Source organism: Brucella pecoris (assembly GCF_006376675.1).
Lineage (GTDB): Bacteria > Pseudomonadota > Alphaproteobacteria > Rhizobiales > Rhizobiaceae > Brucella > Brucella pecoris.
In genome coordinates this window covers 114,823-172,493 of record NZ_VEWK01000009.1, presented here as the reverse complement: position 1 = coordinate 172,493, position 57,671 = coordinate 114,823, and the positions used below count along the sequence as shown (strand labels likewise).

Genomic DNA, 57,671 nt, shown 5'->3' with positions numbered 1-57,671 from the left:
AGCGCTGTCGATTTCCGACCGCATCGTGGTCATGCATGAAGGCCGTGCCGACCAGATCGGCTCGCCCTTCGACATCTATAACCGCCCTGCCTCGCGCTTCGTGGCATCCTTCGTCGGCACGCTCAACATGCTGGAAGCCTCGGTCAGCGAGCCGGGCAAGAACAGCATCGATCTCGACGGCCGCACCATCACCGTGCAGGAAAAGCTCGACCATCATCCGAAGGGCAAGGCGCTGACACTGGCCTTGCGCCCTGAAGCGGTGAGCCTCGAAGCTCGCAAAAGCCACGATACCTCACTGGATGCGACCATCGATGATGTACATTTTCTCGGCTCCGTCATTCGCACACGCGTGACACTCGGCAAGAACCGGCTATCGTTCGATACATTCAACGACCCGACCCAGCCTCCGCCGCAACGCGGCGACAAGGTGACGGTGCATTTCGCCTCGCATGATCTGCTCGTACTGGCGGATTAAAATAAAAAAGCCGCCCAGTGGGCGGCTTTTTCAATTACAGCGAATTTTATTCGCCCCAGGGACCGTGGAAATCCCCATCCTTATCTATGCGCTTGAAGCCGTGCGAACCGAAGAAATCGCGCTGGCCCTGAATGAGATTGGCCGTGCCGAGCGGCTGCGTGAAGCTGTCGAAATAGCTGAGCGCTGAGCCGAGTGCAGGCAGAGGCAGACCAGCGAGCGCCGCCTTGGCGACGATCTGGCGAAGGCCCTTGGAAGCCTTGCTCATGCGCTCCACGAAAGCAGGTGCGAGCAGCAGGTTGCGGCTTTCACTGTCTTCGAAGGCATGGGCGATATCGTCCAGAAGCTGCGAACGAATGATGCAGCCTGCACGCCAGATACGGGCGGTTTCGGCAAGCGGAATGTTCCAACCATGCTCCTGCGAGGCGGCTTCCATCACCGCGAAGCCTTGGGCATAGGCGGCGATCTTGCCCGCCAGCAGGCCATGCTCCAGATCGGAGAGGAATTTTGCCTGATCGGAAATGTCGAGGCTGCGCGAACCTGGCTTATAGGCTTTCGCGGCAAGTTCACGCGTGGCCTTCATCGAGGACAGCGACCGGGCAGCAACTGCGGCTTCGATGGCCGTTGCCGGAACGCCCAGCATCTGCGCCTCGATGGCCGCCCAGCGGCCCGTGCCCTTCTGACCGGCTTCGTCGAGGATCATGTCGACCATCGCCTTGCCTGTCTCCGGGTCTGTCGCCTTCAGCACCTTGGCGGTGATTTCGATCAGATAGGAATTGAGCGGGCCTTCGTTCCACTTCTCGAACACATCGCCGATGGCCGGGGCTGAAAGTCCTAGCCCATCGCGCAGAATGCCGTAGATTTCGGCGATCATCTGCATGTCGGCATATTCGATGCCATTGTGGATCGTCTTGACGAAATGACCGGCGCCATCCGGACCGACCAGTGCACAGCAAGGCTCGTCCTTGTACTTGGCGGCAGCGGCAAGCAGGATCGGCGCGATGCGCTCATAGGCTTCCTCGGTACCGCCAACCATCATCGACGGACCATGGCGTGCGCCTTCCGCACCACCGGAAACACCCATGCCGACAAAGGTCGGATCGTTGGGGCCAAGCGCTTTCAGACGGCGCACCGTATCGCGGTAATCGGAATTACCGGCATCGATCATGATATCGCCCTTCTCAAGATAAGCCTTAAGGCGGGTGGTCTCAGTATCGACGGGGCTGCCTGCCTTGATGAGAAAGATAATGGGACGCGGCTTGCGGATATTGGCAGCCAGATCCTCGAAAGTGGGGCAAGGGATGATCTTGTCGCGCAGCGGGCCAGCCTTTTCAACGAAGGCTTTCAGCACAGGCTCATCACGGTCATAGACGGCTACCGTATAGCCTTTCTCGGCTATGTTCAGCGCCAGGTTGGAGCCCATGACGCCAAGGCCGACCATTCCGATATCTGCTTTTTCCATTTTGTGCCCTTCGCAAATGCAACCGACCGGCCGTCGTCTAGACACATGCAGAACATCGAACGCCGACAAGCCGAACCGATAAGAATAGGCTGCAGCCGGATTTCGGCAACAGCGCATGTCAATCTGTATCCTATTGTGGGATGATCTAGGGCATATGACGCAAAGTTGATAGGCCTGCCATGACGAAAATCACTGGTTTTGCCTGCACTAGCGGCTTGTTAAATCGGTTAGCTCACCCAAAAAACCCGTATTTCGTGATCCTCAGACGCGCTCCAGCTTGCGATGCGGAAGCGGCGGCAATTCGACCACTATCGCGTCATTCGCCTTCACCGTGCCACCTGCAAGAACGATGGTCATGATACCGGACTTGCGGACAAGATCGCCATCGGGCGTGCGATCCAGCACGGCATCGAGAAGCCCGGTTTGGAAATTCTCTATCTGGACGCAGGGGTTGCGCAGGCCAGTTGCCTCCAGAACGACCTCGTCGCCGATCCGGATCAAAGCGCCCTGCGGCAACCCCAGAAGATCGACGCCGCGCGTGGTAACGTTCTCGCCGAGATCGGCAGGCGCCACGTCAAAACCCTTTTCCGCAAGCTCGTCGAAAAGCTCGGCATGAATGAGATGCACTTGTCGCAGATTGGGTTGCGTCGGATCGGCCCGCACACGTGAACGGTGCTTCACCGTCACGCCCTGATGCGCATCGCCTTCGACGCCAAGCCCCGTGACGATGCGGATTTCGGGCACGACCTGTTTTGAAAAACGGTGCTCGCCATCTTGCGCCACAGCCACGACAAATCCGCGCATCACATCCACCTCCCTGACAGGATAAACAAACTTCGTTAGCCGCATTACATGGGTTATATAGCACCTGTATGAAGCTGTGGGGCAAGCACGTGAATCGCGACAAGCAGACAAAGACAGATTTTCGCTGGGGCATTTGGGGCACAGGCACGATAGCCGCCGCCTTTGCTGCCGATATTCAGGCAACCACCGGAATGCGCGTTTCGACAGTCTGCTCGCGGGCGTCAGAGACCGCCGAAACATTTCGCCGACGTATCGGCGCCGACAAGGCGTTCGGCGATTCAGGTGAATTTCTTTCCGACGCGAATATCGATGCCGTCTATATCGCGACCCCGAGCGCCATGCATGTGCTGCAGGCCATGCAGGCAATCGCGGCGGGCAAGCCCTGCCTGATCGAAAAGCCGCTCGCGCTGGATGCCGCTGGCGCACGGCAGATCGAGGCTGCGGCACAAGCAAAGAATGTCTTCGCCATGGAGGCGATGTGGAGCCGTTTTCTGCCAGCGATCCAGGCGGCCAAACAGCATATCGATAGTGGTCGCATCGGCACCGTGACGCGCATCGAAGCCGATCTTTCCTATATCCGCGCCTACGACCCGCAAAGCCGCTTCTTCAGTCCAGAGCTCGGTGGCGGCGCGGCATTCGATCTCGGCGTCTATCCGGTATCGCTAGCACTGTATTTTTTAGGTCTGCCGGATCACGTCGATGGTCGCTGGCAGCGCGCCAGAAGCGGTGTCGACATGCGCACCGAGTTCCAGCTTGGCTGGCCGGGTGTGACGGCGAACCTCTCCTGCGGCTTCGACCGCGACGGCGAAAATCGCATGCTGATCGAGGGAACCAGGGGCACGATCCTGATCCACGCACCATTTCTGAAGGCCCAGAGGCTCACCCTGTTTTCTGCCCTTGCCGCGCGGTCGTCGCTCGGGCCGAACGGCGGAAAAGGCTTTTTCGGCAAGGTGATGAATCGCCTGCCCCTGCCGGGCCGCACAATCGAAACTTATGCCTTTTCCGGCAACGGACTGCAGTTTCAGGCCGAAGCGGTCCGCGATGCGGTGCGCAGCGGCCAAATCTCCAATGCGATCATGCCGCTCGACCATAGTGCCGCCGTTGCGGATATCGTCCGCAAGGTGCTGTCGAAAGGTTAGAAGCTGCTTCTCATCTTGTACGGCTGCGCGTTCTCGCCAGCATTGTTCAAGGCAAGCGCGATTTCAGTGATATGTAGCGCCACCTCGCCGGAGAAGAATGCCTTGTCGCCAGTCTGGATAGCACGCGCCTGATCGGCAATGCCGCGCACGAAATCGATCTGCGAGGGATACATCGGCAGCGACCGCTTGTCGGCATTCGGATAGGATAACTTCATGCCGACGGTCGGTTTCCAGGACATAAACTTGCCAATGCGCATTTCCAGAATGCCGAACAGGCGCGCCAGAAAACGGCGTTTTTCTTCCGTGCGTTCAAGACGGACAGCCGAGCGATTATCCCAGAGATCGTCCACCACAATCGAGCCCTTGTCGGCAACGATTGTCAGGCTGCGGTCCTTCGGCATCGCAAGCCCGGATGTGAGGCGCGCCACCAGCCCCGACTTGAAAACAAGACAGCCGACCGAAAAATCGGGCGCCATATGAAGATGTTCGGTTCCTGGCCCCTTGTTGGGAAAGGTTACGGCAGAAAATGCCGAGATGCTCTCGACCGGGCCGAACAGCGACACCAGCCATGACAGCGCATAGCCTGCATGTTCCAGCGTGCAGCCGATCTCGAACTCGTGCAGGCCCGGCCATGGCGCTCCCGACTGCGAACGCCAGGTCGACCACTTGTCACGAAACACCGGCCCGTCTTCCATTTCGGCATAAACCAGCCGCGGCATGCCGATGCCGTTGATCACGCTTGCTACCAGACGATAGGCTTCGCTGAGACCGTTTGCCGGAGCTGCCGCGAGCGTGAGGCCGGATTGCCGCGCAAAAGCGACCAGCGCTTCCGCATCGTCGTAATTCATGGCCAGCGGCTTTTCGGAATAGACATGCTTTCCGGCGGAAAGCGCCGCATGCGAGATTTCAAAATGGCTTTCGGGCGTGGTCAGATTGACGACGATCTGAACGTCTGGATCGGCCAGCACGGCCTCAAAACTCTCGTAAGCCCCTACGGAATAGTGCGCGCAGAACGCTTTCAGCCGTTCAGGTGACCGATCATAGACCCCGCGCAGCGTCAGCTCGGGATAATTGCGCAGCGTGGTCATGTAATAATCGGCAACGAACCCGGTCCCGACAATCGCGATATTCATGTAGTGGCTCCGGCTACCCTTTTGTGAATGATGATTTTCGCGGTCAGCCTGAGGCCAAAGATCGCAAAGACGAGCGTCAGCCAGACCGGGTCCATGCGACGAAAGAAAAAACTTTCCAGCATGGCATTCAACGTCCCGAAGAACACGATCATCAGGAAGAAATCGGCAAGCAGAAAATTTTCGCGAACAGGACGGCACCGCACATAATTGACCAGCGGCATGACGATAATCACGAAGATGGCACAGATCAGCGCCGGAATCCCCATCGATACCGCGATATCAAGATAACCATTATGTCCATGCACGATGCCACGCACATCCCAGTCCAGATAGTAGGGATTGGCCGCCTCTTTCACCATCGGGGTGCCCCAGAAGCTTTCATAGCCGAAACCGGTCCATGGACGATGGGAAAGCGCCTCGACGGCAAAGGCCCAGATGGAGGTGCGCCCGGTGAAGGTGGGGTCGACGTCCAGTTGCAGAACAAGCTGATGCATCGGCTCGAAAAGAACCGTACCGAAGGTAAACAGCGCAAGCAGAAACTGGATCGTGAAGATCGCCACCGGTGCAAGGAAACGGAGACCGAATATGCCGGGGACAATTACCAGCAGCATGGCGAGCGGCACCAGTGCCGCCGTGGTCTTCGATCCGGTCTGCGAAACGAAGATCAATGCAGAAACCGCGATCAGAAAGCCGCTCACGCGCCAGCCGCGTCTCCACAGATAGACACCGGCAAAGGCCAAAGCGGCCATGACCGGCCCGGCAATGTTCTTGTGCGTGAACACACCGCGCCAGAGATAGGCGTTCTGCGGTTCCAGCGCATCGGCGCCGTGTGTGCCGAGATTCGGCAGAAGAATAACGCCCGTATAGGAAATGACGATCACGATGGAAGCCACCGTGACCAGCATCGACGCATAGGCGTCGCCATCCTGCGGCAGGCTCAAAACAGCGATGACCGTCAGAATGCCGACCATCGTCAACAGCACACCGCGTATCGCAGTAGATGGATCGGGACTTGCGAAAACGGATGCGAACAGGAAGGCGAACATCAGAAGCCAGCCGGGGCTGACGATTTTGACCACCTTTTTCGGATCGGCGAACATCACAAGCGACAGAAGTGCCACGGCGCCGAGACAGCCGAAGCCAAGCTGATTGATGACGTCGCCACCCGACGCGTCGCCATCCGTCGCCGCACTCAGCGGATTGAACGGACGGAACGAAATCAGCAGGATGCAGAATGTTATCGTGGCAATAACAAGCGCAATCGTGCGGATTGTCGCCCGCATGTCGGTTTGCGCAGCAACGTCAGAACGGGTGTCAGTTCTTGTCCGGGTTGCGATACTGCTCATTCAGATATCCAAAATGGGCCATGACGCGGCCCAGCCCGATATGGATGAAATAGGTCCCGACCGGCACGAAACGCGCCGCGAAACCGCGCCGCACGGCCTTGATCGGAGAATATCCCAGAAGTGCGAGGCTTTTCAAAAACACGCGTACCTGGCCGAAAGGCTCGTCCTTGCGCTGGCGCTGTTCGATCAGCGTCGACAGAACGCCGTTGCGCAAGCCACGCGCCGTGATCCAGTCACTCTCCAGCCGCCGCGCCGGAATGGTCTCGCGGACAATGCCTTCATTGCACCAGGCGATATTGAAGCCCTTGGCCCGCGAACGATTGATGAAGTCTGAATCGCCGCCGCCGGTGAAATTGAACTTCAGGTCCATGAACGGATAGCCGATGGCTTCCAGAACCGGACGCGCAATCAAGAGATTGCCGGATGAATAGATGATCGGAACCGGGCCAGTCTTGTTGTAATGCGGCAGGAAGACGGGGTGTCTCGCCCATTTTTCCGCGCCCGGCTTTTCGAAGATCGGGTGTTGCGGACCACCCACCAGACTGGCGTTATAACGCTCGGCGGTGGCTACCATGTTTTCGATCCAGGCCGGATCGGCCAGCTCATCATCATCGATGACGATGACATATTTGAAGTTCGGGAAATAGGTCATCGCCGTCAGCCAGCCCGCATTATAGGCGTTGCAGTTGCCGCGATGGGATTCAACGATCAGCATGCCGGTATATTTCCCGGCCTCGAACTGTGGTGCCGCAACCTTGGCACCTTCCCTATCCTCTGCCTCGTTCTCGATCACCACAACCGCAAAGCGTCGGTTTGTGACCTGAGCGTTGAGCGTATCCAGCGTGCGGATGACATGTTCCGGGCGACGAAACGTCGGCAGCGTCACCACCACCTCGACTTCATCGAAACGAAGTCCAGGTGTTTTAGCAATTACTTCTATATGATTTGGTAAATCAGACATAAACGCTACCGGATATTTCGAACTTCTATATTTGCTATCCGCTACTATTGAAAAACGTTTAAAGAAAAGTTCACCGCAGGGCTATAAACACTGATCAAAACTATCAAAGAGCATACCGGCCTGAAATGTTAAGCGTTTTAAGATCGGCGCTCTAAAAGACTGTCCAGGAGTTGAATTGCCGTCCCCTCACCTCGTTTTCGTGACATCGATTGTTCCGCACGGAGTACCGACCACCGGCTATGAAGTGGCGAATGCCGCCGTGGTCGATGGCTTGCGTCGTTCGGGCGCAAAAGTGACCGTTCTTGGCTTCACATGGCCGGACGTGAAAGCCGATGCCGCAGATACTATCGTTCTGGGTGAAGTTGAAGTGCGGACCGAGGGCGCTGGTATCAAGCGCAAGATCGGTTGGGTGCTGAAATCTTTCCTGACCGGGCTGACGGTTTCCTCGGCGAAGCTGCGGGTGATACCGGCGCAAAAACTGCGCGAAGCAATCGCGCAGATCGGTCCGTTCGATGCCTATGTGCTGAACGGGGTGACTTTGCCCGGCGCGTTCGAAGACATCTTCAAGGGCAAGCCCTCGCTTTTCGTGGCGCATAATGTGGAATATCGCTCGGCAGAAGAAAATGCCGCCGACGCTGGTAGTTTCATCCAGAAGTTTCTGTTCGGTCGCGAAGCTCGCATTCTCAAAGGACTGGAAAGCCGTCTTATCGGGAACGCCCGTTTCGTCTTTACTTTTGCCGAAGATGACGGCCCGGCACTTGGACTTGGCCCTGATCGGTTTGCGACAATGCCGCTTGTTACGCCCGGCGGCGCGCAAGCCGCACAGCAGCGCCCTGTCAAATACGACCTTGCCCTGATCGGCACATGGACATGGCACCCGAACCGCATCGGGCTCGAATGGTTCCTGCGCGTGGTAAAGCCACATCTTCCCGACGATATTTCCATCGCGATTGCAGGCAACACGCCTGCGGACCTGATTGCAGCTTGGTCCGGCGTCAATTTCGTCGGCAAGGTGCCGGATGCGACCGAATTTGTGGAAAGCGGTGCGCTCGTACCGCTCATCAGTCGTGCAGGAACCGGCGTGCAGCTCAAAACCATCGAGACATTCGAACTGGGCATGCCAAGTGTCGCCACCACGCATTCCGTGCGCGGTATCAGCAATATTCCGGACAATTGCACCATTGCCGACGATCCTCAAGGCTTCGCAGCGGCAATTGTCGAGCGCATTGAAAAGATCAGATCTGGGGATCACCAGAGACTGGACGGCAAAGCCTTCACCCGGTCACAAATCGAAGGCATGGACCGCGCAGTTGCCAGAGGTCTGCAAGCACTGCATGGCAAAGAGAAAATGACGGACCAGGCATGATGTATACCGAAAATGTCACCTACCGGAATATCCTTGGCGTGAAGGTCGCCTGTTTCGATTGGGACAGCGCTTTCACCTTCTTCGAGAACCGCATCGATGACGGCCGGTTCATGAAACAGGGCTGGCTCAACGCCAACAATTCCAACATTGCAGAAACGGACCCCGCTTACCGTGCCGCATTGGAGGATTTCCTGATCCTGCCTGACGGTGTGGGCGTCGATATTGCAAGCAAGGTCGCCTATGGCAGCAGGTTCCCGGCCAATCTCAACGGAACGGACTTCATTCCTGGCTTACTGGAACACATGAAGCGTCCGCTGAAAGTCGCCCTTCTGGGTGGCGGTCCGGGCGTCGCTGCCGATGCGGCGCAACTCTTCATGCAGCAGATCCCGCACCATGACTATCGCGTCATTTCCGACGGTTTCTTCAAGCCCGCCGATCTCGATGGCATTCTTGCACAACTGAAGGATTTTCATCCCGACATATTGCTCGTCGCCATGGGCGTTCCACGGCAGGAGCTCTTTATCGACAAGCATATCACGGCGGAGCATTGCACGATCGCCAGTGCCGTCGGTGCGCTGTTCGATCTGCATACGGGTCGCGTGCAGCGCGCACCGCAATGGGTGCGCAAGGTCCAGATGGAATGGGTGCACCGGCTATTGCAGGAACCACGACGGCTCGCAAAACGCTACCTCATCGGTAATCCCGTATTTCTGTGGCGCGTCGCCAAAGGCTGGATGAAGGGAGCACCCCGGTGAAAACCGCTATCGTCACAGCCAGTTGGGATCAGGATTTCGAGCGCTGCAAGCTGCTTTGCGAGACCATGGACAAATATGTCAGCGGTTTCACGAAACACTACATCCTTGTCGACAGCAAGGATGTGGCCCTGTTTCGCAAGCTTGAAAGCGCGCATCGTGTCATCATCGATGAACGTGATCTGCTGCCCTCCTGGCTGCATGCCTTCTGGGACCCGACCTATCTATGGCGCAGGCGGGTCTGGCTCTCGCTCAGAACCAAGCCGCTGCGCGGCTGGCATGTGCAACAATTACGTCGCATCGCGCTTGCCGGTGCTGTGGAGGAAGACGGATTTCTCTATACGGATTCCGACACCGCCTTTCTGCGTCCCTTCGATTGCGGCACGCTTTGGCACGGCGAAAAACTGCGGCTTTTCGTGCGTCCCAATGCGCTTGCCAATCCGGAATGGCCGGAGCACCCGGTCTGGGCTGCCAATGCCGCCAAACTGCTTGGTATCGAGAACGGAAAAAGCGGGCTGAACGATTATATCGGCCAGCTCGTCTCGTGGCGGCGCGACAGCGTGATTTCCATGTGCGAAAGGATCGAAGCCCATACCGGACAGCACTGGGTGGCGGCCCTTGGCAATATACGCCGTTTTTCCGAATGCTTTATCTATGGTCGCTATGTTGATGACGTGCTGCATGGCTCCGGCCATTATAGCGACACCCATGATCTGTGCCGGATGCAGTGGTTCGCACCGCCGCCGAGCGAAGAGGAATTCCGCACTTTCATCGCCGAGATGGAGCCGTATCAGGTCGCTATCGGCATGCAGTCCTTCCTCGGCCTTTCGGTCGACGATATTCGCCGGATCATAACGGTCTAAACCCGCTTGGCCGGCAGACGGATGCTCGTATAGGTGAAGACCAGCGACAGCAGATAAAGTCCGGCGAATACGACGTTGAGCCCGAGAATCCAGTCGTGGTTATCGACATAATTCACGAGCAGGAGCCAGACGAAGAATGCTTTCGCGGCGGTCATCAGCACCATGCTTAGTGTTCTGAGACCAGACTGGCCGCGCGCATATAGAATTTCGGTCTGGTATTCGATGAGGTTGCGGAAACCCGGCACGAGCAGCACCAGCGGCAACAACCCGACAATCGGTGCAACGCTTGAACCAAGCGCGTTCGGGAATATCTGCAGGAACACGACCATCGCGCCAAGACCTGCCACCGACACGGCGAATACCGCAAGCTCCAGCCCGGCGCGGATGCGTAATGAAGACAGCATGTCAGGCGTGCGCATGAGCTTTTGTACCAGCATCATGTTGAAGGAGCGCACCGGCAGGGCCGTCAGATCGACAAGCCGCATGATGATCGCATAAAGACCTGCCGTCGCAGGCCCGCCGACAGTCAGCACAAGAAGCTTGTCGAGTTCAGCCTGAATATAGAACAGCAGTTCGGCCCCCATGACCGCTATCGCATCGGAAAGCCGCCGCATATAAAGCATCGGCTTGAAGCGGAGCCGGATAGACGGGTAGAATTTCAGCGCCACCAGCAGAGCAACGCCATTGGCTGCTGCATACCACCACGCCCAATGGGCAATGTCATGCGCGCTCGCCAGCCACATGAACAGGACCGCCGCCACGGCGCGCGTGGCCGTCCCGAAAATCACCAGTCCGGCTGATATGCCGAACCGCCGCATACCGTTGTTGACGATGATGACGATTTCCGTCGAGCGCCAAAGCAAGGCTTCGGCAAACACCACCACCGCAAAAGGCAGAAAGGAGATATCGCGGCTGAAGAAGATGAAATAAACCAACCAAGAGGCCAACGCGAACAGCGGCAAGGACACCAGAATGGCTACGAGAAAACCTGCCGTATAGATGCCGAGCAGGCGCGGCTTCACTGTCGATATGCGGTAAAGTGGCGAACTGAAGCCCAGCGAAACGATGCGCGACAGAACCACCCCCGTACCCGAGGCGGTGGCAAATATACCGAAATCACCGGTCGGCAGTGTGTTTGCAAGCGCGATGAAATAGACGAGCGAGACCACAAGCCTGCCCGCAGAACCGGAAAACAGGGACAGGTAATCACGCACCATTCCGGCATTGTTGCCTGACAGTTTCCGCAGCGCTTTCGCTATCAACAGGGAGCCTCATCTATCATGGTCTGGTGCACTTGCCGGTCTGTTGGAGCGGGCGCGCAATATAGGGGTTTAGCTAAAAAGACTTAAACTCTTCTTTGCAAGCTCAAAGATTAAACAAGCAAAAGCTAAAGTTGCAGTTTCAGGGAATTGGCACTTCGCCTCGACATTATTTTAACGTTTTGTTTTCTATAAAAAATTACATTCGGCCTTCAAGTGCGCGCTAACCGGATTCCGGTTTGGCATGCGAGAACCTTGGCTTATGGATTTCAAAGCAGCAGTGATACCGGAAACGGTTGAAACGGCTACAGATACGGACGATTTCGGCAATGAGCGATCACGAGGAGCGCAGAAAGGCGGGAGTTGAGAAACCTCTTCTCGCATTCTCCAACGCTCGTCCAATCGGTCGTCGGAACAACGAAGCCGTACCGCCCTGGACGCCGCCCGCGACACCGGATGAACGCGCTGCATTTTTCCACCAGCACGATCATGCCGCCCACGCCGCTGATGTCGCAAAAGAAATGCCTGCGCCGGCGGAACCGGCCCTTGAAGAAGAACTGGATGATACGGACGTCGCTGAGCTTCAAGAGCGCATCGCGCTGATCGAGGCAGAACTGGAACGCAAGGTTCAGGAGCGCGAGCGCCGCAAAGTCACAATCGAAACTTCTGCTCCGTCATCCGAACCGACCGACGAACCGGTTCAGCATGAGCAACCGCGTCCGGTCGTTGACAGACCGGCACCAGATGCCGAATGGAAGCCGTTGATCGATCCACGCATCGCTATCAACGTCGTGCGGGGATCGCGCAAGCTCCTGCTCGTCAGCACGATATTGGGCGGTGTAATCGCCGCGCTCTATGCATTGTCCCTGCCGCAGATGTATGTCGCTTCGACCGATATTCTGGTCGATCCACGCAATATCAAGACGGTGGGAGACGAACTGACGCCGGGTCAACTCCCGACCGATGCGTCGCTCGCAGTTGCGGAAAGTCAGGCACGGATCATCGATTCCAGCAGCGTGCTGCTGAAAGTGATCGACAAGACGGACCTGACAAAAGACCCCGAATTCAACGGCACTCTGGTCCCTACCGGCATTGCCGGGCTATTTGCACAGATCAGGGATATGCTGTCGCCCAAAAAGGCGAGCGACAGCCAGACACTGCAAACCCGCGTTCTGTATAATCTGCACAAGAGCATCGCCATCGGTCGCGACGCCAAGACATTCATCTATTCGATCTCGGTGAAAACGCGTGACCCGCAGAAATCGGCATCGCTTGCGAACACGATCAGCTCCGTTTTTCAGACCGAGCTTGCATCGGTGCAATCCGATGCCGCACGGCGCACCTCGGACGAATTGTCGAACCGTCTTGCCGATATGCGCGCCAATGTCGAACAAGCGGAGCGCGCAGCGGCCGATTTCCGCGCCTCGCACGATCTGGTCAATGTCGACGGCAAGCTGATCAGCGATAACGACCTGACACGACTCAACGACCAACTGACCAACCAGCGCGCCGAAACCATGCGGCTTCAGGCCCGCGTGCAGGTGCTAAGCAGTGCTACATCCAACAGCGTGGTGTCCGGGACTTTGCCGGAAGATATGCGCTCCAACACGTTGACAGCGCTGCGCGCGCAATATGCGCAGGCCCGCCAGACGGCAAGCGGCCTTTCCACCCAGCTCGGGCCACGTCATCCGGCGCTTATTCAAGCGCAGTCGCAGGCAGGCACAGTTCTGAACGACATCGATGCCGAATTGCGGCGAATCCGCTCCTCACTGCAAGTCGAGGTCGCCCGGTCCGTACAGCAGGAAAAAGACCTGACCGCCCGTCTGGCCCAGCTCAAATCGCAGCAGGCGAACAATAGCGGCGACCTGGTGAAATTGCGTGAACTTGAACGTGAAGCCACGGCGCGGCGTTCCGTCTACGAAGCCTTCCTCCTGCGCTCACGCGAGACGAACGAACAGGAAGGCCTGAATACGGCCAATGTCAGGGTTTTGTCGGAAGCCCGCCCGCCACTTGATCCGGCAGGCACATCACGCAAGCTGATCGTCATTGCCGGGCTGATTGCAGGCTTCCTCGCAGGCCTTGCGATCACAGCCGTCCGCAACTTCGGACGGCTGCTGCGCTTATCCTAAATCATGCGAACAGCCGCAAAGAGGTCTCAACACGCGGCACCTTGCGTCCGCTCGCCCGCAGGATGCCATGTGCCCCGTCAAGATGGCCGGGCTTCAGTTCGAGCGCCAGAAAGCGACGCTTCTCGTATGGACCGGGCATGGCAAGCTCGCCCGTTTTCCCGGCAGTAAAGCCGAAGCGCTCATAATATTCCGGATCGCCGACGAGCAGGATCGCACCATCGCCACGGCGTTTTGCTTCATCAATCGCATGACGCATCAAGGCCGAACCGATACCGCCACCGGCAGCGGATGGATCGACAGCCAGCGGGCCGAGCAGCAAGGCAGATACCGGAAAACCGAAAGCATCGAGACCGGCATGAACATCCCACAGCCTTACGGTGCCTGCGAGCAATCCGTCTTCGCCAAGTGCTGCAAAAGCCAGCCCTTCTGCGGGCAGACGACCGCGACGCAGCTTCTCCGATGATTTCCGGCGACGGCCTTCGCCCATGGCACGATCGAGCAGCGCTTCGCGCGCAAGCACGTGCTCCAGCGTTTCGCCCGCTATTGTGAAAGCCGGAGCGACGACGGTTGCTGTATTTTCCTGAATTTCCAGAGTCGCATTCATGACATCTATCCCCGCAAAGCGGCAGCAGCACACCCCGTCCAGTGCCTTGCGGCACCAGACGGATTGAGAGGATCATTCGGGATTTCTGAAGGTATGATCTAATCCGAATGATCAGATGACGTAGGATCGGAGCGGTTCGAAGCCGTTGAACGCCACTGCCGAATAGGTGGTGGTATATGCGCCCGTGCCTTCGATGAGGATTTCATCACCGATGGTCAGCGAGACCGGCAGCGGGTACGGCGTCTTTTCATAAAGCACGTCCGCACTGTCGCAGGTCGGGCCAGCCAGCACGCATGGTTCGGTTTCGCTGCCGTCATGCGGGGTCACGATCTGATAGCGGATCGCCTCGTCCATGGTTTCGGCGAGACCGCCGAACTTGCCAATGTCGAGATAGACCCAGCGCACATTGTCGTTGTCCGCCTTGCGCGAGACCAGAACCACTTCGGTCTTGATCACGCCTGCATTGCCGACCATGCCGCGGCCCGGTTCGATAATGGTTTCTGGGATACGGTTACCGAAATGCTTGGACAGCGCATCGAAGATCGCCATGCCGTAAGCTTGAGCAGTTGGCACGTCCTTGAGATAACGGGTCGGGAAACCGCCGCCCATATTGACCATACGCAGAACAATGCCTTCGTCAGCAAGGGTGCGGAACACAGAAGCCGCGTCGCTGAGCGCGCGATCCCATGCACTGAGGTCCGTCTGCTGCGAGCCGACGTGGAACGATACACCGTAGGAATCGAGACCGAGCGACTTTGCGTGGCGCAGAACGTCGATGGCCATCGCAGGCACGCAACCGAATTTGCGCGACAGCGGCCATTCGGCGCCTTCACCGTCCGTCAGCACACGGCAGAATACACGGCTGCCCGGAGCGACGCGGGCAACCTTCTCGACTTCTTCAACGCAGTCGACCGCATAAAGGCGAATGCCCAGCTCGAAAGCGCGCGCGATATCGCGCTCCTTCTTGATGGTGTTACCATAGGAGATGCGGTTTGGCGTTGCGCCGGCTTCCAGCGCCATTTCGATTTCAGCAACCGAAGCGGTGTCGAAGCACGAGCCAAGCGAAGCGAGCAGGCGCAGGATTTCCGGCGCAGGATTTGCCTTCACCGCATAGAAAATGCGCGAATAGGGCAAAGCCTTCTCGAAGCTTAGATAGTTGTCGCGCACGACGTCGGTGTCGACGACGAGGCAAGGACCGTCCGGACGGCGGGTGTTGAGGAAATCGATAATACGCTGCGTTGCCATGGTCGTTCTCCCGCACGGCTTATCTGTTGCCGCATCTAAGGGACAAAGTGTGCATGAACGCCTCCGCCGTGAAGTCAGCCTTTGGAGGTGCTGATGTCACGCGAAAACTCATGCGGCGATGGAACAACGCTAAACCCGCGTTACTCCGCTTTGTCTGCCTTGGATTGGAATTGGAGAACCGCATCCGCACTTCTGGCAATGAAGGTGTGCCTCTTCAGCAATTTCGGCTTTTGGACAGCCGAAAGACACTAGAAAGGCCCGCACCGTCGTTGCTTCAAGATGTCCTCGATCTGGCGGTTGGCCAACAGATCGACTGGAGCGGTTAGGTCCAGGTACCGTACCGAATTCCTCACCATTCGAGGATCGGCGGACACCCACAGGCACGTGCGACTTTGGGCAAGCGCGATATAAGCGCAAAGTCGTGACCATTCAATGACAAAAATTTCTCCGGACAAATTTATTTTTGGTGGAATCGCGTTGAACGGCATGCTTGCCATTGTTCAATATAAGTGAAACATTCCCAGCTTAGACCCGCCTCGAAAGAGCGTAAACAACCCGTTAATTGCTGCATGTTGTGAACAATGGCCAGTTTCGACCCCTTCAACGCCATCATTGCAAAACCCGAAAAGCCGCCTGTTCATACATCGAATGGGCCGCTTAAAGGTGAACGGCTGGCCGTAAAAGACATTTATGACGTCGCCGGAATGGTGACCGGATGCGGCAACCCGCAGATCGAGGCCGAATCACCTGCCGCCGAAAGATCGGCTCCCGTGGTGGCAAAGCTTCTCGACGCCGGTGCCGAATTTGTCGGCAAGGCCCAGACGGATGAACTGGCCTTCTCTCTGATGGGGCAGAATTCGCATTTCCCCTATCCGATCAATCCCGCAGCGCCGGATCGCGTTACCGGCGGCTCGTCGTCCGGTTCGGCAGCTGCAGTGGCTGGCAAGATCGCCGATATTGCGTTTGGCTCCGATACGGGCGGCTCCATCCGGGCGCCTGCGAGCTTCTGCGGTCTCGTTGGCTTGCGCACCACCCATGGTCGCATTCCACTCGAAGGCATCATGCCGCTTGCGCCCTCGCTCGATACGGTTGGATGGTTTGCGCGTGACATCCAACTCTACGACCGGGTTGGCACCATCCTGCTTGGCGACGATAAACAAGGGTTCAGCCTGACGCGACTTCTCTATATGCCGGTTCTGGAGCAGCTTCTGCTCGGCGAGGCCGAAACGGATGCCTATCGTGCCATGTTTGCCGAAGTGCGCTCGCATTTCTCAAGCATCAAGGCGGCCAGCCAGCCGACACTCTCGATAGACGAGCTTTATCTTGTCTTCCGCCATATACAGGGTGCGGAAGCCTGGGCGACACACGGCGGCTGGATTTCTTCGGGCGACCGCAAGCTCGGCCCCGGCGTCGCGGACCGTTTTGCTTTCGGCGCGGAAATTGCCGCCGATCTCGTTGCCAGCCAGCGTGTGCGGCGAGCACATTTCACCCAGGAACTCGAACAGATCATCGGTCAGAAATCCGTGCTGGTGCTGCCGACCGTGCCGGGCGCTGCACCACTTGCAAATGAACCTTTCGAAACCTTGCAGGCCTATCGCGAACAGGCTTTGCGCCTGCTCTGTCTTTCGGTGCTTTCCGGCCTGCCGCAAATCACATTACCCTTGGGACAGGTGCAGGGCGCACCTTTCGGCATTTCCTTCATCGGACCACGCGGCAGCGACCGGGCGCTGCTCACATTGGCCAAAAACATCATAGGGGAGCGGGGCTAGACCATGGACACCCTCACACGTATGCGCGCCTTCATCGACGTGGTCGAGGCTGAAGGCTTTTCCGCCGCCGCGCGAAAAATCGGGCGCTCCAAGGCGCTGTTGTCCAAATATGTACGCGAGCTGGAGGACGAACTTGGTGCGCGCCTTCTGAACCGCACCACGCGACAGTTCTCGCTGACCGAAGCCGGGCACACCTATTATCACCGCGCCCTGGAAATCATCCGTGAGATCGACGCGCTGCAGGATGCCGTCAGTGAAACCAGTTCGGATGCGCGCGGGCGCATCAAGCTGTCGGCCCCGCGCACGTTCGCCGATGCCGTCATCGGCCAATCACTGATCGATTTCTGCCTCGCGCATCCGGAGATCGTTCTCGACGTGCGGCTGGATGATCGCTTTGTCGATCTGGTGGAAGAAGGCTTCGATCTTGCGATCCGCATCACGCGATTGCAGGACTCCTCCCTCATTGCAAAGAGGCTGTCGCCGTTCCATTCCATCCTGTGCGGCGCACCGGAACTGATCGCCCGCGTCGGCAAGCCCGAACGTCCCGAAGATCTGGCCGACCGGCCTTGCATCATCGACACCAATGCACGTTCGCGCAACAACTGGCATTTCCGCAATACCGATGGCTCGATGATGACTGTGGCGGTCAATGGCCCGATCGAAATCAACAGCCCCGTTGCCACAAAGAATGCGGCACTGGCTGGCCTCGGCTTCTGTATGCTTCCAGCCTTCATCGCCGAAGAGGAAATCGAACGCGGCAGACTGATCGCCTGCCTGAATGAATTCATCGTGAAGGACGGCGGTATCTATGCTGTCTATCCGCATCGGCGTTATCTGCCGGCAAAAATCCGGGCATTAGTCGATTTTCTGACCCAATGGTTCAAGGAGCGGGAATAGAGCGCATTCCGAAAAGTGTGAAACGGTTTTCGGGACTAAGATGCGCGATAAAACAAATAGAACGTCGCACTTTTGCCGCCTTCGGGCATAAGCGTGATCTAATGGAATTTTCTATGGTGGTTTTGCCCTGGCTCAAGCGTGGTTTCATCCAGTCTGCCGCAATCGCATTGCTGGCGGGATGTTTGCCAACACTTGCGCTCGCTCACCCGCATGTCTTTGCCGACGCACGACTGGAACTGACCATCGCGCCTGATGGCACGGTGCAACAACTTGCCCATGTATGGCGTTTCGACGACGTTTTTTCTTCGACCGTTCTGATGGAGTTCGACAAGAATGGCGATCTCAAGCTCGACAAGAACGAACTGATCGACCTTGGCCATGTCATCAACGGCTCGATTGCCGAGTTCAAATATTTCCAGACCGTTCTGGACGACGGCAAAGATGTGAAAATGGCAAGGCCAACCGACCTTGCAGCCGATTTCACCGATAATCGCCTGTTGATCGTTTTTACCAGCAAGCCTGAAATGCCGTTGAAGCTTGCCGCTGGCCACAAGGTCAGCTTCGGTGTCTATGACCCGACTTTCTATACCGCCATTGATTACATGCATGACAGCGATCTGGTCGTGAAAGGCCTGCCCGCTGGCTGCACTGCCAAGGTCGTGCGACCCAATCCGGATGAGGCACTCGCCCAGAATCAGGCGACACTGACCGATGCTTTCTTCAACGATCCCATGGGCACGGACATGTCGAAAATCTTCGCCACCCGTCTTGAGATCGACTGTGAGCCGAAAGGAAAAACAGGCTGATGAGAAAACCGGCTACCTTCATTCTAACCCTTTGCCTTACGATGATCGTTGCGCAAGCCTATGCGCAGTCATCGCTCGGCATTGGCGCGAATGAGGTGGCAATGAAGCCGACAGGGCCTTTCGCACACATCATCCTTTGGATGAACGAGCAGCAGCGCACATTCTATCTCGCCATGACCAACGCACTGAAAGCCATGCGCGAGGATCCATGGCAGGCTTCGGTTCTTGTCGGGCTTTCCTTCATCTACGGTATTTTTCATGCGGCAGGGCCCGGCCACGGCAAGGCCGTCATCTCCTCCTATATGATCGCCAATGAAACGGCGCTTCGGCGCGGCATCTTCCTGTCATTCATTTCATCGCTTTTGCAGGCGATTATGGCCATCGCTGTCGTCGGCCTCGCATGGTTCCTGCTGCGCGGCACCGGCATCTCCATGAACCAGACTGCCCGCTATATGGAAATCGCAAGCTTTGCGCTTGTCCTGTTTTTCGGCCTTTGGCTTCTGGCGCGCAAACTGCCGCTGCTTTTCAAGAAGCAGGACAATGCAAGCCCCAGCCCGGCCTCGTCGCTTTTTGCCGCAGCACCTGAACCGGCAATGGCTTCCGGTCCGGCATGGCAAGGCAGTATTTCGCAAGCCACGCGGGCGGCAGCGGCCGGAAGCACGGTAAAGCTCAACTACAAACCCACAACTGCCGCCGCGTCGGATCATATCTTCATCGGCGAAGGTGATGTGTGCACCGCCTGCGGCAAAGCCCATATTGCCGATCCGTCGACACTCGGCGACGATTTCAACTGGAAAACGGCTTGGTCCGCGATTTTGTCAGTGGGCCTGCGCCCCTGCTCCGGCGCGCTGATCGTGCTGACGTTTGCGCTTTTGAATGGCCTGATGGTCGGCGGGCTTCTCTCGGTGTTCGCCATGGCGTTCGGCACATTCATCACCGTGGCTGTTCTCGCCACGCTGGCCGTCACCGCAAAGAACACGGCGCTGCGCTTTGCAGGCAGCAATGCCATGTCGGGACGGCTGAAGGCGGCAATCGAAGTCGCCGCCGCCCTGTTCATCGCGCTCACGGGGGCGCTGTTGCTCAGTGCTTCGCTGGTTGGTTAGTCCCTCTTCTGCCTTTTTGAACGCAGCCAGAAAATCGCAAAAAAGCCGAGAACGAAAACAATCGGGAAGATGATCGCCGCGACCTGCGAGCGCTTGCCCAGCGCCAGCATGATGCTGGGCACGAAATAGGCAAGCACCCCAAAGCCGATCAGGATAATGGCAGCGGCAATTGCCGGATTGCTCTTCTTACGTTCGCCCGAGATCACGAAACTCCTCCAGCTTCTTCTTCTGCTGACCGTCACTATCAAAATTTTCCGGCGCAAGCCATGCCTGATAGGCTTTCTTCAAGGCAGGCCATTCGCTGTCGAGAATGGAAAACCACGCCGTATCGCGGTTCCTGCCCTTTGCCACCATATGCTGGCGGAAAATCCCCTCGAACGAAAAGCCAAAGCGTTCAGCCGCACGCTTGGACGGCCCGTTTTCATTGTGGCACTTCCATTCATAGCGGCGATAGCCAAGCTCATCGAAAATATACTGCATGAACAGGAACTGCGCTTCGGTGGCAGCCGGTTTGCGCGAAATCAACGGCCCCCAATAAATACTACCGATCTCGATCACGCCATTTGTCGGATCGGTGCGCATCAGCGCCTGCCGCCCGGCCACCTTGCCGCTCGCCTTGTCGATCACCACGAAAAACAGCGGATCTTCACTCTTCGCCACCTTTTCCAGCCAGGGCTCGAATTCTTCGCGGGTTGCGGGCGGAAATTCAAACAACCAGGTGAAGCGCTGATCCGCATCGGCCACCGAAGAAGCGGCGAAAAGCTCGTCCCCATGCTTCTTCGGGTCGAGTGGTTCCAGCCGCACATAACGGCCCTCAAGCACTTTGCGTTCCGGCTTCGGGCGCGGCGTCCAGTTCTGCAAATCAGTCATGCGTATTCTCCCATTCGACGGAGACAGGAGCATAAAAGAAGCGGGGCGAAAACCGGATTATTGTCCCCGCGTCATTTTTCCCGAATAGCCGCCCGATCGACCGAAACCGCCTTCACGAGCGCCACCACGTCGTCACCGACGCGCAACCCCAGTTCGTCCACCGAACGCCGCGTCAGCCGTGCACCGAGGCGACGGCCCCGGAAATCGAGCGAAACATGCGCATTCGGCCCCTCGCCCGCCTTGATGCCCGTCACCGTAACCGGCAACACGTTGCGAATGCTGATCGCTTCGGGAACTTTCCGCGCAATCGAAACATCGCGTGCTCGTACGCGCAGCCGCACATGCATATTCTGTTTCAGCCCTGCATCGCTGAGCTGGAACGACGCACCGCCAAGATCGATCTCCGCCAGTTTGTAACGCTCGTCATAAGACGAAACCGTCCCTTCCAGCAGCACGCCGCCGCCCTCGCCTTCGGCGTCGATCAGCGGAAAGACATCTGCCGCCGCACCGCTTGCCGTCACCCGGCCAGCGGATAGAAGCACGATCTGATCGGCAAGTCGCGCGACTTCATCGATTTCATGGCTCACATAAACGATCGGCACATGGCTTTCATCGCGAAGACGCTCGATAAAGGGAAGGATTTCCTGCCTACGCGCATGATCGAGCGAGGAAAGCGGCTCGTCCAGCAAAAGCAGCGCCGGATCGGACAGCAGCGCCCGGCCAATGGCGACGCGCTGGCGTTCACCACCTGACAGCGTCGATGGACGACGATCGAGAAGGGGCTCAATACCGAGCAGCGCCACCACCTCGTCGAAACTGCGTGTAGCCTGTCTGTGCCCTGCCCAACGCGCATAAGTCAGGTTACGTTTGACGCTCATATGCGGGAAAAGCCGCGCTTCCTGAAACACATAGCCGATACGGCGCTTTTCAGGTGGCAGATTGACGCCTTTTTCCGCATCGAACAGCGTAAAATCACCGACCGCAATGCGTCCACTTTCCGGGCGGAGCGTTCCGGCAATCATTTTCAGAAGCGTCGTCTTGCCCGCGCCCGAATGGCCGAACAATGCGGTTACGCCCCAGTCGGCGGCGAAATCGGCTTCAACAGGAAACCTACCATTGCGGCCCGTAATGGAAACAGCAAGCCCGCTCATTTCGTTGCTCCCGCAAGCCTGCGCTGCAGCCATTCGGAAAGCACCACGGCAACAATTGAGATCACTGCGGATATGGCAATCAGACGGAATGCCTCGGCATCGCCGGATGGGGTCTGCATCAAGGCATAGATGGCAAGCGAAAGGGTCTGTGTCTCGCCCGGAATGTTGGATACGAATGTGATCGTTGCACCAAATTCACCCAGCGCTTTAGCAAAACCAAGCACCGCGCCTGCGAGCACTCCCGGCAACAAAGGCGGCAGAATGACCGTGAAAAAGGCTGTGAACCGGCTGGCACCAAGTGTGCGCGCCGCTTCTTCAAGCCCGCGATCAAGCCCTTCTATCGAAAGCCGGATCGGGCGAACGAGCAGCGGAAATGCCATGATACCGGCAGCAAGTGCGGCACCCGTCCAGCGAAACGCAAAGGAAACGCCGAACCATTCCTGCAAAGGTGCACCAAAGGCACCCCGCGCGCCAAACAGGACCAAAAGCAGATAGCCCGTCACCACCGGCGGCAGGACCAGCGGCATGGTGACGATGGCCTGCGCCAGCGACTTGCCCGGAAAATTGAACCGGGCAAGAATCCAGCCGACGATAAAAGCAACCGGCAGAGCGACAATGATAGCTATCCCGGCAACCCGGAGCGACAGAGACACGATCTGCCAGACATTGCCTTCCATCATTTATTCAGCAGCCTCTGCAGCTCCCACAAAGCCCTTGTCCTTGATGATCGCCTGGCCGGCATCGCTTTCCAGGAAAGCGAGGAAAGCCTTGGCGGCATCGGTTTCGTTCTTCGCAACGAGTGCTGCCGGATAAAGGATCGGTGCGTGGCTGGTCGCCGGGAAGCGATAGGCTTCAACCAGTTCCGGTGCTGCAGCGCGGTCCGATGCGTAGACGATGGCCGCCTTCACTTCTGCACGGCTGACATATTGCAGCGCAACGCGTACGTTCTCGGCAAAGACTGCGTTCTTCTCGACATCTTTCCAGATATCGAGCTTTTCAAGCGCTGCCTTGCCGTATTTGCCCGCCGGGACATTCGACGGGTCACCCATGGCAAAGCGACCAGCGCTCAAAAGCTCCTTGGCCTCGCCCTTCGGCGTGTCCTTCTGTGTTGCAATCACCAGCGCATTGCCAGCGATCACCTTGCGCGAAGCCTTGTCGATGGCATCGGCCTTTTCGACATAATCCATCCAGTCAAGATCAGCGGAAATGAAAATCTGCGCTGGTGCACCCTGCTCGATCTGCTTGGCGAGGACCGACGAAGACGCAAACGACGCGACCACTTCAGTGCCATCCTTGGCTTTCATCTGCTTGGCGGCTTCTTCGATAACGTCCTTCATGCTGGCAGCAGCGAAAACAGTCACCTTCTCGGCAGCGTGAGCGACCGAGGCTGCACCCGCAGCAACGGTGATGAGAAATGCGGCGATCAGTTTTTTCATGAATATCCTCCATATTGCCTGTAACAACAGACAAACCATCATCCGCCGATGAGACCGGCGTTGTTTGTGTATGAGCATTGGAGATTCCTATGCCCCGACTTGCGATGATGGGTGTGATGGAGGCAAACGCGACCCGGATGCCGTCAAACCCTTGATGCACGGGCGTCCATGCAAAAGCCGCCCAAAATTCCGTAACGAATTCAGATCGTTCCAGAACCAGAGCCACCATAATGCGGTGAAATCTGTTTGACCAGCCCTATGAAGGGCGTGCGGCATCAGCTACCGATGTGTTTGTGCGCCCCGCGCAGTTCGGCCAGCTTCACCTGCTTCTGGCGCTCCGCATAGCGGGCGCGATCTTCCGGCGTGCGCTCATCATAGCAACCGGCACAGGAAACACCTTCCTCGAAAAACTGCGAAAGCTTGTCTTCCGGCGAAATCGGACGGCGGCAGGCGCGGCAAAGTTCAACGTCGCTTTCGGCAAGGCCATGGCCCACAGCTACGCGTTCGTCGAACACGAAGCACTCGCCGTTCCACATGCTGTCTTCACGCGGAACTTCCTCAAGATATTTCAGGATACCGCCCTTGAGATGAAACACATCATCGAAGCCCAGCCCCTTGACGAAAGCCGTCGCCTTTTCGCAGCGGATACCGCCGGTGCAGAACATGGCGATCTTCTTGCCTTCCAGCTTGTCGCGGTTCTGCTCGACCCAGTCCGGAAACTCACGAAAAGTCTTGGTCTGAGGATCGAGTGCCCCTTCGAATGTGCCGATCGCGTATTCATAATCGTTGCGCGTATCGACCACGACCGTGTTTTCGTCAGCAATCAGGGCGTTCCAGTCCTGTGGCGCGATATAGGTGCCGACGCTTTTCAGCGGATCGATGCCATCGACGCCCATGGTGACGATCTCTCGCTTCAGCCGCACCTTCATGCGATGAAACGGCATTTCGGTCGCATGGGAATATTTAAGCTCGGGTTCAGCCAGACCGGGGATGCCCATGATGTGCTGCACGAGCTTCTCAATGGCCTGTGCAGTACCTGCGACCGTCCCGTTGATGCCTTCCGCCGCCAGAAGCAACGTTCCCTTGATGCCATTTGAGCAGCAAAGCTCCGCCAACGGCTCGCGCAGGCTTTCATATTGCGGGAGCGGCGCAAAGCAATAAAGGGCGGCAACGGTAAAAGGCAAATTGCTCATCGGTTCTGTCTTCTTTGAAAATTTAACCCGCAACTAATCCCCACAAACGGCGAATTCAAGTCAACTTTATCCTCATGCGACCAAGTCGCCTCAAAATCCGCCTCGAAGAGCAACTTTTCGAGGAGAAATACATGTTCGACAGCCAAACGATCGCAGCCCTGACGACAATGGCAAATGAAGTGGGCATTGAGCCGGCGGCCTTGCTGGCGATTGCGGAAGTGGAAAGCGGCGGGCGGGCCCTATTCGATATCAACGGAGGCAAGGAACCGGCCATCCGGTTCGAAGGGCATTATTTCGATCGCAGACTATCCGGTCGCCTGCGTGACTATGCCAGGAGCAATGGCCTGTCGGCGCCGGTTGCTGGCCAGATACGCAATCCGAAATCGCAAGCCGCGCGCTGGGTCCTGCTTGAACGTGCGATGGACTTGAGCAAAAAGGCAGCGCTTGAATCCACATCCTGGGGGCTTGGGCAGGTCATGGGCGCGCATTGGGAGTGGCTTGGCTATGCCACCGTCGATGATCTTGTGGCGGAAGCACGCGGATCTGTTTCCGGCCAGGCGCGCTTGATGCTGCGCTTCATCGACAAGGCAGAGCTTTTGGAAACGTTGAAAGCCCATGACTGGCGCGAATTCGCCCGACGCTATAACGGCCCGGCTTTTGCCCGCAATGAATATGACAAGCGCATGGCCGAAGCCTATCAGCGCTGGCAAAAGCAACTCGACAGTTCTAGAAAAGCCGCATGAACAAGTCCCCTTCGACGGTAGACAAACCATCAAAGGGGATTTAAATCGATTTATCCACTCAAACAGCCGAGCAAGCCGATGTCCCAGAAAACCGATCTTCTCGTCCCCATCATGACAGGCCAGCCGGTCATTCCGGTTCTGTTGATCGACAAGGTGGAACATGCTGTTCCGCTGGCACGCGCGCTTGCCAAGGGCGGATTGCCCGCAATCGAAATCACCTTACGCACGTCAGCAGCACTCGACGCCATTCGCGCTGTTGCGTCGGAAGTGCCGGAAGCAATCGTCGGTGCAGGCACGATCCTCAACGCCAAACAGTATGAGGATGCAGCGAAAGCGGGCTCGCGCTTTATCGTCAGCCCCGGCGCAACAAAATATATCGTCGCTGCCGCCAATGACAGCGACGTGCCGCTTCTACCCGCTGCAATCACGCCGAGCGAAATGCTGGCCCTGCGCGAAGAAGGCTACACCCATCTGAAATTCTTCCCCGCTGAACAGGCCGGCGGCGCATCATTCCTGAAAGCGCTTTCCTCACCGCTGGCCGGAACCTTCTTCTGCCCGACGGGCGGTATCAGCCTTGCCAATGCCAGGAATTATCTGTCGCTGCCGAACGTCGTCTGCGTCGGCGGTTCGTGGGTTGCACCAAAGGAACTTGTCGAAGCTGGCGACTGGGACGCAATCACTGACCTTGCAAGCGAAGCGGCTGACCTGAAAGGCTGAGCAAGACCAGATAGGAATGTAAAAAGGGGCCTCGAAGGCCCCTTTTCTTTTGGTTTGTTATCGTCTGTCCGGCGATCAGTTGGTTTCCGTGAACTTGGCCACCGTCAGGAAGGTAACGGCATTGCCGCTGAACTGGTTGGCGCGTTCGGTCGGCAAATCGCCGCGCTGGAAGCCTGCCGTGTAGACCATGGCCGGTGCGGAACGCAGTGCGTCGTTGCGGAGTACCGGGTTGGTCACCGGCACAGCGCTCGACACCGATTCCGTCGACATGGCGACTTCCGAAGTCGGCATCGCTGCCGGCTGGACAACTGCGCGCGGCCTGGATTGAGCCTTGGCCACATAACGCCCGCCCTTTGCCGTCGTGCGGACGCCTGTTTCGGCAGCCTTGCCGATTGCTGCAACCTGCTTATGGACTGCGGCAGACGCGGTGGCTGTCGGCTTTGCCGGTGCCGTGCGGGCAACCGAGGCCGTCTGCGTAGCTGCCGGAACCTGTTTCGGCGTAGCGTCTGCGACCGGCTTGCTATCGTAATAATCGTCAGAAGGCGGTGCGATCAGTTCGCCGATCTCGTCCTTCTTGGAAAGCAGGGCAAGCTGCGTATTGGCGCGTGGCGCTTCCTTCGGCAGCGGGAACGCCGCCGTTTCACCGGGTTGAGGCACAGCCACATTGCCTGTATCGGCAACCTGTGTCGGTTCTGCCTGCTCGCCATTGACCAGCGCGGCAATTGCGTCCTGACCACTGGCGGCAGGGTGTTCACCCGGTCGCTCCGGACGCGCCGACGGGACCACGGCTGCGGCAAGCTGCACATTATCCGTCTCAAGCTGCGGGCGAGCGGACGGGATTGGCACAAAACCGTTCATCAATGGCGAAGGCGTACCGGCATCGGCAACCTGTAACGTGTTCGCATCCACGGCAGCGCGGGCAGCGGCTGCAGCATCGGCGGCAGGTTCGGCTGCGGCGAGCGCGACGGCATCCTGCGGTGCCATGGCCGGTTTGCGAGCCGGAATCGGAACATTGAGTGCGGCGACCGGAATTTCCGCTGCGGCTTGCGCTTGGGCATCAAGCCCGGTTTCCGGACGCGGCGCCTGTATCGGAAGCGGAGCGTCGCGGGCAGGCAGAGCAGCGACCATGGTTTCACGTGGCTGCTCGACCGGTTCTTCCGGGACCGCTGCCGGAGCCTGACGCGCAGGTGCTGCGCGGGCCGGACGTGCAGTCGCCGGTGGGGCGCTTACATCACCATTATCTTCTTCTTCGTCAGCACCGCCGCCGAACAGCGCACCAAACAGGCTCTTGCTGCGACGCGGGGCGGAGTTGCTCGCCACCATGATCTCGCCGCCGCCGGCCTTGCGCTTTTCGATCATGGCCAATGCCTGCTCGTAGCCCGGCAACGGCTTGCCGTCTGCGGGAAGGTGAGCGGTCTTGCCGTCCGGGAAGAGGGCAAGCAGCTCGCGGCGGCTCATGCGCGGCCAGGAGCGAACATTGCCGACATCCATGTGCACGAACGGAGAACCGGAACGCGGATAATAGCCAACGCCGCCGATCTGATAGCGCATGCCGATGCCGCGCAGCTTCGCGAGCGGAACGCCGGGAATATAGAAGTCCATCGCGCGGCCAAGCATGTGCTGGCTCTTCTTTGCAACGCCGCGCGTGCTCGAACGCAGCATGGCGTTGGTGGCAGGCGAACGATATGCGGAAACGACAGTTATATACTGGCTCGATCCACTGGAGCGATAAACCTGCCAGACCAGATCGAACAGGCGCGGGTCCATCTTGGTCGGCTCGTTGCGGCGCCAGTCACGCAGAAAGACGTTCAGCTTTTTCAGGCCCTGGGCATCAAAGCGGCCATTTCTTTTGAAGACGATTTCCGCTTTTTCGCCGGTATGAACGTAATAGAGCTTGAGAGAGCGGGTTTCAGCCGAAGCCTGCGAAGGAGACAGCGCCATGAGAACCGCGGCAGCGGCAAGGGCAGACGGAATAGACACAGATACCTTCATCTTGGCCTTCATTCCGGTCCAAGCCTTCGCAAAGCGCGCTTTAATGGTCGATATGCTGTTCATCGAATCGTATCGCCTTACCGTTTTTCCGCCGTCAGAAGCATTCTCCAGGCATCCCTCGGGACTTTCTTTGTGGTGTCACAAAAAGCCTGCGTCCCAGTTCCGCTCGAGCTCCGATTGTCGGATTTAATGGTTAATGGACGCTTAGTGAACAACAAATGAGGAAACACCATGGCAAAAAAGCCACACAGGTGCATCTATTTTCGCCATGGTTAAAAAATTATTAACAGTCTTTAATCAGCAACAGTACCTGCGAAGCGTGGCAGCCTATTCATTATAAACGCCTAAAATTCAAACAGTTAAGTACAGTTTCATCAGCTTGCAGCACGGTTGAAAGGGGTGGTTTCACCCGCCTCGTCGAGGCCCAGTCCCTTGCCGGAAATCGACGCCACATCGATGCCATATTCCTTCAGCTTCCGGTAAAGCGTGGTTCTTCCGATGCCCAGACGCCGAGCGACTTCGCTAATCTGGCCGTCATAATGAGCAATCGCGAAGCGGATCATTTCCTCCTCGGCTGCGGCAAGCGTGCGCACCTCGCCTTCGCCATCAACCCCGCTGAACACGCCTGCTGGACCACTTACACTTGGATCATGATCGACAAGGTTGAACCGGGCGGACTGCTGCGCAGCCCTTGCAGCCTCAGTTCCCAAACCGATCTGAACGAAGTCAGCCGCTGTCAGTTCCCCAGTCTCGCAGAGAAGCACCGCCCGATAAACGGCATTTTTCAGTTCCCGCACATTGCCGGGCCAATGATAGGTCTTCAGCTTTTCAAGCGCGTGTGTGGTGATGCCGGTGATATGCCCCATCCGCTCTTCGCTGACATAGCGCATCATGAACTGATGCAGCAGGATCGGAATGTCCTCCAGACGGTTGCGCAGGGGCGGCATGGCCACGGCAAAAGAGCCGAGCAGATGGTAAAGCCCGGCATGGAAGCGTCCCATATGGACGAGATCAGCCAGAGGGCGGCTGTTCGATGCCATGATGCGGGCATTGGAAAGCCCGCGCTCGCCTCCCCCGCCGGTTTCGAACTGGCCGGACTGCATGGCAGCAAAAAGCTTGATCTGCGTGTGGCGCGGCAACGCGCCGACTTCATCAAGAAACAGCGTTCCGCCATCGGCTTCTACAAGCTTGCCGAGACTGCGGATGGCATCGTCCTCGCGGCGATCACGCCGCACCGCCGAAACACCGAAAAAGACGTCGTCGGCATTCTCCACGGTCAAGGAGCGGCAATCGACAGTCACGAAAGGGCCGCGCCAGCGGGCACCGCCGCTGCAAATGGCACGCGCCAGCGTTTCCTTGCCGCTGCCGGGTTCTCCTTCGATCAGAAGCGGCGCATCCAGCGCCGAAGCCCGCCGCGCCAGAATGCCGACCCGCTCCATTTCCGGGCTCTTGATCGCCATGTCGGACAGCGTGAGATGCGCTTTCAACGACGAACGGGCGCGGCGAATTTCCTGTGTCAGCGCATCGATCTTCAGCACATTGGAAACCGACACCTGGACGCGCTCGAAGGCAAGCGGCTTGGTCACGAAATCGACCGCGCCCATTTTCATTGCCTGTAAAACCGGCTGGAGATCATCATTTTGGACAAGAACGATAACGGGAACAGCGTTTCCAGCTTCACGCATCCGTCGCAAAACGGTCAAGCCGTCCATATCTGGCATCGACAGATCGAGCAGCATCAGGACGATGTCCTTACGCTGGCTTACAAAGCCAAGCGCGCTTACTCCACCGTCTGCGAGAATGGTTCGATAGCCCATGCGCATGACTATCGCTTCGAGATTGCGTCGATGAATCGGATCGTCGTCCGCTATAAGTATGCGCGTGCCCATTAATAGCTATTATCAACCTATGGAGTTCCCGCGCCCAAAATACTTAAACAGTTTAAATGTCTCATATTCCAGGCGTGTTATTTGGGGCCAAGCCTTCAACGAATGCAAGATACTAAAATGTGCCTTAGTGTCCCATTCACAAAATTTGTATCCTGAATCCACTTTCTGATTCAGACATTTGCTTTCCTGTAGCCTATCGCCCGGCAAGCTGTCACAAAATTCGAAGCGCTTTTTCCACCTCTTGGCGATCCTGACAAGACATGCGAGAAGGAACCTAATAGGAGAATGTTCATGACCCGCTTTTCAGAATCCCTTTCCTTCAACAAGGTTTTGCGCGCGCCCGCCGGTGATGCGGTTGCAGCCGAAAAGACTGGCCTCGGCGATCTGCCGGAATGGAATCTGGGTGATCTTTATCCATCTGCAGACAGCGCCGAGCTGAAGAACGATATCGAAAAAGCCATGAAAGAGGCAGCAGCGTTCGAGGAACGCTGGAAAGGCAAGCTTGGCAATGAGGCGGCCAAGACCAATGGCGGTAACTTTGCTGATGCAGTCAAGGAATTCGAAGGGCTGGACGAGCTGATGGGCCGTATCGGCTCCTTCGCAGGCCTCTATTACTACGGTGATACGACCGACCCGAAGCGTATGAAACTTTTCGGCGATATGCAGCAAAAGCTGACCGACGCCAGCACCCATCTCATTTTCTTCGGCCTGGAGCTGAACCGTATCGATGATGCGGTGCTCGAAAAGGCGATGAGCGATAATGCAGCCATCGGCCACTACCGCCCATGGCTCACCGATCTGCGCATGGACAAACCATACCAGCTCGATGACAAGCTGGAGCAGCTCTTCCACGAAAAATCGATCACCGGCTATAGCGCCTGGAACCGACTGTTCGATGAAACCATGTCGAGCCTGCGCTTTGAAGTCGATGGCGAAGAACTGGCCATTGAGCAGACGCTCAACATGCTTCAGGATGCCGATGGTGCTGTGCGCAAAAAGGCATCGCAAGCCCTGGCGAAGACTTTTGGCGCAAATCTGCGCACATTCACGCTGATCACCAATACGCTCGCCAAGGACAAGGAAATTTCCGATCGCTGGCGCGGTTTTCAGGACATCGCCGACAGCCGCCACCTCGCCAACCGCGTCGAGCGGGACGTTGTGGATGCTCTCGCCAAGGCAGTCGAGGACGCCTATCCACGCCTTTCACACCGTTATTACGCCCTGAAAGCCAAATGGCTTGGCCTCGAAAAGCTTGAAAACTGGGATCGCAACGCGCCGCTGCCGGAAACGCCGCAAGCGCTGATCCCTTGGGATGACGCGCGCGAAACCGTGCTTTCCGCCTATGGCAATTTCGCGCCGGAAATGGCCGCGATTGCCAAGGATTTCTTCGACAAGAACTGGATCGACGCGCCGGTTCGGCCCGGCAAGGCGCCGGGCGCATTTGCGCATCCGACCGTTCCGTCGGCGCATCCTTACGTATTGCTCAACTATATGGGCAAGCCGCGCGATGTGATGACGCTGGCACATGAGCTGGGCCATGGCGTGCATCAGGTTCTGGCGGGCGGTCAAGGCGCGCTGATGGCTTCAACGCCGCTGACCCTTGCTGAAACTGCATCCGTATTTGGCGAAATGCTGACTTTCCGCTCGCTTCTGGAGCGCACGAAAGACAAGCGCGAACGCAAGGCTATGCTGGCGCAGAAGGCCGAGGACATGATCAACACGGTCGTGCGCCAGATTGCCTTCTACCAGTTCGAACGCCGTGTCCACACCGAGCGCCGCGAAGGCGAACTGACCTCTGAGCGCATCGGCGAAATCTGGATGGATGTGCAGCGCGAAAGCCTTGGCGATGCGGTCAATCTCAATCCAGGTTACGAGACCTTCTGGACCTATATCCCGCATTTCATCCACTCGCCGTTCTATGTTTATGCCTATGCTTTCGGCGATTGTCTGGTGAACTCGCTTTATGCGGTCTACCAGAACTCGGAAAAGGGCTTCCAGCAGAAGTATTTCGACATGCTGAAGGCTGGCGGCACCAAGCATCATAAGGAACTGCTTGCACCGTTCGGTCTGGATGCGAGCGATCCGGATTTCTGGAGCAAGGGCCTGTCGGTGATCGAAGGTATCATCGACGAGCTTGAAGCCATGGAAGACTGAGCACTTGCGTGACTCACCAAAGCAATAAGCCGCTTATCCTGTTCCGGGATGACAAGGCGGGCCGCGATGTGCTCTTCACGGCCCCCTCATCGATCATCCGCGCCGACACGCCAGATGAATTCGAACCCGCATGGAATGCGATACAGAAAGCCCACGACGCCGGAAAATGGCTTGCGGGTTATCTGTCCTATGAAGCCGGCTATCTTCTCGAGCCCAAGCTGAAACCGCTGCTGCCCGAAGGGCGCAACGCACCGCTTCTCTGCTTCGGTGTGTTCGATGGCCCTTCCGACCAGTTTGTGCACCGTCGCGACGAGGACAATGCCACCTTTCTGCGTGCCCCTGTTGCACAGTGGTCGTTTGACGACTACGCGCCGCGTTTCGAGCGACTTCACCGCCATCTGCGCGAAGGCGACTGCTATCAGGGTAATCTCACCTTTCCGATCCGTGCGGAATGGAGCGGCGACCCGCTGATCCTTTTCAATATGCTCGCGAAGCGTCAGCCGGTACGCTACGCGACTTATTGTGATCTTGGTGGTCCGATTGTCCTGTCGCGTTCGCCGGAACTCTTTTTCGAGGTCGACGGCGACGGCTGGATTGAAACCCATCCGATGAAAGGCACCATGCCGCGCGGTGCGACGCCCGAAGAAGACGAGCGGAACCGTCTGTTTCTGCTGAACGATCCGAAGAACCAGGCCGAAAACCGCATGATCGTCGATCTGCTTCGCAACGACATTTCGCTCGTCAGCGAAGTGGGGTCGCTCGATGTGCCGGAATTGTTCCGCGTAGAAACCTACCCCACCGTACACCAGATGATCAGCCGTGTACGGGCCAGGCTGAAAGAAGACCTGCCGCTGCGTACGCTTTTTGCTGCCCTTTTCCCGTGTGGTTCCATCACCGGCGCACCCAAGATCAGCGCCATGGAAATCCTCCACAAGCTGGAATCCGCGCCGCGCGACATCTATTGCGGGTCGCTCGGCTGGATCGAGCCGAGCGGGCGGATGCGTTTCAACGTCGCTATTCGCACGATCTCGCTTCTGGATGAAAATCGTGCGATCTTCAATGTCGGGGGCGGCGTGGTCTTCGATTCCACGGCGCAAGCGGAGTACGAGGAATGTCTTCTGAAAGCACGGTTCGCAGCTCTATCCAACCAGACGGAGCTGAAGTCGTTTTGATAGAGCCGGATTACCAGTTGATCGAAACCATACGCTGGGAACCGCTCTCGGGCGTGCTGCGTTTCGATCTGCACATGGCGCGCCTTGAGAATTCTGCCCGTGAACTCGGGTTCTCCTGCAATATGGAAGCTATCCGGCAGAAAGTAGCGGAAAGCGGAACTGGTGAACAGGCTTTGAAGGTGCGCCTGACACTTGCGCCGGACGGGGTCGCTACGGTCTCCAGCATCCCTTACGAACCGCTGCCATCCCAGACGATCTGGCGGATCGCAATTGCACATACGCACCTCGATCACAACGACACCCTGTTGCGCCACAAGACGACGCGACGGCAGGCATATATCGCCGCGCGCGAAGAATATTCTCCGGCGGAGATCGACGAAGTCATCCTGCTCAATGATCGCGGCGAAGTCTGCGAAGGAACCATTACGTCGATATTTCTCGATGTTGGCGGCACAACCTGCACGACGCCCGCACTTTCGTGCGGTCTTCTGGACGGAGTGCTGCGCCGCGAATTGCTGAAAAACAGCGTCGTCGAAGAGGGTATCGTTACTGTCGATGCACTGAAAAACGCGCGCAACATTCTCGTCGGCAATTCGCTGCGCGGTATGATCCGCGCGAAGCTGGTTGAAGGCTGAAATCCTAAAACACGTTAAACATGTATTGATGTCATAGGTTTGTGTTGTTTCTTTCTTTCTATGAAGTTGTGTTATCGTTCCCGCACATAAGCTAAACCCGGCTAAGGATAACCCGACACCGCAATTCTGCGGCATCTGAGAGGAAGAAAATGGCGAAAGCGAAATGGCAAGTCTATGGTGAGATAACCGGCCCCGTCATCATGATCGGCTTTGGGTCGATCGGGCGCGGTACCCTGCCGCTGATTGAGCGTCATTTCAAATTCGACAAATCGCGCATGGTCGTGATCGATCCGAGCGAAGCCAATCGCAAGATCCTCGATGACAAGGGCATTCGCTTCATCAAGGAAGCAATCACCAAGGATAACTACAAGAAGGTCCTTGGTCCTCTGCTAAAGGAAACGGAAGGCCAGCCTTTCGTCGTCAATCTTTCGGTCGATACCGGATCACTCGACTTGATGCGTTACGCCCGAGAGCATGGCGCACTCTACATCGATACGGTGGTGGAGCCCTGGCTCGGTTTCTATTTCGATGAAGAGGCCGACAATGCCTCGCGCACCAATTATGCGCTGCGCGAAACCGTTCGCGCCGAAAAGCGCAAGAACCCCGGCGGATCGACCGCCGTTTCCTGCTGCGGCGCCAATCCGGGCATGGTGTCGTGGTTTGTCAAGAAAGCGCTCGTTGACCTTGCGACCGAACTGAAGCTCGATTTCACCGAACCGGCGCCGGATGATCGTCACGGCTGGGCGAAGCTGATGAAGAAGGCTGGCGTCAGGGGTATCCACATCGCGGAACGCGATACCCAGCGCGCCAAGGAGCCGAAGCCTTTCAATACGTTCTGGAACACGTGGTCTGTGGAAGGGTTCATTGCCGAAGGCTTGCAGCCGGCAGAGCTTGGCTGGGGCAGCCATGAAAAATGGATGCCCAAGAATGCTCGCAAGCAGAAGAAGGGCAACAAGGCTGCGATCTTCCTCGAACAGCCCGGCGGCAATACCCGCATTCGCTCCTGGTGCCCGACGCTCGGCGCGCAATATGGCCTGCTGGTCACCCATAATGAAGCGATTTCGATCGCCGATTTCTTCACGCTGCGCGACAAGAAGGGCAAGCTCGACTTCCGTCTGACCTGCCATTACGCCTATCATCCGGGCAATGACGCCATTCTGGCGCTTGACGAGATGTTCGGCGCCGCTGGCCGGGCGCAGCCGGTGCAGCACGTTCTGGAAGAACACGAAATTCTGGATGGTAGCGATGAACTTGGCGTTCTGCTCTATGGCCATGAGAAGAATGCCTATTGGTACGGCTCGCAGCTAACCGTTGAGGACGCGCGCAAGCTTGCTCCCTATCAGAACGCGACCGGCCTGCAGGTTTCTTCAGCCGTTCTGGCAGGTATGGTCTGGGCTCTGGAAAACCCGAGAAGCGGCATTGTCGAGACCGATGAAATGGATTACCGCCGCTGTCTCGAAGTCCAGATGCAATATCTTGGCCCGGTGAACGGATATTATACCGACTGGACGCCACTGGAAGGTCGTGGCCATTTGTTCAAGGAAGACCTCGACACCAAGGATCCGTGGCAGTTCCGGAATATTCTGGTGCGCTAAACTGAAACAACTGCCCGGCAAAAATCGGGCAGTTTTCATTGCGGCAGTTTCGCAACAATTGCGTAATCCTCACAATGAGGGCTTGTTTTCGTGCAAGTTTCAATTCATCACACGTAATCATTCCCAATGGAGAGCATGGATATGAAACGCTTCCGCATCATTGCCCCTCTTGCAGTCATGTCGCTGGCGTTGGCCGCGTGTGAAACGACCGGCCCGGTCGGCGGCAATACTCCGACCGTCTCCCGTGGCCCGGCTGGGATCGAAGGTAGCTGGGTTGATCCAAACGGCATCGTCTCATCGTTCAACGGCGGCATTTTCGAAACCCGCGCCACCGACACGAACGAGAAGCTGGCCGAGGGCAACTACCGTTACCAGTCGCCGCAGCTTGTCGAAATCGACATGCGCTCCATCGTGCGCGGCACGTCGTCGAAAGTGAACTGCGCGCTCGTGTCGCCGGCGCAGCTCAACTGTACGTCGTCATCGGGTTCACGCTTCTCCCTGACGCGCAAGGCGGTAGGGTAAGCACCCGATATCTTGTTTAGAGCGGTTCCGGTTCTTATCGAATCGTCGGAACCGCTCTAACTATTTGTTTTTCCGCATTATCCTACGCAAAACCGCTTCGCACTTTTGCTGTAAATGCTCTAAATTTCAAATATTTACGGTGCGGAAAACATCTGCGCCGACAGAATTTTGCCAGCGGCAATTGTCAGGATTGTAATTTGTCTTTTTTTCTCTAGTTTTCCGGCTGAACAGGAGTCGGAAGATGAGTGAGATGGATAAAGTGCAGGAGAAGCCCAGCCAGACAACCAAGCCTGAGATGCAGGTAAACCTGCCGAAAGTCGGGGTTCTGCTGGTCAATCTCGGCACGCCGGATGGCACGAGTTACGGCCCGATGCGGCGCTATCTGGCCGAGTTTCTTTCGGATCGCCGTGTCATCGAATGGCCCCGCCTGATCTGGTATCCGATCCTCTACGGCATCGTTCTCAACACCCGCCCGAAACGTTCCGGCAAGCTTTACGACCGCATCTGGAATCGCGAGAAAAACGAATCTCCGTTGCGGACCTATACGCGCGCGCAGGGCGAGAAGCTTGCCAAGGCACTTGCCGACCATCCAAATGTGGTCGTGGACTGGGCGATGCGCTATGGCCAGCCATCCATCGAAAGCGTAACTGATCGTTTGCTGCAGCAAGGTTGCGAGCGGATCGTCATGTTTCCGCTCTACCCGCAATATTCGGCAACGACCACCGCGACAGTGAACGACAAGTTCTTCGAAGCGCTTATGAAAAAGCGTTTCCAACCGGCTGTGCGCATCGTGCCGTCCTATGAAACGGAACCCGTTTACATCGAAGCACTGGCCCGCTCCATCGAGAAGCATCTGGAAACGCTTTCTTTCAAGCCGGAAGTGGTTCTCGCTTCGTACCACGGTATTCCGAAAAGCTACTCGGACAAGGGCGATCCCTATCGTCAGCAATGTCTTGAAACGTCGCGCCTGTTGCAGGCGCGGCTGGGCCTTGATGACAGCCAGTTTCGCTCCACATTCCAGTCGCGCTTCGGCCCGGAAGAATGGCTGCAACCCTATACGGACGAAACGGTGGAAGAGCTGGCCAAGCACGGGGTCAAGTCGATGGCTGTTCTCAATCCGGGTTTCGTTGCCGACTGTCTGGAAACGGTGGATGAGATCGGCAACGAGGCCGCTGAAGAATTTCTTGAAAATGGCGGCGAGAATTTCAGCCATATTCCTTGTCTCAACGACAGCGAAGACGGCATGAAGGTCATCGAGACACTGGTGCGCCGCGAATTACAGGGATGGGTTTAGATTGAAGGGAATAGGACAGTATGTTCTGACCTGTGATAGATTCCACCTACTGCCTTATTGCCCTACTGCCCTATTGCCTTAAGGAAAGACAATGACCGGTTTCGATATCACGCTGCTCATTCTGGCCGCACTGGTTCTGGCAACGCTGTTTGCCGGCATCAAGACCGTGCCGCAAGGGTTTAACTACACGGTCGAACGGTTCGGTCGCTATACGCGTACGCTCAATCCAGGCCTGAACCTGATCGTACCGTTCTTCGACCGCATCGGTGCGCGCCTCAACATGATGGAGCAGGTGCTCGATGTGCCGACGCAAGAGGTCATCACCCGCGATAACGCTATCGTCGGCGTCGATGGCGTGGCGTTCTATCAGGTGCTGAATGCAGCACAGGCGGCTTATCAGGTAGCGAACCTGCAATATGCGCTCCTTAATCTGACCATGACCAACATCCGCACGGTCATGGGCTCGATGGATCTTGATGAGCTGCTGTCAAACCGCGACGCGATCAATGACCGCCTGCTGCGGGTCGTTGATGAAGCAGCGCACCCGTGGGGTCTCAAGATGACCCGCGTGGAAATCAAGGATATCAATCCACCAGCAGATATCGTCACCTCGATGGCGCGCCAGATGAAGGCCGAGCGTGACAAGCGCGCGCAGGTTCTGGAGGCCGAGGGCGATCGCAACGCACAAATTCTGCGTGCTGAAGGCCAGAAACAATCGCAGATTCTCGAAGCTGAAGGCAAACTGGAAGCAGCCAAGCGCGAAGCAGAGGCACGCGAGCGCCTCGCTGAAGCCGAAGCGAAAGCCACCACCATGGTTTCCGATGCCGTTGCCAACGGCAATGTGCAGGCGCTCAATTACTTCGTGGCGCAAAAATACACCGAAGCCTTGAGCAACATCGCCAGCGCCAAGAACCAGAAAGTGGTGCTGATGCCGCTTGAGGCAAGCGCTCTCATCGGCTCGCTTGGCGGTATTGGCGCAATTGCCAAGGAAGTTTTTGGTGATGGCAGCGGGCCGATCGATCCGGCACCGCAGCCGCCGACACCTTCCCGCTCACGTAGCGTTCCAACCGCGGGGCGCTAGAGCACATCCCGAAAAGTGTGAAACGGTTTTCGGAGGAAGATGCGCGTAAAAACAAAAAGATGGAGCATTTCTGGCAAAAGTGCAAAGCAGCTTCGCGTAGGGTAATGCGTACAAACAGAGGGAGGGCGTCATGATTGTTGAGTTTCTGTCCGGTCTCGGCATCTGGAACTGGCTCGTTTTCGGGCTGGTTCTGCTCATTCTGGAAATCTCGGCGCCCGGCTTTTTCTTCATCTGGTTCGGGCTTGCTGCACTTGTAACGGGTGCACTGGCCTTTCTCCTGTCTTCAACGACAGGATTTGGCTGGCAGTTTCAGACTGTCGTTTTTCTGGTTCTGGCCGTCATTTTCGTGCTGGCGGGACGTCGCTTCTTCGGATCACGCAGCACCGACGCCGACGAACCTTTTCTCAATCGTCGCGGCGAACAGCTTGTCGGCCAACGCGCCACACTGACGGAGCCGATCATCAACGGTCGTGGGCGTATCCGTATCAACGATACGATGTGGCGCGTGAAAGGGCCTGATCTGCCAACCGGAACAGAAGTCCGGGTCGTTGCCTTCGATCCGGTTTCTCTGGAGATTGAAGTTGCTGAATAGGGGAATAGGGGAATAGGGGAATAAAAAGGAATCGGGTAAGCTAAAGCAAGTGATTTTCAGCTTACTCCCTTACTCCCTTACTCCCTTACTCCCTTACTCTCTTACGCCGCGCCTATCCGCAACAGGTCGTGGAAGTGCACGAGCCCGATCGGACGTCCGGCTTCGACGACGATCAGCGCGCCGATGTGATTTTCATTGATGGTGTTGAGTGCTGCGGTTGCCAGCATGTTCTGATCCACCGTCTTCGGCTTGCGCGTCATGATGTCATCAACCGCCAATGCCGCGAGATTGCGGCTCAGATTGCGCGATATGTCACCATCGGTAACGATACCCGCCAGATCACCACCATCATCGACGACGACCACACAGCCAAAGCTCTTTTGTGCCAGAACCTTCATCGCATCCGGTAGCGACGTCCCCACGCTCACCAGCGGAAGGCGTTCGCCGCGATGCATGATATCGCGGATATGGATGAGGCTTGCACCCAGCGAACCGCCGGGATGAAAGGTCTTGAAGTCGCTTGGAGTAAAGCCCCGTGCTTCCAGAAGCGCGATTGCCAGCGCATCGCCGATGGCAAGCTGCATCATGGTCGAGGTCGTGGGCGCCAGACCGTGCGGGCAGGCTTCAACCGTTTTCGGCAGGAGCAGCATGACATCCGCCGCACGGCCAAGCGCCGAATTCTCACCTGCGGTGATTGCGATCAGCGGAATGCGGAAGCGCTGCGAATAATTGACGATACCCTTCAGTTCCGCCGTTTCGCCCGACCACGAAATGGCCAGGATGACATCATCGCGGCCGATCATGCCAAGATCACCATGATTGGCTTCCGCCGAATGAACGAAAAATGCCGAGGTACCGGTCGAGGCAAAAGTGGCGGCAAGCTTGGAGCCGATATGGCCGCTTTTGCCCACGCCCGTAACGACCAGACGTCCGCGCGACGCAACGATACGCTTCACCGCTTCGACAAATGGACCGGAAAGGCCGTCATTCAGCGCTTCTTCCAGCGCAACAAGGCCCGCATTTTCGGTCTTTATGGTGCGCAGCGCTGAAGCGATGGCTGCTTCCGCGTCTGCCGGAGGGATGATCTGATCGAGCTTTTCCATAGCGGCAAGGGTTAACTTCTTCGCAGCCGGTTGTCCAAACATTTGTGCAGCGAAACATGGCCTTGAATTCGACCATAGCAACCAAGAATTAACCATGTGCCTTTACCGTTCATCTACCACGTTGCGACGGTTTGAAAACACGACATGCTTTTTGCCAAGGCCTTATCCGGCGGTTCGACGCCCATTGCCCGCAGGCTGCGATGCCTGTTTCTGGCGGGCGTGGCGATGGCAATCAGTCATGGCCCTTCCTTTGCTCAGGAAGCCTATCTGCGCGGAAGCGTTGCCGAGGATGTGCTTTCCGCATCCTCACCGGAAACGCTTGCAAATCGTGGGCTTGCCGCACCTGGATATGACGATGGTGCCGGTGAAGCGACCGACGACGGTTATACCCCGCCTGAAAACGCACCCGCGACAGACGCGGCAACTACGGCGCAAACCGTTCCGACAGTTGCCGTTCCGCAGGACCGCCAGCCGCTGCAACCCGACAATATCCGTGTCGGCTCAGTCGACGCCGAGGCAAGTGGAGAAACAGGCCGGGCGCAACGCGAAAACCTCCGGCAGTTGCCTGAGCAAGGACGCGGCATCACACAGGAAGTCGACCCATTCGCGCCGATCGGCATTCGCACCGGCTCGTTCATCCTGCGACCGTCGCTGGAACAGGGTATCCGTGTCACGACGAATGGCGACAGCAGCGCAACCGGCTCCAGCGCAGTTCTTAACGAAACCACATTGCGGCTCAACGCGCAGTCGGATTGGGCACGCCATCAGGCAACACTTGACGCATCGGGCACCTGGGCCAAATCCATTTCGGGCGAAGACGTCTCCGAACCGCAGGTCGACATTCAGGGCAAGCTACGCTTCGATCTCGGCGACCAAACGACCGTCAACACCGGTGCAGGGTACCGGTTGCGTCGTGAGAGCGCGTCGAGCCCCAACGGCGTGGTCGACGCCTTGCAGCGTCCTCTGGTTCACACCCTCAACGGAAGTCTCGGCGTCGAGCGCGACATGGGCCTTATCTTCGGTAGTGCAACCGGGCGGGTTGAACACAATATTTACGGCGATGCGGAACTGTCCTCCGGCGGCACGGTCACTCAGAAAGACCGCGACAACACCTATGCCAGCGTCACATTGCGCGGCGGCTTTTCCTTGTCCCCCGCAATCAAACCCTTCACCGAAGTGGAACTGGGCAAGCGCATCTTCGATGAAAAGCTCGACAGCAATGGCTACGAGCGTAGCGGATCGCAGTTTGCACTGCGCGGCGGTATGATGCTTGATATGGGCGAGAAGCTGAACGGCGAATTTGCGGCCGGTTACATGCGCGCCAACAGCGATGATTCTCGTCTCAGCGACATCAGCGGCCCGTCGATCAATGCAGCGCTCAACTGGTCGCCGCTGCGCGGAACCGATGTGCGGCTCTATGCACAAACAATGGTCGATACCTCGACCACGCCTGGCATTGCCGGGTCACTCCTGCATTTCGCAAGCCTTGATGTGACCCGTCGCATACGCTCCGACCTGAGCCTCAACGGCAGGCTTGATGCCAATATCCGGCAAAACAAGGATGGCACCGGAACCGATTACACAATCGGCGCGCAGATCGGCGCAACCTACTGGATCAATCGTTTCGTTGGGCTGGATGCACGCCTGCGTCACGAATTCCTGACAAGCAGGATATCTGACCGCGAATATACAGCCGATAGCGTCTATCTCGGCGTGAAGGTTCAGCGTTAAAGCATTTCCAGCAAAAGTGCGTAGCGGTTTTGCGTTGGATAATGCGTAAAGACAAACAGATAGAACGGCATCCCTTATGGGATGCCGTATTGTCGTGAGTTTAAGCGAGCCAGAACAGAATACACGCCAAGCCGAACCCCAGAAGCCCGATAAGGGTTTCTAGAACAGTCCAGGTTTTCAGTGTCGTCTTGACGTCCATGTTGAAGAAACGTCCAACGAGCCAGAAACCGGAATCGTTGACATGGGAGAGCATGACCGACCCTGCAGCAAGGGCGATCACCACCGCCGCAGTCTCAAGTCCGTGATAACCCGCAGCCTGAACCGCAGGCTGGACAAGTCCGGCAGCCGTTATCAGCGCCACCGTTGCCGACCCCTGCGCAACGCGCAAGATCGTTGCGATCAGGAAGCCCGCCACGATAACGGGCAGTCCGGTATTGGCGAATGCACTGGACAAAGCGTCACCGATGCCGGAGGCACGCAGGACGCCGCCGAACATTCCGCCCGCGCCTGTAATCAGAATGATGGAACACACCGGACCGAGCGCCGAATCGAGAATGCGTTCGACACTGGCCAGGTCCCTGCCGCGCCGGGGTCCCAGCACATAGGAGGCGACCAACACCGAAATCAGAAGAGCAACCGGTGTCGATCCGATCATCCGCGCAAGCTGATACCAGTTGGCCTGGGCGTTTACCCAACCTTGTGCACGGGCGAAATCCAGACCTGTATTGATGAAAATCAGAACCAGTGGCAGCAGGAGAAGCAATATGACCAGGCTGGAGCTTGGAGGATTCAGGGCCTCTTCTGCGTTCTTTCCGGCATCAAAACTGTCAGGGATAGGGAGATTGATCCGCTTGCCGATCCATGCGCCGAAAAGGTGTCCGGCAATAAACCAGACAGGTATGACGACCACGATCCCGACCAGAATGAGAAGCCCCACATCCGCACCCAACAGCTCGGATGCCGCCACCGGCCCCGGATGAGGCGGCACGAAAACATGCATCACCGAAAAAGCTGCGGCGACCGGAATACCGTAGAGAAGCAGGCTTCCCTTGAGGCGTCGCGCAACGGTGAAGACCACAGGAAGCATCACGACCAGCCCCGCATCGAAAAAAATCGGAAAGCCGAAGATGAGCGATGCGATGCCAAGCGCCATGGGCGCGCGTTCTTCGCCGAACCGCCTGATGAGATCGTCGGCAAGCGCCTGCGCGCCGCCGGATATCTCGAGCAGCCGACCCAACATCGCACCGAGACCGACCAGAAGCGCTACGCCGCCGAGAGTGGAACCGAAGGCGGACGTGATTGTCGCCAGAATATTGCCTGCTGGAATGCCCGTCGCAAGCGCTGTCAGGAGGCTGACGATTATAAGCGCTACGAACGCATGGACGCGAAACCGGATGATGAGCAAAAGCAACAATAAAACAGCGCCCACCGCGATGGAGATGAGCGCGCCTGCCCCCATCGTCTGCTCGAATTCCTGCATGCGATTCTTCCTTATGATGGGGAGAAAACTTGTTTGATCGAACGTATCGCGAAAGGGTTTCACACTTTTCGGGATACGTTCTAGGTCAAATACCTATTGTCATTGTCGAAAAAAGCAAGTTTCACCAGAGTAGCGCTCACAACCATAAAAAACGCCCCCTTTGCAGGGGGCGTGACCAGAGTTCAGGCAGGTTTATATCAAGCAGGCTTGATGGTATTCAGCAGATTGCCGATCGAGCTTTCAACCGAAGGCCGAATGTCGTTACGCCACAGCGCAAACGCGACGTTGGCTTCGATGAAGCCCGCCTTGGAGCCGCAGTCGAATGTCAGGCCCCGATAATCGAAACCGAAAAATTTCTGGGCATCGGCAAGCTTCAGCATCGCATCCGTGAGCTGGATTTCGTTGCCAGCCCCTTTTTCCTGCTTGCTCAGAAGCTCGAAGATTTCCGGCTGCAGAATATAGCGACCGTTGATGTAGAGATTGGACGGTGCCGTACCCTTGGCAGGCTTTTCGACCATCTGCGTAATCTCGAAACCGCTACCGATGGCTTCGCCTTTGCCGACGATGCCATATTTATGGGCTTCTTCCGGGTCGCATTCCTGCACGGCAATAACGTTGCCGCCAGTATTTTCGTACAGCTCGACCATTTCCTTCAGGCAGCCCTTCTTCGACTGCATGACCATGTCCGGCAGCAAGAGAGCAAAAGGTTCGTCGCCGACGAGCTCACGAGCACACCAGACCGCATGGCCGAGACCAAGCGGCACCTGCTGACGGGTGAAGCTGGTCGTTCCCGGCTGCGGCTGGATATCTTGAAGATGCTCCAGTTCAGCAGTCTTGCCGCGTTCGGCAAGCGTGGAATATAGCTCTACCTGTGCATCGAAATAGTCTTCGATGACCGCTTTGTTTCGCCCGGTGACGAAAATCAGATGCTCGATACCTGCTTCGCGCGCCTCATCGACCACATACTGGATGACGGGCTTGTCCACGACAGTCAGCATTTCTTTGGGAATGGATTTGGTGGCGGGCAGGAAGCGGGTGCCAAGACCTGCAACAGGGAAGACGGCCTTGCGAATTTTTCGGATAGAACTCATCCCTCTCCTCGATTTCACTATTTCAGGTTTGCTATCAAAGCATTGAAACGACTGAATTTCAAATAAGGCCTTTTCATTAAGGAACGACGAAATTGCGTGGCTCATCCCATCACATTCAATGACCCGACCTTAATGTTGCTTGATTCAAAAACTTTTCGAAATTTCGGGCAATTTTTAAAGCAAGCCCGCGATGGTAAACCAATTGCTAACCGAGAGGTTCTAATTTGATCGTTCAACGGTTCGATCCGGAATTTTCTGCTGGCTCAAATTCAACACAGGATGGTATTAATTGACTAATGCAATCCGGAGCGCGCAGAATCCAGATCGAAGGGAAACGCGCCGGTATCGGCTAAATTTGATTGCAGAAGGGAAACACAGAATGCTGCGATTTCCATTCACGGTGGGCCAGACGCTGAAGCTGAAAGCAGCTACAACGGTTGCGATAGCTGTGCTTGCCTCCACACTGACAACCGGCTCCGCATTGGCCGATGCAAAATTTCGCCAGTGGGTCGCCAGTTTTCGCCCTGTCGCTATAAAGGCAGGTGTTTCGCCTTCCACTTTCGATCGTGCATTCCGCGGTGTCGATGCACCGGACCCGGTCGTGCTGCAAAAGGCACGCTACCAGCCTGAATTCACCGAACCTGTCTGGAACTATGTCGATAACCGCGTGAACGAGCAGTCCGTCTCGGTCGGCCAGAACATGGCCCGCAAATGGGGACCATGGCTCCAGCGCATCGAGCAGCGTTTCTCGGTCGATCGCAATATCCTGCTCGCCATCTGGTCGATGGAAAGCAATTATGGCGAAATTCTCAAGCGCGATGACGTGATGCGCGACGCCGTGCGTTCGCTGGCGACACTCGCCTATGCGGATCAGCGCCGCGCCAAATATGGCCGCACGCAGTTAATTGCCGCGATGAAGATTCTCCAGACCGGCGATATCGACCGTGGCCATCTTTCCGGCTCCTGGGCTGGTGCGCTCGGCCACACGCAGTTCATCCCGACCAGCTATCAGGCCTATGCAGTCGATATGGACGGTAACGGCAAGCGCGACATCTGGAACTCGGTTCCCGATGCGCTGGGCACGGCGGCAAATCTGCTACATCGCAATGGCTGGCAACCGGGCCGTAGCTGGGGCTACGAGGTCGCTCTACCACAGGGACGCAAATTCCCTTCCGGCTCGCTTTCGATCGCCGAATGGCAGAAAATCGGTCTCGTTCGCGCTAACGGACGCGCCTTCCCCGATCCTAACGAAAAAGCAACGCTGAAAGTGCCGGATGGTCGTCAGGGCCCGGCCTTCCTGATGACGAAGAATTTCTTCGTGTTGAAGCGTTACAATAATGCCGACAAATATGCGCTCGCTGTCGGCCTCCTCGCGGATCGCATCGGCGGTTATCAGGGACTGCGTCAGGATTGGAACCGTCCATTTACGCCGATCACCATGAACGAGCGTCAGGAGCTTCAAACGCATCTGAAGGCGCTCGGCTATTATGACGGCAATATCGATGGCAAGATCGGCTCCACCTCGCGGGCAGCTATCGAAGCCTTCCAGCAGCGCAACGGACTTCAGCCGGACGGCCATCCGAGCAAGGAAGTCCTGTCGGTTCTGCGCCGTCGTTAAACTGTCAGATTGATCGAATGGAGCGCACTTTAACAAAAGTGCGCTCCATTTTGTTTTTCAGGATTGCCAAGCTATTATGCAAGCCATGAAGGCGAAACGGATGCGTGGAAATCGGACTGTGACCAGGCTTGTGAAAGCTTTCAGCATCGTGCTGGCGGTGACAGCGTTGCTGTTCTCAGACATCGCCACGGCATCCGCACAGGAACGGCCGAGAACGCTTTTCGATCTATTGTTTGGCTCCCGGCAGGCACAACCACAGCGTCAATATGAGCAACGTGCCCCGCAACGTGCCCGGCCCAAGGCGAAGCGCCCCAAGGCAGCTTCTCCCGCTTCACGCCCGACACCGCCGCCAGCGGCAAGCCCCGCGGTCGAATTCGTAGAGAAAAAGCCGGATGCAAAGAAAGTCCTTGTCGTCGGCGACTTCATCGGCAACGGCCTGGCCGAAGGCCTTGATGTTGCTTTCGCATCCGACTCCGACCTCCAGGTCGTGACCCGGATAAACGGCTCCTCAGGCTTTGTGCGCAACGACCATTTCAACTGGCCCGAAAATATCGGCAAGATACTGGAGGAGGAGAAGCCTGCTGCAGTTGTAGTCATGATCGGCTCCAACGACAGGCAGGCGATCACCGAGAAAGGCGCAAGCCTGCCGCCCCGGTCCCCGGAATGGAATGAAGAATATCAAAAGCGGGTCACTGCTTTCATCAAAGTCATCAACGACAAGCACTTTCCTCTGGTGTGGATCGGCCAGCCGCCCTTCCGCCCGAAAGGCATGTCGCAGGATATGCTGGCGCTCAATGAAATCTATCGTACGGCTACCGAAAAGGCTGGCGGCAAGTTCGCCGATGTCTGGGACGGTTTTGTTGACGAGGACGGAAATTTCACGCAAACCGGTTTCGATATTAACGGTCAGACCGCGCGTTTGCGCGGTAATGACGGCATCAACATAACTTCAGCGGGCAAGCGCAAGCTCGCCTTCTATGCGGAAAAGCCGCTCCGCGCCTATCTCGGCGGTGCAAAGGAAGAAGACCAGCCACTGCCCGCGGTCGGCGCGCATGATCCATCAAAACCGGTGGACCGCGTGGCGCCGGTCAGTATTCGCGACATCGACAAGGATGAAAGCGGCGTTCTGCTCGGTGGTAGCCTTGCGCGCCCGCAAGCCACGCGCCCAGCCCGCGCTGAAAACAAACCGTCACCTGGAAGAGCCGACGATTTTTCCTGGCCGCAGAAGAACGCAAATCCCTAGTTATTGGGCTGCACCAGCTCGATTAAGCTATTGCTTGATCAATACCCAGCAGCTTTCTCTATCCAATATGATTCCAATTGCTACATTCCGCGCTGTTCACACCAGCGCTCACATCGTCTATCAGAAGGCACAGTCTGCCTGAAAAGGCAGTACGGGAAGGACGCTCCTCCTCGCCCAGGTGAGGTTGTCTTTCAGCGTCGGCCAACCACAAGAGGCGTTTGAATGAACATCGCATCAAAGCCTTCTGCCGATCCACATCGGGAGGAGGCCCCCCATCTTGCACGTAACCTGTCCAACAGGCATCTGCAACTGATCGCCATTGGCGGCGCGATAGGCACCGGCCTTTTCATGGGCTCGGGCAAGACCATTTCGCTGGCTGGCCCGTCGATCCTGCTCGTCTATGCAGTCATTGGCTTCATGCTGTTCTTTGTTATGCGCGCGCTGGGCGAAATCTTGCTGTCCAATCTCGAATATCGTTCCTTTGCGGATTTCGCAGGCGATTATCTTGGGCCATGGGCGCAGTTCTTCACCGGCTGGACCTACTGGCTTTGCTGGATCGTGACGGGCGTAGCCGATGTTGTTGCCGTTTCGGGCTATGTCTCGTTCTGGTTCCCGGAGCTTGCGCTCTGGATACCGGCGCTCGGGCTGATCTTCACGCTTCTGGCGCTCAATCTGCCGACAGTGCGCAATTTCGGTGAAATCGAATTCTGGTTCGCCCTCATCAAGATCGTTGCTATTGTCGGGTTGATCGTTGCTGGCGTGTACATGCTCTCGACCGGCTTTACCCTGCCCAATGGCAGCCAGGCCTCGGTCGCGCATTTGTGGAACCATGGCGGGTTCTTCCCCAACGGTTTCCTCGGCTTTGTTGCCGGTTTCCAGATCGCGGTCTTCGCTTTTGTCGGCATTGAACTCGTCGGCACCGCCGCCGCTGAAACCAAAGATCCGGTGCGCAATCTGCCGAAGGCCATCAACTCGATCCCGATCCGCGTGGTGCTGTTCTATCTCGGCGCTTTGTTCGTCATCATCACCGTCATTCCGTGGGATCAGGTCGATCCGAATTCAAGCCCGTTCGTCGCCATGTTCTCGTTGGCCGGTCTTGGCATTGCCGCGCATGTCGTGAATTTCGTCGTGCTGACTTCGGCAACGTCGAGCGCGAATTCCGGCATCTACTCGACCTCACGCATGATCTACGGCCTCGCCACTTCAAAGCTCGCGCCGAAGGCGCTCGGCAAGCTGAACAAGCGGAAAGTACCGGTCAATTCGCTGTTCTTCTCGTGCGTTTTCCTGCTCGCAGGCGTGGTTCTGCTTTATGCTGGCCAGAGCATCATCGAAGCCTTCACCATCGTCACGACGATCTCGGCGCTGCTTTTCATCTTCATCTGGTCAATCATTCTGGCGTCTTATCTGCAATATCGCCGCAAGCGCCCGGACCTGCATGAAAAGTCCACATTCAAGATGCCGGGCGGACGTGCCGCCGTTGTGATGGTCTTCGCCTTCTTTGCCTTCATTCTGTGGGCATTGGCGCAGGAACCCGACACCGCAGCCGCTCTGAAAGTGACACCATTCTGGTTTGTATTCCTCGCCATCGCCTATCTGTTGATGAAGGCGCGACGCAGCCAAAGCTGAAAAACAAAAAGCCCGCCAATCTGGCGGGCTTTCATTTCTATAGGCCTCTCTTAGCGAGGCAAAACCGAACTCCCCATCAGATCAGCATCGATGGCATGCGCTGCCTGACGGCCTTCGCGGATTGCCCAGACGACCAGCGACTGACCACGGCGCACGTCGCCTGCGGCATAGAGCTTGTCGACATTGGTGCGATAGTCACGCTCATTGGCCTTGACCGACTTCGAACCGCGGCGATCAGTTGCAACATCGAGCCTGTCGCCCAGTTCCTTGACCACGCTGTCTTCGCCCGGACCGGCAAAGCCGATGGCGATGAAAGCGAGGTCAGCCTTGATGAAGAATTCGGAGCCAGCAATTGGCTTGCGCTTTTCATCAACCTGACAGCACTTCACATGGGTCAGGCGGCCTTCTTCACCGATGAATTCCAGCGTTGCGACCTGAAACTCGCGCGCAGCACCCTCAGCCTGGCTGGAAGAAGTGCGCATCTTGGTCGCCCAGTAAGGCCAGACGCTAAGCTTGTCTTCTTTTTCCGGCGGCTGCGGACGAATATCGAGCTGGGTGACATTGACCGCGCCCTGACGGAAAGCAGTGCCAACGCAGTCGGAAGCCGTATCACCGCCACCAACGACAACAATGTGCTTGCCGCCCGCCAGGATCGGTGCCGAAGCCCAGGCAACGGATTCGATATTCTCGCGACCGACGCGACGGTTCTGCTGTACCAGATAAGGCATGGCATCGTGCACGCCTTCAAGATCGGCACCGGGAATGCCAGCGGGACGTGGCGTTTCGGAGCCGCCGCTATAAAGCACGGCATCATAGGTATCGAGAAGGCCGCGCAACGGCTTGTCGACGCCGATATTCACGCCGCACAGGAAGCGGACGCCTTCACCTTCCATCTGCGCCACGCGGCGATCGATGAGGTGCTTTTCCATCTTGAAGTCCGGAATGCCGTAACGCAAGAGACCGCCGGGGCGGCTTTCGCGCTCATAAACATCGACCATGTGACCGGCACGCGCGAGCTGCTGCGCAGCGGCAAGGCCAGCGGGACCTGAACCGATGATGGCGACCGACTTGCCAGTCTTGTTGGCGGCAGGCTGCGGCACGATGTAGCCCAGCTCATAAGCCTTGTCGCCCAGAGCCTGTTCGACCGTCTTGATGGCAACCGGCGTATCTTCGAGGTTCAGCGTGCAAGCTTCCTCACAAGGCGCCGGACAAACGCGACCCGTAAACTCCGGGAAGTTGTTGGTCAGATGCAGGTTGCGGATCGCCTGATCCCAGTTGTTGTTATAGACGAGATCGTTCCAGTCCGGGATCTGGTTATGCACCGGGCAGCCCGTCGGCCCATGGCAGAACGGAATGCCGCAATCCATGCAGCGTGCAGCCTGCTTCTGCACTTCACCATCCGTCATCGGAATGGTGAACTCGCGGAAGTGACGGATACGATCCGACGCCGGCTGGTACTTTGCTACCTGACGGTCGATCTCTAGAAAACCAGTTACCTTACCCATTCTTCTACTCCCCTCGGCCTGCGACCAGCGCATGGTCTGCTTTGCCGGAAGTTGCCCTGTCCGCCGCGTCATCTTTGACGCGCAGGCATGTCAGGGCGTTGTTATCTCTCTTACATGACAAGGATGCCCGGTCTTCAGATCATCGTGACCGAAGACCGGAAATTCCTCGATTGAACATGATCTTGCCCGAAAACCGGTTTCCACTTTTCGGGATCATGTTCATTCCGCCGCGACACCGATCTGCATGCGCTCCATCTCTTCCAGAGCGCGACGGTATTCGACCGGCATGACCTTCACGAATTTGGGACGATAGCTCTCCCAATTGTCGAGAATATCCTTCGCCCGCGTCGAGCCTGTGTAGTGCAGATGATTGGCGATTAGCTGCACCAGACGTTCCTCATCATGATGGGTCATATTGGCCGAAACGTCCACACGGCCCTTATGCATGAGGTCACCGCCATGGTGATGCAGCTTTTCGAGGATGTCGTCTTCTTCTGGAACCGGTTCCAACTCAACCATTGCCATGTTGCAGCGCTGGGCGAAATCGCCTTCCTCGTCAAGCACATAGGCGACGCCGCCCGACATGCCCGCCGCGAAATTGCGACCCGTCTGACCGATAACCACGACGACACCGCCGGTCATGTATTCGCAACCGTGATCGCCCACGCCTTCGACAACCGTGACCGCACCGGAGTTGCGCACGGCGAAGCGCTCGCCCGCAACGCCGCGGAAGTAGCACTCGCCTTCAAGCGCACCGTAAAGCACGGTATTGCCGACGATGATGGAATCCTCGGCGATGATGCGCGTATCTTCCGGCGGACGGATGACGATGCGGCCACCCGAAAGGCCCTTGCCGACATAGTCGTTGCCATCGCCGATCAGTTCGAATGAGACGCCACGTGCCAGGAAGGCACCGAAGGACTGGCCAGCCGTACCGCGGAGCGTAACGGCAATGGTGTCTTCCGGCAGGCCCTTGTGGCGGAATCGCTTGGCAACTTCGCCTGACAGCATCGCACCGGCAGAACGGTCGACATTCTTGATGCCGATGTCGATCTTGACGGGCTTGCGTTCTTCAAGCGCAGGCATGGCCTCGGCAATCAGCTTACGGTCGAGAACGTCTTCAATCGGATGATGCTGACGCTCGGTCCAGTGGATCTCGTGCTTCTCGGCCTCCGGCTTGTAGAAAATGCGGCTGAAATCGAGACCCTTGGCCTTCCAATGATCGATCATGTCCTGCTTTTCGAGAAGATCGGTCTCGCCGATAATCTGTTCCAGCTTGGTGAAGCCCATCGAAGCCAGCAGCGCACGCACTTCTTCCGCCAGATAGAAGAAGAAGTTGATGACGTGTTCCGGCGTACCCTTGAAGCGCTTGCGCAGAACCGGGTCCTGCGTCGCCACACCCACCGGGCAAGTGTTCAGATGGCACTTACGCATCATGATGCAGCCAGCAGCAATCAACGGGGCCGTCGAGAAACCGAACTCGTCGGCACCGAGCAGCGCACCAATGACCACGTCGCGACCGGTCCGCAGACCGCCATCGACCTGCAGGGCAACGCGGGAGCGAAGCCCGTTCAGCACCAGCGTCTGATGAGTTTCGGCAAGGCCGATTTCCCATGGGCTACCGGCATGCTTCAGCGAGGTGAGCGGCGAAGCGCCCGTGCCGCCATCATAACCTGACACGGTGATGTGGTCGGCACGCGCCTTGGCAACACCGGCAGCAACCGTGCCAACACCCACTTCCGACACCAGCTTGACCGAAATATCTGCAGCCGGGTTGACGTTCTTCAGATCGTAGATGAGCTGCGCCAGATCTTCGATGGAATAGATGTCGTGGTGCGGCGGCGGCGAAATGAGACCAACGCCCGGCGTCGAATGACGGGTCTTGGCGATGGTCGCATCGACCTTGTGGCCTGGAAGCTGGCCGCCTTCGCCGGGCTTTGCACCCTGCGCGACCTTGATCTGGATCAGATCGGAGTTGACGAGATATTCCGTCGTGACGCCGAAACGACCCGAGGCAACCTGCTTGATCGCAGAGCGCTCCGGGTTTGGCGTGCCATCCGGCAGCGGATAGAAACGATCCGGTTCTTCACCGCCTTCGCCCGTGTTCGACTTGCCGCCAATGGCGTTCATCGCACGCGCAAGCGTGGTGTGAGCTTCACGCGAGATCGAGCCGAACGACATGGCGCCGGTCGAGAAGCGCTTGACGATATCGACCGCCGGTTCGACTTCATCGATGGAAACCGGCTTGAGACCGCGCTCTTCGGCAAAGCGAATATCGAACAGGCCGCGAATGGTCTTTGCCTGCGCCGACTTGGAGTCGAGCATGCTCGTATATTCGGTAAACGTATCCGGGTTCGAGGTGCGCACCGCATGCTGCAGCTTGGCAACCGCATCCGGCGACCACAAATGCGCCTCGCCGCGCATGCGGTAGGCATATTCGCCGCCGACTTCGAGCGCGGTTAGCAGAACCGGGTCGTTACCGAATGCATCGGTGTGACGGCGCACGGTTTCTTCCGCGATTTCGTCCAGACCGACACCTTCGATGCTGGTCGCGGTGCCGAAGAAGTATTTGTCGACAAAGCTCGACTGCAATCCGACCGCATCGAAAATCTGCGCGCCGCAATAGGACTGGTAGGTCGAGATGCCCATCTTGGACATGACCTTGAGAATGCCCTTGCCAATCGACTTGATGTAGCGCTTGACCACTTCATATTCATCGACTTCCGGCGGAAACTCGCGGCGGCGATGCATGTCGAGCAGCGTGTCGAAGGCGAGATACGGGTTGATGGCTTCGGCACCATAGCCTGCAAGACAGGCGAAGTGATGTATTTCGCGCGGTTCGCCCGATTCGACCACGAGGCCGACCGAAGTCCGCAGACCCTTGCGGATCAGATGATGATGCACGGCAGCCGTCGCCAGCAGAGCCGGGATCGGAATGCGGTCCGGGCCAACCTGACGATCCGACAGGATGACAATGTTGTAGCCGCCGTGAACAGCCGCTTCTGCGCGGTCGCACAAACGCTCGATGGCGCCATGCATACCGGCTGCGCCCTCACCCGTATTATAGGTGATGTCGAGCGTCTTGGTGTCGAAACGATCTTCGGTGTGACCGATGGAGCGGATCTTTTCCAGATCGCCATTGGTCAGGATCGGCTGGCGCACTTCCAGACGCTTGCGGCGTGAATTGCCGATAAGGTCGAAAATGTTGGGGCGCGGACCGATGAAGGAAACGAGGCTCATCACCAGTTCTTCACGGATCGGATCAATCGGCGGGTTGGTGACCTGCGCGAAGTTCTGCTTGAAATAGGTGAACAGCATCTTCGACTTGTCGGACATGGCCGAAATCGGCGTATCCGTACCCATCGATCCGATAGCTTCCTGACCGGTGGTCGCCATCGGGGACATCAGAAGCCTGGTGTCTTCCTGGGTGTAGCCGAAAGCCTGCTGGCGGTCGAGAAGGCTAACATCCTTGCGCAGCGCACGCGGCTCGACCGGGTTGAGGTCTTCCAGAATGAGCTGGGTGTTAGCCAACCACTGCTTATAAGGATGCTTCTGCGCGATCTGCGACTTGATTTCCTCGTCGGAAACGATGCGGCCTTCTTCCATATCAATGAGCAGCATACGACCCGGCTGAAGACGCCACTTCTTGACGACCTTCTTCTCGTCCACCGGCAAGACACCGGCTTCCGAAGCCAGAATGACGAAATCATCGTCGGTCACGATGTAGCGGGCCGGACGCAGGCCGTTACGGTCCAGCGTCGCGCCGATCTGGCGGCCATCGGTGAAGGCCACAGCAGCCGGGCCGTCCCATGGTTCCATCAGGGCAGCGTGATATTCATAGAATGCGCGGCGATCATCCGCCATCAGCTTGTTGCCGGACCATGCTTCCGGGATCAGCATCATCATCGCATGGGCGAGGCTGTAGCCACCCTGATGCAGGAATTCGAGCGCATTGTCGAAGCAGGCCGTATCCGACTGACCTTCATAGGAGATAGGCCAGAGCTTGGAAATGTCGTTGCCGAACAGCTCCGAGTCCACCGATGCCTGACGCGCCGCCATCCAGTTCACGTTGCCGCGCAGCGTGTTGATTTCGCCGTTATGCGCGACCATGCGGTAAGGGTGAGCCAAACGCCAGGACGGGAAGGTGTTGGTCGAGAAACGCTGGTGAACCAGCGCCACAGCGCTTTCGAAACGCGGATCCTTCAAATCCTGATAATAGCTGCCTACCTGGTAAGCTAGGAACATGCCCTTGTAGACGACCGTGCGCGCCGACATGGAAACGACGTAGAAGCCGTTATCGTCGCCGTCGTTTTCCTGATAGATGCGGTTGGAAATGACTTTGCGCAGCACAAAAAGGCGCCGCTCGAAATCATCGTCCGTTTCCAGCATCGGGTTACGCCCGATGAAGACCTGAACATGGAACGGTTCGGTCGCGGCAATATCCGGCGCTTTCGACAAGGATGAGTTGTCGACCGCCACTTCACGGAAGCCGATGAACTGCTGGCCTTCGGCAGCGATCACTTCCTTGACGATTTCTTCAGCGTGGGTGCGCAGCTTTGCGTCACGCGGCATGAACAGGTAGCCAACGCCGTAATGGCCTGGCTGCGGCAGGTCGATGCCCTGACGCGCCATTTCCTCACGGAAGAAGCGATCTGGAATCTGCACGAGAATGCCTGCGCCGTCCCCCATCAGCGGGTCAGCGCCGACGGCGCCGCGATGGGTGAGGTTTTCCAGCATCTTGAGACCGTTTTCCACGACCTGATGCGACTTCTTGCCCTTCATATGGGCAATGAAGCCAACGCCGCACGCATCATGCTCGTTGCGCGGATCGTAGAGACCTTGAGCTGCGGGCAAACCCGCCGCTGTCGTTTTTCGCGTCGTTCGGTTGGGAGCGGTCGTCGCAGCTTTGACCGTTCCGTTCTGTACGTTGTGAGAAACCACATTCGATACAGATGGCGTCAAATGCGTCATCGTCATTCCCTCCGTTTGGCCCTCATCATGAGGTGCGCGATCAGTATATACCGAGATGGTGTGACAACCATCCCGCCGTTGATTTACATATAAAGGAAGCCTTATCGACAAGGCGTTGGACGAGGTTCCGGGCGAGCGGCGAGGCCGGTGCGAGGAACGATGTTTAGCGCCTTATTCTCATCAGGCTTGGACAGACGACACTCAGCCCACCAGAAAATGGCGCACTAGAATTCCTCCTGTCGCGGTCGGGGCGCCTGTTACCGCCAGACTATGTGCCTGCCAGTACGGCGCCTCTTTCTGAAACTTTTCGGAGAGCGTTGTGTCGCTTCCGTTTGCATCAGCGTTTAATTGGACAGCATTGCTGTCCTAATCACGTATGACAGAAATCAAATTGCCTCACAAGATGGAAACGCAATTTTTCTCAGCACCTTCCGTAATAAAATATCAAAATACGTGATTTTATTGGACTTTAATTGCGCACAGGCGCCATTGCGTCAGTTTGGCGCGCCCTCGCCCTTTCCAAGTCTGCCTAAAAATTGAGCAATTCGTCTGCATTTTTCCAGCGCGCCAGGCCTTAACCACTTCTGTCAGACAGGTTATAGACACATCGACTGTGCGACAGCCCATTCAACCCATCTGGAGGAACACGTGCACTTTGCGTCAGACAATTGGGCAGGCGCCCACCCGAAAATCGCCGAGAGCCTTTCGTTGCATGCTGCGGGTTTTGCGGCAGCCTATGGCGCAAGCGAAATCGACAAACGCGTGGAACAAAGGTTCAACGAATTGTTCGAGCGCGAAGTTGCCGTATTCTTTGTCGGAACCGGTACAGCCGCCAACTCGCTCGCGCTCGCCAGTGTCAACCGGCCCGGCGGTGTGTCGCTGGTACACCGTGAGGCGCATGTGATCGAAGACGAATGCGGCGCGCCTGAATATTTTACGGGCGGCGCGCGCCTGCATCCGATCGACGGTGCTTATGGCCGTATCGACCCTGAACTTCTCAAGCGCGAATTGAAGCGCTTCAACCCGGCTTTCGTTCATGCCGGGCAGCCCATGGCGGTCTGCATCACGCAGGCGACTGAAGTCGGCACGCTCTACCAGCCCGAACATATCGCCACCATTTCCAAGATCTGCCGCGATGCCGGTCTGCCCTTACACATGGACGGCGCACGTTTTGCCAATGCACTTGTTTCGCTGGACATGACGCCAGCAGAAATGACCTGGAAACAGGGCGTGGACATCGTTTCCTTCGGTGGCACGAAAAACGGCTGCTGGTGCGCCGAAGCACTGGTCTTCATGGACCCGGCACGTGCCAAGGATCTGCCGTTCATTCGCAAGCGCGCGGCGCAGCTCTTCTCCAAGACCCGCTTTGTAGCAGCGCAGTTCGATGCTTACCTGCAGGATGATCTCTGGCTTGAACTGGCCCGTCATTCGAACGCGCTTGCAACGCGCCTCGCCGGTCATATCAATGCGTCGAGCCAGATGCGCCTTGCCTGGAAGCCGGAAGCCAATGAGGTCTTCGCCATCATGAAACAGTCGGTCTATGACCGCCTGCGCAATACCGGAGCAATCTTCTACGACTGGAACCCGCCGCATTCGGAAGTGAACCGCATCAGTGACGGCGAAATTTTCGCCCGTTTCGTGACGAGCTTCGCCAATACGGAAGAAGATGTCGATCGTTTCGCCGATTTGATCGCCTGACGCTCTTTAGTACCTGTGAAATTGAAAAAGGCGGCACATCAAGCACCGCCTTTTCTTATTCATTTTCCACCGAGCTTAATGCGCGGTTTTTGCCTCGATCTGCTGAGCGCCATCAGAGCCAGCCTTGGTAACTTCGATCTTGCGCGGTTTCATCTGTTCTGGAATCTCGCGCTTGAGATCAATGTGCAGGAGACCGTTCTTGAGGCTCGCACCGGCAACTTCAACGAAGTCGGCAAGCTGGAAACGGCGCTCGAAAGCACGCGAGGCAATACCGCGATAGAGAACTTCACCGATATCTGAAGCATTCTCATCGGCCTTCTGGCCCTTGATGGTGAGCTGATTGCGGTGCGCTTCGATTTCGAGTTCGCTTTCGGAAAAGCCCGCAACCGCCATCGTGATGCGATAGGTGTTCTCACCCGTGCGCTCGATATTATACGGCGGATAGGACTGGTTACCTTC

Annotated in this window: 48 protein-coding genes (2 of these 48 only partly in view); 26 read left to right on the top strand and 22 right to left on the bottom strand. The window is 57.3% G+C overall.

Annotated features, from left to right (window positions below; genetic code table 11):
- On the top strand, positions 1-475 hold the 3' end of the coding sequence (locus tag FIB18_RS16890) for an ABC transporter ATP-binding protein (RefSeq protein WP_140021813.1). Its footprint begins 587 nt before the window's first position; only the last 475 of its 1,062 coding nucleotides appear in the window; its start codon lies off the left edge, out of view; the stop codon is at positions 473-475.
- 46 nt (positions 476-521) lie between these two features.
- Here FIB18_RS16890 and gndA read toward each other — a convergent pair whose 3' ends face one another.
- Positions 522-1,934: an NADP-dependent phosphogluconate dehydrogenase gene (gene gndA, locus FIB18_RS16885; protein WP_140021812.1), complete on the bottom strand. Its 1,413-nt coding sequence runs from the start codon at positions 1,932-1,934 to the stop codon at positions 522-524.
- 261 nt (positions 1,935-2,195) lie between these two features.
- On the bottom strand, positions 2,196-2,738 hold the full coding sequence (locus tag FIB18_RS16880) for an MOSC domain-containing protein (RefSeq protein WP_140021811.1): 543 nt from the start codon (positions 2,736-2,738) through the stop codon (positions 2,196-2,198).
- 89 nt (positions 2,739-2,827) lie between these two features.
- Here FIB18_RS16880 and FIB18_RS16875 point away from each other — a divergent pair, with 89 nt between their 5' ends.
- Entirely contained in the window at positions 2,828-3,877 is a 1,050-nt protein-coding gene (locus tag FIB18_RS16875; RefSeq protein WP_140021810.1) for a Gfo/Idh/MocA family protein, read from the top strand.
- Here the strand turns inward: FIB18_RS16875 and FIB18_RS16870 are convergent.
- Genes FIB18_RS16870 through FIB18_RS16860 form a run of 3 tightly spaced genes read right to left on the bottom strand, consistent with a single transcriptional unit; the run spans position 3,874 to position 7,317 of the window.
- The gene (locus FIB18_RS16870) at positions 3,874-5,010 is read right to left on the bottom strand and encodes a Gfo/Idh/MocA family protein (protein ID WP_140021809.1); all 1,137 of its coding nucleotides are present in this window, start codon (positions 5,008-5,010) and stop codon (positions 3,874-3,876) included. The two genes, FIB18_RS16875 and FIB18_RS16870, sit on opposite strands and share 4 nt — an antisense overlap.
- On the bottom strand, positions 5,007-6,356 hold the full coding sequence (locus tag FIB18_RS16865; RefSeq protein ID WP_140021808.1) for an O-antigen ligase family protein: 1,350 nt from the start codon (positions 6,354-6,356) through the stop codon (positions 5,007-5,009). The genes FIB18_RS16870 and FIB18_RS16865 overlap by 4 nt, the downstream gene beginning before the upstream one ends.
- Positions 6,325-7,317 (bottom strand): glycosyltransferase family 2 protein, encoded by a 993-nt coding sequence (locus tag FIB18_RS16860; protein ID WP_140021807.1) that lies wholly within the window; start codon positions 7,315-7,317, stop codon positions 6,325-6,327. The genes FIB18_RS16865 and FIB18_RS16860 overlap by 32 nt, the downstream gene beginning before the upstream one ends.
- A 175-nt stretch (positions 7,318-7,492) precedes the next feature.
- Between FIB18_RS16860 and FIB18_RS16855 the strand changes: the two genes are divergently transcribed.
- Genes FIB18_RS16855 through FIB18_RS16845 form a run of 3 tightly spaced genes read left to right on the top strand, consistent with a single transcriptional unit; the run spans position 7,493 to position 10,298 of the window.
- The gene (locus FIB18_RS16855) at positions 7,493-8,683 is read left to right on the top strand and encodes a glycosyltransferase family 4 protein (protein ID WP_140021806.1); all 1,191 of its coding nucleotides are present in this window, start codon (positions 7,493-7,495) and stop codon (positions 8,681-8,683) included.
- Positions 8,680-9,438 carry a WecB/TagA/CpsF family glycosyltransferase gene (locus FIB18_RS16850; RefSeq protein ID WP_140021805.1) on the top strand — a complete coding sequence of 253 codons (759 nt, stop codon included), beginning with the start codon at positions 8,680-8,682 and terminating at the stop codon, positions 9,436-9,438. Before FIB18_RS16855 ends, FIB18_RS16850 begins: the two co-directional genes overlap by 4 nt.
- Complete coding sequence (locus tag FIB18_RS16845) at positions 9,435-10,298, top strand: DUF6492 family protein (protein WP_174977444.1); 864 nt, start codon at positions 9,435-9,437, stop codon at positions 10,296-10,298. The genes FIB18_RS16850 and FIB18_RS16845 overlap by 4 nt, the downstream gene beginning before the upstream one ends.
- Here the strand turns inward: FIB18_RS16845 and FIB18_RS16840 are convergent.
- Complete coding sequence (locus FIB18_RS16840) at positions 10,295-11,560, bottom strand: lipopolysaccharide biosynthesis protein (protein ID WP_140021803.1); 1,266 nt, start codon at positions 11,558-11,560, stop codon at positions 10,295-10,297. The genes FIB18_RS16845 and FIB18_RS16840 overlap by 4 nt on opposite strands.
- Before the next feature lie 326 nt (positions 11,561-11,886).
- On the opposite strand from FIB18_RS16840, the gene FIB18_RS16835 reads away from it, so the two are divergent.
- Positions 11,887-13,686, top strand: a complete 1,800-nt coding sequence (locus tag FIB18_RS16835; RefSeq protein ID WP_140021802.1) for a GNVR domain-containing protein — start codon at positions 11,887-11,889, stop codon at positions 13,684-13,686.
- 1 nt (position 13,687) lies between these two features.
- Here FIB18_RS16835 and FIB18_RS16830 read toward each other — a convergent pair whose 3' ends face one another.
- Together FIB18_RS16830 and odc2 are read right to left on the bottom strand one after the other, a co-directional pair.
- Entirely contained in the window at positions 13,688-14,290 is a 603-nt protein-coding gene (locus FIB18_RS16830; protein ID WP_140021801.1) for a GNAT family N-acetyltransferase, read from the bottom strand.
- Positions 14,291-14,401: 111 nt separating this feature from the next.
- Positions 14,402-15,535, bottom strand: a complete 1,134-nt coding sequence (gene odc2 / locus FIB18_RS16825; RefSeq protein ID WP_140021800.1) for an ornithine/lysine decarboxylase — start codon at positions 15,533-15,535, stop codon at positions 14,402-14,404.
- 53 nt (positions 15,536-15,588) lie between these two features.
- On the opposite strand from odc2, the gene FIB18_RS16820 reads away from it, so the two are divergent.
- The 5 genes from FIB18_RS16820 (at position 15,589) to FIB18_RS16800 (ending at position 20,110) form a co-directional block, all read left to right on the top strand.
- On the top strand, positions 15,589-15,861 hold the full coding sequence (locus FIB18_RS16820; protein WP_140021799.1) for a hypothetical protein: 273 nt from the start codon (positions 15,589-15,591) through the stop codon (positions 15,859-15,861).
- A gap of 255 nt (positions 15,862-16,116) precedes the next feature.
- The gene (locus tag FIB18_RS16815; RefSeq protein WP_140021798.1) at positions 16,117-17,304 is read left to right on the top strand and encodes an amidase; all 1,188 of its coding nucleotides are present in this window, start codon (positions 16,117-16,119) and stop codon (positions 17,302-17,304) included.
- A gap of 3 nt (positions 17,305-17,307) precedes the next feature.
- Positions 17,308-18,201 (top strand): LysR family transcriptional regulator, encoded by an 894-nt coding sequence (locus tag FIB18_RS16810; RefSeq protein WP_140021797.1) that lies wholly within the window; start codon positions 17,308-17,310, stop codon positions 18,199-18,201.
- 101 nt (positions 18,202-18,302) lie between these two features.
- Positions 18,303-19,007 (top strand): DUF1007 family protein, encoded by a 705-nt coding sequence (locus FIB18_RS16805; RefSeq protein ID WP_140021796.1) that lies wholly within the window; start codon positions 18,303-18,305, stop codon positions 19,005-19,007.
- Complete coding sequence (locus FIB18_RS16800; protein ID WP_140021795.1) at positions 19,007-20,110, top strand: nickel/cobalt transporter; 1,104 nt, start codon at positions 19,007-19,009, stop codon at positions 20,108-20,110. The genes FIB18_RS16805 and FIB18_RS16800 overlap by 1 nt, the downstream gene beginning before the upstream one ends.
- Here FIB18_RS16800 and FIB18_RS16795 read toward each other — a convergent pair.
- The 6 genes from FIB18_RS16795 to trhO form a co-directional block, all read right to left on the bottom strand.
- Positions 20,107-20,316: a hypothetical protein gene (locus tag FIB18_RS16795; protein ID WP_140021794.1), complete on the bottom strand. Its 210-nt coding sequence runs from the start codon at positions 20,314-20,316 to the stop codon at positions 20,107-20,109. The two genes, FIB18_RS16800 and FIB18_RS16795, sit on opposite strands and share 4 nt — an antisense overlap.
- Positions 20,297-20,980, bottom strand: a complete 684-nt coding sequence (locus tag FIB18_RS16790) for a GNAT family N-acetyltransferase (RefSeq protein WP_140021793.1) — start codon at positions 20,978-20,980, stop codon at positions 20,297-20,299. The genes FIB18_RS16795 and FIB18_RS16790 overlap by 20 nt, the downstream gene beginning before the upstream one ends.
- Before the next feature lie 71 nt (positions 20,981-21,051).
- Positions 21,052-22,131 carry a molybdenum ABC transporter ATP-binding protein gene (modC, locus tag FIB18_RS16785; RefSeq protein WP_140021792.1) on the bottom strand — a complete coding sequence of 360 codons (1,080 nt, stop codon included), beginning with the start codon at positions 22,129-22,131 and terminating at the stop codon, positions 21,052-21,054.
- On the bottom strand, positions 22,128-22,811 hold the full coding sequence (modB, locus tag FIB18_RS16780) for a molybdate ABC transporter permease subunit (RefSeq protein WP_140021791.1): 684 nt from the start codon (positions 22,809-22,811) through the stop codon (positions 22,128-22,130). Before modB ends, modC begins: the two co-directional genes overlap by 4 nt.
- Positions 22,812-23,567 carry a molybdate ABC transporter substrate-binding protein gene (gene modA, locus FIB18_RS16775; protein WP_140021790.1) on the bottom strand — a complete coding sequence of 252 codons (756 nt, stop codon included), beginning with the start codon at positions 23,565-23,567 and terminating at the stop codon, positions 22,812-22,814.
- A 275-nt stretch (positions 23,568-23,842) separates the two neighbouring features.
- The gene (gene trhO, locus FIB18_RS16765; protein WP_140021789.1) at positions 23,843-24,760 is read right to left on the bottom strand and encodes an oxygen-dependent tRNA uridine(34) hydroxylase TrhO; all 918 of its coding nucleotides are present in this window, start codon (positions 24,758-24,760) and stop codon (positions 23,843-23,845) included.
- Between the two features lie 131 nt (positions 24,761-24,891).
- Between trhO and FIB18_RS16760 the strand changes: the two genes are divergently transcribed.
- Together FIB18_RS16760 and FIB18_RS16755 are read left to right on the top strand one after the other, a co-directional pair.
- Positions 24,892-25,503 (top strand): N-acetylmuramidase family protein, encoded by a 612-nt coding sequence (locus FIB18_RS16760; RefSeq protein WP_140021788.1) that lies wholly within the window; start codon positions 24,892-24,894, stop codon positions 25,501-25,503.
- Between the two features lie 78 nt (positions 25,504-25,581).
- Positions 25,582-26,220 (top strand): 2-dehydro-3-deoxy-phosphogluconate aldolase, encoded by a 639-nt coding sequence (locus FIB18_RS16755; RefSeq protein ID WP_140021787.1) that lies wholly within the window; start codon positions 25,582-25,584, stop codon positions 26,218-26,220.
- A 75-nt stretch (positions 26,221-26,295) separates the two neighbouring features.
- On the opposite strand, the gene FIB18_RS16750 is transcribed toward FIB18_RS16755, so the two are convergent.
- The gene (locus tag FIB18_RS16750) at positions 26,296-28,275 is read right to left on the bottom strand and encodes a DUF882 domain-containing protein (RefSeq protein WP_407921865.1); all 1,980 of its coding nucleotides are present in this window, start codon (positions 28,273-28,275) and stop codon (positions 26,296-26,298) included.
- Between the two features lie 311 nt (positions 28,276-28,586).
- Positions 28,587-30,101: a sigma-54-dependent transcriptional regulator gene (locus FIB18_RS16745; RefSeq protein ID WP_140021786.1), complete on the bottom strand. Its 1,515-nt coding sequence runs from the start codon at positions 30,099-30,101 to the stop codon at positions 28,587-28,589.
- A 291-nt stretch (positions 30,102-30,392) separates the two neighbouring features.
- Between FIB18_RS16745 and FIB18_RS16740 the strand changes: the two genes are divergently transcribed.
- From FIB18_RS16740 to FIB18_RS16705, 8 genes are all read left to right on the top strand, one after another.
- Positions 30,393-32,255: a M3 family oligoendopeptidase gene (locus FIB18_RS16740; protein WP_140021785.1), complete on the top strand. Its 1,863-nt coding sequence runs from the start codon at positions 30,393-30,395 to the stop codon at positions 32,253-32,255.
- Between the two features lie 8 nt (positions 32,256-32,263).
- Positions 32,264-33,427 (top strand): aminodeoxychorismate synthase component I, encoded by a 1,164-nt coding sequence (locus FIB18_RS16735; RefSeq protein ID WP_140021784.1) that lies wholly within the window; start codon positions 32,264-32,266, stop codon positions 33,425-33,427.
- Positions 33,367-34,062 carry an aminotransferase class IV family protein gene (locus tag FIB18_RS16730; RefSeq protein ID WP_140021783.1) on the top strand — a complete coding sequence of 232 codons (696 nt, stop codon included), beginning with the start codon at positions 33,367-33,369 and terminating at the stop codon, positions 34,060-34,062. Before FIB18_RS16735 ends, FIB18_RS16730 begins: the two co-directional genes overlap by 61 nt.
- A gap of 149 nt (positions 34,063-34,211) precedes the next feature.
- Positions 34,212-35,657: a homospermidine synthase gene (locus FIB18_RS16725; RefSeq protein WP_140021782.1), complete on the top strand. Its 1,446-nt coding sequence runs from the start codon at positions 34,212-34,214 to the stop codon at positions 35,655-35,657.
- Positions 35,658-35,798: 141 nt separating this feature from the next.
- Entirely contained in the window at positions 35,799-36,179 is a 381-nt protein-coding gene (omp10, locus tag FIB18_RS16720) for an outer membrane lipoprotein Omp10 (protein WP_140021781.1), read from the top strand.
- A gap of 241 nt (positions 36,180-36,420) precedes the next feature.
- On the top strand, positions 36,421-37,473 hold the full coding sequence (hemH, locus tag FIB18_RS16715; protein ID WP_140021780.1) for a ferrochelatase: 1,053 nt from the start codon (positions 36,421-36,423) through the stop codon (positions 37,471-37,473).
- 91 nt (positions 37,474-37,564) lie between these two features.
- Positions 37,565-38,554 carry an SPFH domain-containing protein gene (locus tag FIB18_RS16710; RefSeq protein WP_140021779.1) on the top strand — a complete coding sequence of 330 codons (990 nt, stop codon included), beginning with the start codon at positions 37,565-37,567 and terminating at the stop codon, positions 38,552-38,554.
- Positions 38,555-38,684: 130 nt separating this feature from the next.
- Entirely contained in the window at positions 38,685-39,146 is a 462-nt protein-coding gene (locus FIB18_RS16705; protein ID WP_140021778.1) for an NfeD family protein, read from the top strand.
- 101 nt (positions 39,147-39,247) lie between these two features.
- Here FIB18_RS16705 and FIB18_RS16700 read toward each other — a convergent pair whose 3' ends face one another.
- Positions 39,248-40,249, bottom strand: a complete 1,002-nt coding sequence (locus tag FIB18_RS16700; RefSeq protein WP_140021870.1) for a KpsF/GutQ family sugar-phosphate isomerase — start codon at positions 40,247-40,249, stop codon at positions 39,248-39,250.
- 144 nt (positions 40,250-40,393) lie between these two features.
- On the opposite strand from FIB18_RS16700, the gene FIB18_RS16695 reads away from it, so the two are divergent.
- Positions 40,394-41,980, top strand: a complete 1,587-nt coding sequence (locus FIB18_RS16695; protein WP_140021777.1) for an outer membrane beta-barrel protein — start codon at positions 40,394-40,396, stop codon at positions 41,978-41,980.
- 100 nt (positions 41,981-42,080) lie between these two features.
- Here the strand turns inward: FIB18_RS16695 and FIB18_RS16690 are convergent, their stop codons facing one another.
- Entirely contained in the window at positions 42,081-43,460 is a 1,380-nt protein-coding gene (locus tag FIB18_RS16690) for a GntP family permease (RefSeq protein WP_140021776.1), read from the bottom strand.
- 197 nt (positions 43,461-43,657) lie between these two features.
- The gene (gene galU, locus FIB18_RS16685) at positions 43,658-44,551 is read right to left on the bottom strand and encodes a UTP--glucose-1-phosphate uridylyltransferase GalU (protein ID WP_140021775.1); all 894 of its coding nucleotides are present in this window, start codon (positions 44,549-44,551) and stop codon (positions 43,658-43,660) included.
- Between the two features lie 379 nt (positions 44,552-44,930).
- On the opposite strand from galU, the gene FIB18_RS16680 reads away from it, so the two are divergent.
- The 3 genes from FIB18_RS16680 to FIB18_RS16670 all read left to right on the top strand — a co-directional run bounded on the left by FIB18_RS16680 (position 44,931) and on the right by FIB18_RS16670 (position 49,038).
- On the top strand, positions 44,931-46,169 hold the full coding sequence (locus tag FIB18_RS16680; RefSeq protein WP_140021774.1) for a lytic murein transglycosylase: 1,239 nt from the start codon (positions 44,931-44,933) through the stop codon (positions 46,167-46,169).
- 100 nt (positions 46,170-46,269) lie between these two features.
- Entirely contained in the window at positions 46,270-47,412 is a 1,143-nt protein-coding gene (locus FIB18_RS16675; RefSeq protein ID WP_140021773.1) for an SGNH/GDSL hydrolase family protein, read from the top strand.
- A 222-nt stretch (positions 47,413-47,634) separates the two neighbouring features.
- Positions 47,635-49,038 (top strand): amino acid permease, encoded by a 1,404-nt coding sequence (locus FIB18_RS16670; RefSeq protein WP_140021772.1) that lies wholly within the window; start codon positions 47,635-47,637, stop codon positions 49,036-49,038.
- Between the two features lie 50 nt (positions 49,039-49,088).
- Here the strand turns inward: FIB18_RS16670 and FIB18_RS16665 are convergent, their stop codons facing one another.
- Together FIB18_RS16665 and gltB are read right to left on the bottom strand one after the other, a co-directional pair.
- Positions 49,089-50,543 carry a glutamate synthase subunit beta gene (locus FIB18_RS16665; protein ID WP_140021771.1) on the bottom strand — a complete coding sequence of 485 codons (1,455 nt, stop codon included), beginning with the start codon at positions 50,541-50,543 and terminating at the stop codon, positions 49,089-49,091.
- A 219-nt stretch (positions 50,544-50,762) separates the two neighbouring features.
- A complete protein-coding gene (gene gltB / locus FIB18_RS16660) occupies positions 50,763-55,514 on the bottom strand; it encodes a glutamate synthase large subunit (protein WP_140021770.1) in 4,752 nt (1,583 codons plus the stop codon).
- A gap of 648 nt (positions 55,515-56,162) precedes the next feature.
- On the opposite strand from gltB, the gene FIB18_RS16650 reads away from it, so the two are divergent.
- The gene (locus FIB18_RS16650) at positions 56,163-57,212 is read left to right on the top strand and encodes a threonine aldolase family protein (protein ID WP_140021769.1); all 1,050 of its coding nucleotides are present in this window, start codon (positions 56,163-56,165) and stop codon (positions 57,210-57,212) included.
- 75 nt (positions 57,213-57,287) lie between these two features.
- Here FIB18_RS16650 and FIB18_RS16645 read toward each other — a convergent pair whose 3' ends face one another.
- A protein-coding gene (locus FIB18_RS16645; protein ID WP_140021768.1) for an Hsp20 family protein crosses the window boundary here: on the bottom strand, positions 57,288-57,671 show its 3' portion. It continues 87 nt past the right edge of the window; the window shows 384 of its 471 coding nt (coding positions 88-471); its start codon lies beyond the right edge, outside the window — the gene reads right to left on this strand; the stop codon is at positions 57,288-57,290.

Coding starts and splice junctions, on each gene's coding strand:
- gndA (WP_140021812.1), bottom strand. CDS start 1,934: ATGGAAAAAGCAGATATCGGAATGGTCGGCCTTGGCGTCATGGGCTCC.
- FIB18_RS16880 (WP_140021811.1), bottom strand. CDS start 2,738: ATGCGCGGATTTGTCGTGGCTGTGGCGCAAGATGGCGAGCACCGTTTT.
- FIB18_RS16870 (WP_140021809.1), bottom strand. CDS start 5,010: ATGAATATCGCGATTGTCGGGACCGGGTTCGTTGCCGATTATTACATG.
- FIB18_RS16865 (WP_140021808.1), bottom strand. CDS start 6,356: ATGAGCAGTATCGCAACCCGGACAAGAACTGACACCCGTTCTGACGTT.
- FIB18_RS16860 (WP_140021807.1), bottom strand. CDS start 7,317: ATGTCTGATTTACCAAATCATATAGAAGTAATTGCTAAAACACCTGGA.
- FIB18_RS16850 (WP_140021805.1), top strand. CDS start 8,680: ATGATGTATACCGAAAATGTCACCTACCGGAATATCCTTGGCGTGAAG.
- FIB18_RS16835 (WP_140021802.1), top strand. CDS start 11,887: ATGAGCGATCACGAGGAGCGCAGAAAGGCGGGAGTTGAGAAACCTCTT.
- FIB18_RS16830 (WP_140021801.1), bottom strand. CDS start 14,290: ATGAATGCGACTCTGGAAATTCAGGAAAATACAGCAACCGTCGTCGCT.
- odc2 (WP_140021800.1), bottom strand. CDS start 15,535: ATGGCAACGCAGCGTATTATCGATTTCCTCAACACCCGCCGTCCGGAC.
- FIB18_RS16820 (WP_140021799.1), top strand. CDS start 15,589: ATGAACGCCTCCGCCGTGAAGTCAGCCTTTGGAGGTGCTGATGTCACG.
- FIB18_RS16815 (WP_140021798.1), top strand. CDS start 16,117: ATGGCCAGTTTCGACCCCTTCAACGCCATCATTGCAAAACCCGAAAAG.
- FIB18_RS16810 (WP_140021797.1), top strand. CDS start 17,308: ATGGACACCCTCACACGTATGCGCGCCTTCATCGACGTGGTCGAGGCT.
- FIB18_RS16805 (WP_140021796.1), top strand. CDS start 18,303: ATGGAATTTTCTATGGTGGTTTTGCCCTGGCTCAAGCGTGGTTTCATC.
- FIB18_RS16800 (WP_140021795.1), top strand. CDS start 19,007: ATGAGAAAACCGGCTACCTTCATTCTAACCCTTTGCCTTACGATGATC.
- FIB18_RS16790 (WP_140021793.1), bottom strand. CDS start 20,980: ATGACTGATTTGCAGAACTGGACGCCGCGCCCGAAGCCGGAACGCAAA.
- modC (WP_140021792.1), bottom strand. CDS start 22,131: ATGAGCGGGCTTGCTGTTTCCATTACGGGCCGCAATGGTAGGTTTCCT.
- modB (WP_140021791.1), bottom strand. CDS start 22,811: ATGATGGAAGGCAATGTCTGGCAGATCGTGTCTCTGTCGCTCCGGGTT.
- modA (WP_140021790.1), bottom strand. CDS start 23,567: ATGAAAAAACTGATCGCCGCATTTCTCATCACCGTTGCTGCGGGTGCA.
- trhO (WP_140021789.1), bottom strand. CDS start 24,760: ATGAGCAATTTGCCTTTTACCGTTGCCGCCCTTTATTGCTTTGCGCCG.
- FIB18_RS16760 (WP_140021788.1), top strand. CDS start 24,892: ATGTTCGACAGCCAAACGATCGCAGCCCTGACGACAATGGCAAATGAA.
- FIB18_RS16755 (WP_140021787.1), top strand. CDS start 25,582: ATGTCCCAGAAAACCGATCTTCTCGTCCCCATCATGACAGGCCAGCCG.
- FIB18_RS16750 (WP_407921865.1), bottom strand. CDS start 28,275: ATGAACAGCATATCGACCATTAAAGCGCGCTTTGCGAAGGCTTGGACC.
- FIB18_RS16745 (WP_140021786.1), bottom strand. CDS start 30,101: ATGGGCACGCGCATACTTATAGCGGACGACGATCCGATTCATCGACGC.
- FIB18_RS16740 (WP_140021785.1), top strand. CDS start 30,393: ATGACCCGCTTTTCAGAATCCCTTTCCTTCAACAAGGTTTTGCGCGCG.
- FIB18_RS16730 (WP_140021783.1), top strand. CDS start 33,367: ATGTCTTCTGAAAGCACGGTTCGCAGCTCTATCCAACCAGACGGAGCT.
- FIB18_RS16725 (WP_140021782.1), top strand. CDS start 34,212: ATGGCGAAAGCGAAATGGCAAGTCTATGGTGAGATAACCGGCCCCGTC.
- omp10 (WP_140021781.1), top strand. CDS start 35,799: ATGAAACGCTTCCGCATCATTGCCCCTCTTGCAGTCATGTCGCTGGCG.
- hemH (WP_140021780.1), top strand. CDS start 36,421: ATGAGTGAGATGGATAAAGTGCAGGAGAAGCCCAGCCAGACAACCAAG.
- FIB18_RS16710 (WP_140021779.1), top strand. CDS start 37,565: ATGACCGGTTTCGATATCACGCTGCTCATTCTGGCCGCACTGGTTCTG.
- FIB18_RS16705 (WP_140021778.1), top strand. CDS start 38,685: ATGATTGTTGAGTTTCTGTCCGGTCTCGGCATCTGGAACTGGCTCGTT.
- FIB18_RS16700 (WP_140021870.1), bottom strand. CDS start 40,249: ATGGAAAAGCTCGATCAGATCATCCCTCCGGCAGACGCGGAAGCAGCC.
- FIB18_RS16695 (WP_140021777.1), top strand. CDS start 40,394: ATGCTTTTTGCCAAGGCCTTATCCGGCGGTTCGACGCCCATTGCCCGC.
- FIB18_RS16690 (WP_140021776.1), bottom strand. CDS start 43,460: ATGCAGGAATTCGAGCAGACGATGGGGGCAGGCGCGCTCATCTCCATC.
- galU (WP_140021775.1), bottom strand. CDS start 44,551: ATGAGTTCTATCCGAAAAATTCGCAAGGCCGTCTTCCCTGTTGCAGGT.
- FIB18_RS16680 (WP_140021774.1), top strand. CDS start 44,931: ATGCTGCGATTTCCATTCACGGTGGGCCAGACGCTGAAGCTGAAAGCA.
- FIB18_RS16675 (WP_140021773.1), top strand. CDS start 46,270: ATGCGTGGAAATCGGACTGTGACCAGGCTTGTGAAAGCTTTCAGCATC.
- FIB18_RS16670 (WP_140021772.1), top strand. CDS start 47,635: ATGAACATCGCATCAAAGCCTTCTGCCGATCCACATCGGGAGGAGGCC.
- FIB18_RS16665 (WP_140021771.1), bottom strand. CDS start 50,543: ATGGGTAAGGTAACTGGTTTTCTAGAGATCGACCGTCAGGTAGCAAAG.
- gltB (WP_140021770.1), bottom strand. CDS start 55,514: ATGACGCATTTGACGCCATCTGTATCGAATGTGGTTTCTCACAACGTA.